This is a genomic window from Nocardioides alcanivorans, assembly GCF_021555175.1.
Classification (GTDB): domain Bacteria; phylum Actinomycetota; class Actinomycetes; order Propionibacteriales; family Nocardioidaceae; genus Nocardioides; species Nocardioides alcanivorans.
This window is the reverse complement of record NZ_JAKGRW010000031.1, coordinates 1-56261: the sequence shown is the minus strand read 5'-3', so window position 1 is coordinate 56261 and position 56261 is coordinate 1. Positions and strand designations below refer to the sequence as shown.

General features: G+C 69.6%; 54 protein-coding genes, 1 tRNA gene and 9 pseudogenes (1 of these 64 running past the window's edge). 24 read left to right on the top strand and 40 right to left on the bottom strand.

The features are described 5' to 3' along the window. Together L1066_RS16275 and L1066_RS16270 are read right to left on the bottom strand one after the other, a co-directional pair. Positions 1-392, bottom strand: the 5' end (the start) of a protein-coding gene (locus tag L1066_RS16275) for a WS/DGAT/MGAT family O-acyltransferase (protein ID WP_235737313.1). Its footprint begins 1000 nt before the window's first position; 392 of the gene's 1392 nt are visible here — the first part of the coding sequence; it begins with the start codon at positions 390-392; its stop codon lies off the left edge, out of view. A gap of 107 nt (positions 393-499) precedes the next feature. After that, positions 500-1654, bottom strand: a complete 1155-nt coding sequence (locus tag L1066_RS16270) for a glutamate--cysteine ligase (RefSeq protein ID WP_235737312.1) — start codon at positions 1652-1654, stop codon at positions 500-502. Positions 1655-1696: 42 nt separating this feature from the next. Between L1066_RS16270 and L1066_RS16265 the strand changes: the two genes are divergently transcribed. Next, positions 1697-2611, top strand: a complete 915-nt coding sequence (locus tag L1066_RS16265; RefSeq protein ID WP_235737311.1) for a threonine/serine exporter family protein — start codon at positions 1697-1699, stop codon at positions 2609-2611. Next, positions 2524-3045: a threonine/serine exporter family protein gene (locus L1066_RS16260; protein ID WP_376707693.1), complete on the top strand. Its 522-nt coding sequence runs from the start codon at positions 2524-2526 to the stop codon at positions 3043-3045. The genes L1066_RS16265 and L1066_RS16260 overlap by 88 nt, the downstream gene beginning before the upstream one ends. Here the strand turns inward: L1066_RS16260 and L1066_RS16255 are convergent. Continuing rightward, positions 3038-3547 carry a DUF402 domain-containing protein gene (locus tag L1066_RS16255; RefSeq protein ID WP_235737309.1) on the bottom strand — a complete coding sequence of 170 codons (510 nt, stop codon included), beginning with the start codon at positions 3545-3547 and terminating at the stop codon, positions 3038-3040. The genes L1066_RS16260 and L1066_RS16255 overlap by 8 nt on opposite strands. Positions 3548-3785: 238 nt before the next feature. Between L1066_RS16255 and L1066_RS28800 the strand changes: the two are divergent. Next, positions 3786-3983 (top strand): annotated as a pseudogene (locus L1066_RS28800) (helix-turn-helix domain-containing protein); the annotation flags it as partial. A gap of 83 nt (positions 3984-4066) precedes the next feature. Here L1066_RS28800 and lepB read toward each other — a convergent pair. From lepB to L1066_RS16230, 6 genes are all read right to left on the bottom strand, one after another. Then, a complete protein-coding gene (lepB, locus tag L1066_RS16250) occupies positions 4067-4600 on the bottom strand; it encodes a signal peptidase I (protein ID WP_235737308.1) in 534 nt (177 codons plus the stop codon). A gap of 35 nt (positions 4601-4635) precedes the next feature. After that, positions 4636-5322: a DUF305 domain-containing protein gene (locus L1066_RS16245; protein WP_235737307.1), complete on the bottom strand. Its 687-nt coding sequence runs from the start codon at positions 5320-5322 to the stop codon at positions 4636-4638. A 91-nt stretch (positions 5323-5413) separates the two neighbouring features. Then, positions 5414-6487, bottom strand: a complete 1074-nt coding sequence (locus tag L1066_RS16240; RefSeq protein ID WP_283095473.1) for a copper amine oxidase — start codon at positions 6485-6487, stop codon at positions 5414-5416. Next, complete coding sequence (locus tag L1066_RS26890; protein ID WP_283095469.1) at positions 6406-7431, bottom strand: copper amine oxidase; 1026 nt, start codon at positions 7429-7431, stop codon at positions 6406-6408. The genes L1066_RS16240 and L1066_RS26890 overlap by 82 nt, the downstream gene beginning before the upstream one ends. 100 nt (positions 7432-7531) lie before the next feature. Next, a complete protein-coding gene (locus tag L1066_RS16235) occupies positions 7532-8221 on the bottom strand; it encodes a hypothetical protein (RefSeq protein ID WP_235737305.1) in 690 nt (229 codons plus the stop codon). Positions 8222-8400: 179 nt separating this feature from the next. Continuing rightward, complete coding sequence (locus tag L1066_RS16230; RefSeq protein WP_235737304.1) at positions 8401-9903, bottom strand: SdrD B-like domain-containing protein; 1503 nt, start codon at positions 9901-9903, stop codon at positions 8401-8403. Positions 9904-10201: 298 nt separating this feature from the next. On the opposite strand from L1066_RS16230, the gene L1066_RS16225 reads away from it, so the two are divergent. Next, positions 10202-10897 carry a YcnI family copper-binding membrane protein gene (locus L1066_RS16225; RefSeq protein ID WP_235737303.1) on the top strand — a complete coding sequence of 232 codons (696 nt, stop codon included), beginning with the start codon at positions 10202-10204 and terminating at the stop codon, positions 10895-10897. A gap of 7 nt (positions 10898-10904) precedes the next feature. Then, the gene (locus L1066_RS16220) at positions 10905-12338 is read left to right on the top strand and encodes a copper resistance CopC/CopD family protein (RefSeq protein WP_235737302.1); all 1434 of its coding nucleotides are present in this window, start codon (positions 10905-10907) and stop codon (positions 12336-12338) included. Positions 12339-12389: 51 nt separating this feature from the next. On the opposite strand, the pseudogene L1066_RS16215 reads toward L1066_RS16220, so the two are convergent. The 3 genes and pseudogenes from L1066_RS16215 to L1066_RS16205 form a co-directional block, all read right to left on the bottom strand. Further along, positions 12390-13174 (bottom strand): annotated as a pseudogene (locus L1066_RS16215) (SDR family NAD(P)-dependent oxidoreductase). A gap of 59 nt (positions 13175-13233) precedes the next feature. Next, positions 13234-14466 carry a flavin-containing monooxygenase gene (locus L1066_RS16210; RefSeq protein ID WP_235737326.1) on the bottom strand — a complete coding sequence of 411 codons (1233 nt, stop codon included), beginning with the start codon at positions 14464-14466 and terminating at the stop codon, positions 13234-13236. A 122-nt stretch (positions 14467-14588) separates the two neighbouring features. Continuing rightward, a pseudogene (locus L1066_RS16205) lies at positions 14589-14672 on the bottom strand (hypothetical protein); the annotation flags it as partial. A 162-nt stretch (positions 14673-14834) separates the two neighbouring features. On the opposite strand from L1066_RS16205, the gene L1066_RS16200 reads away from it, so the two are divergent. Continuing rightward, positions 14835-15227 carry a TetR/AcrR family transcriptional regulator gene (locus L1066_RS16200; protein WP_235737301.1) on the top strand — a complete coding sequence of 131 codons (393 nt, stop codon included), beginning with the start codon at positions 14835-14837 and terminating at the stop codon, positions 15225-15227. Beyond that, positions 15221-15427, top strand: a complete 207-nt coding sequence (locus L1066_RS16195; protein ID WP_235737300.1) for a hypothetical protein — start codon at positions 15221-15223, stop codon at positions 15425-15427. Before L1066_RS16200 ends, L1066_RS16195 begins: the two co-directional genes overlap by 7 nt. A gap of 9 nt (positions 15428-15436) precedes the next feature. Here L1066_RS16195 and L1066_RS16190 read toward each other — a convergent pair whose 3' ends face one another. From L1066_RS16190 to L1066_RS16125, 15 genes and pseudogenes are all read right to left on the bottom strand, one after another. Next, complete coding sequence (locus tag L1066_RS16190) at positions 15437-16036, bottom strand: sensor histidine kinase (protein ID WP_235737325.1); 600 nt, start codon at positions 16034-16036, stop codon at positions 15437-15439. Next, a complete protein-coding gene (locus L1066_RS16185) occupies positions 15988-16620 on the bottom strand; it encodes a HAMP domain-containing protein (protein WP_235737299.1) in 633 nt (210 codons plus the stop codon). The genes L1066_RS16190 and L1066_RS16185 overlap by 49 nt, the downstream gene beginning before the upstream one ends. Further along, on the bottom strand, positions 16611-16871 hold the full coding sequence (locus L1066_RS16180; RefSeq protein ID WP_235737298.1) for a hypothetical protein: 261 nt from the start codon (positions 16869-16871) through the stop codon (positions 16611-16613). Before L1066_RS16180 ends, L1066_RS16185 begins: the two co-directional genes overlap by 10 nt. Before the next feature lie 4 nt (positions 16872-16875). Then, positions 16876-17589 (bottom strand): response regulator transcription factor, encoded by a 714-nt coding sequence (locus L1066_RS16175; RefSeq protein ID WP_283095468.1) that lies wholly within the window; start codon positions 17587-17589, stop codon positions 16876-16878. A gap of 77 nt (positions 17590-17666) precedes the next feature. Continuing rightward, positions 17667-18677 (bottom strand): signal peptidase I, encoded by a 1011-nt coding sequence (locus L1066_RS16170; RefSeq protein WP_235737297.1) that lies wholly within the window; start codon positions 18675-18677, stop codon positions 17667-17669. Further along, the gene (locus L1066_RS16165) at positions 18677-18940 is read right to left on the bottom strand and encodes a hypothetical protein (RefSeq protein WP_376707692.1); all 264 of its coding nucleotides are present in this window, start codon (positions 18938-18940) and stop codon (positions 18677-18679) included. The genes L1066_RS16170 and L1066_RS16165 overlap by 1 nt, the downstream gene beginning before the upstream one ends. Then, positions 18916-19221 (bottom strand): SipW-dependent-type signal peptide-containing protein, encoded by a 306-nt coding sequence (locus tag L1066_RS28795; protein ID WP_376707694.1) that lies wholly within the window; start codon positions 19219-19221, stop codon positions 18916-18918. The genes L1066_RS16165 and L1066_RS28795 overlap by 25 nt, the downstream gene beginning before the upstream one ends. Positions 19222-19424: 203 nt before the next feature. Beyond that, on the bottom strand, positions 19425-19898 hold the full coding sequence (locus L1066_RS16155; protein ID WP_235737294.1) for a S26 family signal peptidase: 474 nt from the start codon (positions 19896-19898) through the stop codon (positions 19425-19427). A gap of 17 nt (positions 19899-19915) precedes the next feature. Further along, the gene (locus L1066_RS26885; protein ID WP_283095467.1) at positions 19916-20050 is read right to left on the bottom strand and encodes a hypothetical protein; all 135 of its coding nucleotides are present in this window, start codon (positions 20048-20050) and stop codon (positions 19916-19918) included. A 92-nt stretch (positions 20051-20142) separates the two neighbouring features. Continuing rightward, positions 20143-20466 (bottom strand): annotated as a pseudogene (locus L1066_RS28790) (alternate-type signal peptide domain-containing protein); the annotation flags it as partial. A 204-nt stretch (positions 20467-20670) separates the two neighbouring features. Further along, entirely contained in the window at positions 20671-21225 is a 555-nt protein-coding gene (locus tag L1066_RS16150; protein WP_235737293.1) for a sensor histidine kinase, read from the bottom strand. After that, complete coding sequence (locus L1066_RS16145; RefSeq protein WP_376707691.1) at positions 21222-21986, bottom strand: GAF domain-containing protein; 765 nt, start codon at positions 21984-21986, stop codon at positions 21222-21224. The genes L1066_RS16150 and L1066_RS16145 overlap by 4 nt, the downstream gene beginning before the upstream one ends. After that, positions 21956-22339, bottom strand: a complete 384-nt coding sequence (locus tag L1066_RS16135) for a GAF domain-containing protein (protein ID WP_235737292.1) — start codon at positions 22337-22339, stop codon at positions 21956-21958. The genes L1066_RS16145 and L1066_RS16135 overlap by 31 nt, the downstream gene beginning before the upstream one ends. 29 nt (positions 22340-22368) lie before the next feature. Beyond that, positions 22369-23037 (bottom strand): response regulator, encoded by a 669-nt coding sequence (locus tag L1066_RS16130; protein ID WP_312007983.1) that lies wholly within the window; start codon positions 23035-23037, stop codon positions 22369-22371. A gap of 57 nt (positions 23038-23094) precedes the next feature. After that, on the bottom strand, positions 23095-23457 hold the full coding sequence (locus L1066_RS16125; protein WP_235737291.1) for a hypothetical protein: 363 nt from the start codon (positions 23455-23457) through the stop codon (positions 23095-23097). 115 nt (positions 23458-23572) lie between these two features. Between L1066_RS16125 and L1066_RS16120 the strand changes: the two genes are divergently transcribed. From L1066_RS16120 to L1066_RS16100, 5 genes and pseudogenes are all read left to right on the top strand, one after another. Next, positions 23573-23989 (top strand): NUDIX domain-containing protein, encoded by a 417-nt coding sequence (locus tag L1066_RS16120; protein WP_235737290.1) that lies wholly within the window; start codon positions 23573-23575, stop codon positions 23987-23989. Beyond that, positions 23905-28040, top strand: a pseudogene (gene hrpA, locus L1066_RS16115) (ATP-dependent RNA helicase HrpA). Before L1066_RS16120 ends, hrpA begins: the two are co-directional and overlap by 85 nt. Positions 28041-28064: 24 nt before the next feature. Beyond that, positions 28065-28661 (top strand): hypothetical protein, encoded by a 597-nt coding sequence (locus L1066_RS16110; protein ID WP_235737289.1) that lies wholly within the window; start codon positions 28065-28067, stop codon positions 28659-28661. Positions 28662-28951: 290 nt separating this feature from the next. Next, positions 28952-29347, top strand: coding sequence for a type II toxin-antitoxin system PemK/MazF family toxin (locus tag L1066_RS16105; protein WP_235737288.1), 396 nt, complete (start codon positions 28952-28954; stop codon positions 29345-29347). A 99-nt stretch (positions 29348-29446) separates the two neighbouring features. After that, positions 29447-30868 (top strand): ABC transporter substrate-binding protein, encoded by a 1422-nt coding sequence (locus L1066_RS16100; RefSeq protein WP_235737287.1) that lies wholly within the window; start codon positions 29447-29449, stop codon positions 30866-30868. 3 nt (positions 30869-30871) lie between these two features. On the opposite strand, the gene L1066_RS16095 is transcribed toward L1066_RS16100, so the two are convergent. Continuing rightward, a complete protein-coding gene (locus L1066_RS16095; RefSeq protein WP_235737286.1) occupies positions 30872-32110 on the bottom strand; it encodes an HRDC domain-containing protein in 1239 nt (412 codons plus the stop codon). Beyond that, a complete protein-coding gene (locus L1066_RS16090) occupies positions 32107-32730 on the bottom strand; it encodes a DUF3000 domain-containing protein (protein WP_235737285.1) in 624 nt (207 codons plus the stop codon). Before L1066_RS16090 ends, L1066_RS16095 begins: the two co-directional genes overlap by 4 nt. Positions 32731-32799: 69 nt before the next feature. Between L1066_RS16090 and hemE the strand changes: the two genes are divergently transcribed. Next, positions 32800-33840 (top strand): uroporphyrinogen decarboxylase, encoded by a 1041-nt coding sequence (hemE, locus tag L1066_RS16085; protein WP_235737284.1) that lies wholly within the window; start codon positions 32800-32802, stop codon positions 33838-33840. 155 nt (positions 33841-33995) lie between these two features. Here the strand turns inward: hemE and L1066_RS16080 are convergent, their stop codons facing one another. Together L1066_RS16080 and L1066_RS16075 are read right to left on the bottom strand one after the other, a co-directional pair. Next, positions 33996-34640, bottom strand: a complete 645-nt coding sequence (locus L1066_RS16080) for a response regulator (protein WP_235737283.1) — start codon at positions 34638-34640, stop codon at positions 33996-33998. Positions 34641-34985: 345 nt separating this feature from the next. After that, positions 34986-35738: a hypothetical protein gene (locus L1066_RS16075; protein WP_235737282.1), complete on the bottom strand. Its 753-nt coding sequence runs from the start codon at positions 35736-35738 to the stop codon at positions 34986-34988. A gap of 43 nt (positions 35739-35781) precedes the next feature. On the opposite strand from L1066_RS16075, the gene L1066_RS16070 reads away from it, so the two are divergent. Both L1066_RS16070 and L1066_RS27900 read left to right on the top strand, forming a co-directional pair. Beyond that, on the top strand, positions 35782-36465 hold the full coding sequence (locus L1066_RS16070; protein ID WP_235737281.1) for an iron-dependent transcriptional repressor DtxR: 684 nt from the start codon (positions 35782-35784) through the stop codon (positions 36463-36465). A 69-nt stretch (positions 36466-36534) separates the two neighbouring features. Beyond that, the gene (locus tag L1066_RS27900; protein ID WP_235737280.1) at positions 36535-36807 is read left to right on the top strand and encodes a DUF2277 domain-containing protein; all 273 of its coding nucleotides are present in this window, start codon (positions 36535-36537) and stop codon (positions 36805-36807) included. A gap of 182 nt (positions 36808-36989) precedes the next feature. On the opposite strand, the pseudogene L1066_RS16060 reads toward L1066_RS27900, so the two are convergent. After that, positions 36990-38462, bottom strand: a pseudogene (locus tag L1066_RS16060) (beta-propeller domain-containing protein); the annotation flags it as partial. Positions 38463-38800: 338 nt separating this feature from the next. On the opposite strand from L1066_RS16060, the pseudogene L1066_RS16055 reads away from it, so the two are divergent. Beyond that, positions 38801-39169: pseudogene (locus tag L1066_RS16055) on the top strand (saccharopine dehydrogenase NADP-binding domain-containing protein); the annotation flags it as partial. On the opposite strand, the gene L1066_RS16050 reads toward L1066_RS16055, so the two are convergent. The 7 genes and pseudogenes from L1066_RS16050 to L1066_RS16015 form a co-directional block, all read right to left on the bottom strand. Continuing rightward, positions 39145-39480: a hypothetical protein gene (locus tag L1066_RS16050; RefSeq protein ID WP_235737279.1), complete on the bottom strand. Its 336-nt coding sequence runs from the start codon at positions 39478-39480 to the stop codon at positions 39145-39147. The pseudogene L1066_RS16055 and the gene L1066_RS16050 overlap by 25 nt on opposite strands. A gap of 556 nt (positions 39481-40036) precedes the next feature. Next, positions 40037-40543 carry a fibronectin type III-like domain-contianing protein gene (locus L1066_RS16045; RefSeq protein ID WP_235737321.1) on the bottom strand — a complete coding sequence of 169 codons (507 nt, stop codon included), beginning with the start codon at positions 40541-40543 and terminating at the stop codon, positions 40037-40039. 162 nt (positions 40544-40705) lie between these two features. Then, positions 40706-42171: pseudogene (locus tag L1066_RS16040) on the bottom strand (glycoside hydrolase family 3 C-terminal domain-containing protein); the annotation flags it as partial. A gap of 255 nt (positions 42172-42426) precedes the next feature. Continuing rightward, positions 42427-45830, bottom strand: a pseudogene (locus L1066_RS16030) (error-prone DNA polymerase). Positions 45831-45898: 68 nt separating this feature from the next. Continuing rightward, on the bottom strand, positions 45899-47392 hold the full coding sequence (locus tag L1066_RS16025) for a DNA polymerase Y family protein (RefSeq protein WP_235737278.1): 1494 nt from the start codon (positions 47390-47392) through the stop codon (positions 45899-45901). Further along, positions 47392-48075: a DnaE2-dependent mutagenesis accessory factor ImuA' gene (imuA', locus tag L1066_RS16020; RefSeq protein ID WP_235737277.1), complete on the bottom strand. Its 684-nt coding sequence runs from the start codon at positions 48073-48075 to the stop codon at positions 47392-47394. Before imuA' ends, L1066_RS16025 begins: the two co-directional genes overlap by 1 nt. A 173-nt stretch (positions 48076-48248) precedes the next feature. Continuing rightward, positions 48249-48321: transfer RNA gene (locus tag L1066_RS16015), tRNA-Arg, on the bottom strand. Positions 48322-48503: 182 nt separating this feature from the next. On the opposite strand from L1066_RS16015, the gene L1066_RS28785 reads away from it, so the two are divergent. From L1066_RS28785 to L1066_RS15975, 7 genes are all read left to right on the top strand, one after another. Continuing rightward, on the top strand, positions 48504-49976 hold the full coding sequence (locus L1066_RS28785; RefSeq protein ID WP_376707690.1) for an ATP-binding cassette domain-containing protein: 1473 nt from the start codon (positions 48504-48506) through the stop codon (positions 49974-49976). Then, positions 49976-51952: an ABC transporter permease gene (locus L1066_RS16000; protein WP_235737276.1), complete on the top strand. Its 1977-nt coding sequence runs from the start codon at positions 49976-49978 to the stop codon at positions 51950-51952. Before L1066_RS28785 ends, L1066_RS16000 begins: the two co-directional genes overlap by 1 nt. Next, the gene (locus L1066_RS15995; RefSeq protein ID WP_235737275.1) at positions 51901-52638 is read left to right on the top strand and encodes an FtsX-like permease family protein; all 738 of its coding nucleotides are present in this window, start codon (positions 51901-51903) and stop codon (positions 52636-52638) included. Before L1066_RS16000 ends, L1066_RS15995 begins: the two co-directional genes overlap by 52 nt. A gap of 71 nt (positions 52639-52709) precedes the next feature. Next, positions 52710-53510, top strand: coding sequence for an LCP family protein (locus tag L1066_RS27895; protein ID WP_235737274.1), 801 nt, complete (start codon positions 52710-52712; stop codon positions 53508-53510). Beyond that, positions 53483-53926 carry an LCP family protein gene (locus L1066_RS15985; RefSeq protein WP_235737273.1) on the top strand — a complete coding sequence of 148 codons (444 nt, stop codon included), beginning with the start codon at positions 53483-53485 and terminating at the stop codon, positions 53924-53926. Before L1066_RS27895 ends, L1066_RS15985 begins: the two co-directional genes overlap by 28 nt. Positions 53927-54063: 137 nt before the next feature. Beyond that, positions 54064-55269, top strand: a complete 1206-nt coding sequence (locus L1066_RS15980; protein WP_235737272.1) for an LCP family glycopolymer transferase — start codon at positions 54064-54066, stop codon at positions 55267-55269. 29 nt (positions 55270-55298) lie between these two features. Next, a complete protein-coding gene (locus L1066_RS15975) occupies positions 55299-55484 on the top strand; it encodes a hypothetical protein (RefSeq protein ID WP_235737271.1) in 186 nt (61 codons plus the stop codon). Positions 55485-55544: 60 nt separating this feature from the next. On the opposite strand, the gene L1066_RS15970 is transcribed toward L1066_RS15975, so the two are convergent. Further along, on the bottom strand, positions 55545-55925 hold the full coding sequence (locus L1066_RS15970; protein WP_235737270.1) for an MscL family protein: 381 nt from the start codon (positions 55923-55925) through the stop codon (positions 55545-55547). A gap of 120 nt (positions 55926-56045) precedes the next feature. Here L1066_RS15970 and L1066_RS15965 point away from each other — a divergent pair. Beyond that, the coding region (locus L1066_RS15965; protein ID WP_235737269.1) for a hypothetical protein at positions 56046-56261 on the top strand (216 nt) is incomplete at its 3' end.

The window sequence follows — 56261 nt, the reverse complement described above, 5'->3', positions numbered from 1 at the left end:
CGGCCGTCGGCGAGCCCTTCGATCACGTGGGCTTCCCACAGTGGGCGTTCGGTGGCCAGGCGGGTCCCGTGGAGGCGGGAGCAGAGGTCGAGGAGCTCGCGGATCCGTCCGGGTTGCGGCAAGGCGCTGTGGCGCAAGTGGTGCTCGAGGTCGAACTCCTGGTCCTCGATCCAGAAGTACTGACCGGCCGTGGTCACCGACCGGTGCGGACGCTTGAGGAAGATCGGCTCGAACTCCTCCACCTGCTGCATCTGGCGGTAGAGGTCACCGACGAATCCGGGGCCGGCGCCTTCGGGCGGCTCGAAGAGCTGCAACCCGCCCACGTGGAGCGGTGCCTTGCGACTCTCGGCCAGGAGGAAGGCGGTCGAGGTCGGATCGATCGGTGTGGCCACGCGTCCCCCTGGTTGTCGGTTGCCGCATCTTCACCCCGCGGGCCGTCGTTGTCGAGCACCCGGCTATGTCAGGCGAGGCGTGGAGGCGGTCGCGCGACCCACAACCGTCAGGTCGACGGACTGGAACTGTCGTCTCGGCGGTCGTGGACGAGTTCGCGGACCACGGAGTCGACGACGGCGACGAGGTCGCCGTCGTGGATCGCGGCCACGGCCCGCTGGCGCTGGTAGGAGGCACCGCGCCGCGGGATGTCGGCGACGGTACGCAGCTCGTCCTCGCAACCGAGGCGACGGGCGACAGGTGTGAGTCGCTCCAACAGGTCGGCGAGGTCATCGGTCATCAGGCGCTCGTTGTTGTCGGCGTCGAGGATGATGATCGCATCGAGGCCGTAGCGGGCGGCGCGCCACTTGTTCTCCTGCACGTGCCACGGCGGCAGCACCGGCAACGTCTCGCCGGCGGCGAGCCGCTCGTCGAGGTCGACCACCAGACAGTGCATGAGTGCGACCAGTGCCGTGAGTTCGGTGATGGTGGAGACGCCGTCGCAGACCCGGTTCTCCAGCGTGCCGTGGTGGGGTGCGGGCCGGATGTCCCAGCGGATCTCGGTGAGCTCCTCGATGACACCAGTGGTGAGCTGGTCGTGGGCGAACGACTCGAACTCCGCCCATCTCTGGAACTGGAAGGGCAAGCCGGCGGTGGGGAGCTGTTGGAACATCAGCGCCCGGTTCGACGCATAGCCAGTGTCGGTGCCGGCCCACACGGGCGAGGAGGCGGAGAGTGCCTGCAGGTGGGGATACTGGTTGAGCAGTGACGACATGATCGGCAGCACCCGGTCACGCTCCGGCAGTCCGACGTGCACGTGCACGCCCCAGATCAGCATCTGCCGCCCCCACCACTGGGTGCGGTTGATCAGCTCCTCGTAGCGCTGTCCGGGCGTCAGCTGCTGGGCCGACCACGCGGCGAAGGGGTGCGTGCCTGCGCCGAAGAGGTCCATGCCGAGCTCGTCGGCAGCAGGGACGACGACGTCGAGGCTCTCGCGCAGCTGCTCGATGGCCTCGCCGACGGTGTCGCACACCCCGGTCACCAGCTCGACGGTGTTGCGCAGCAGCTCGCGGTGGAGCCGCTCAGGATGTGCCAACCGGGGTAGCGCCCGCTCGATCAGCGCATCGGCACCGTTGACGAGATCGCGGGTCCGGCGATCGACCAGCGCGAACTCCCACTCGACGCCGAGCGTGGGACGGGGAGACCCGTGGAAATCGATCTGCACGTGCCCAGCGTGGCACATCACTCGTCTGCAACGATGAGTTCCATGACGGAAGCAGAGCGGTCGGCACCCGCTGTCATGGACCTCAGCCTCCGGATCGGGGAGCTCCTGCTCGACAACGGCGCGGGAGCTGCTGATGTCACCGCGACCATGCAGGCCGTGGCCTACCACTTCGGCCTGCGCACGGCGGCGGTCGACGTCACCTTCACCACCTTGTCGATCGGCTACCAGGCCTCGCCCGACGACCTGCCGCTCACCCAGATCCGCACGGTCAAGCAGCGTGACATCGACTACGAGGACCTCACCCGCATCGACCACCTGGTCCGCGACCTCCTGGCGGATCGGATGGACCTCGAGGAGGCCCGCAGCGAAGTGGCCCGGCTGACCTCGTCGGGCCACATCCGCCACCGCTACGCCATCACCGCCGGCTGGGGCGTGATGTGTGGGGGCGTCGCCTTCATGCTGGGCGGCGAGTGGATCGTCTGCTCGATCGCCTTCCTCTCCGCGGTGCTCATCGACCGGGTCCAGGCAGCGATGCAACGGCGCCGGCTGCCGACCTTCTATCTCCAGGTGGTCGGTGGCGGGATCGCGACGATGCTGGCGGTCGGGGCGGCTGCTGCCGAGTGGGACGTCGATCCGTCGCTGGTGGTCACCGCCAACATCATCATGCTGCTCTCCGGGATCGGTTTCATGGGTGGTCTGCAGGACGCGCTCACCGGCTTCTACATCACGGCCGGCGCCCGCATGACCGAGGCGTTCCTCTCGACCGCCGGCATCATCGCGGGCGTGACCGGGGGCTCGGTGTGGGCGGTGTGCTCGGGGTGGAGGTCGGCCGGCTCAACCCGGGCGCCTTCGGCCTGGAGTCGTGGCCGGTGCTGGCGCTCGGGGCAGCCATCGCGGCCTCGGCGTTCGCCTTCGCCTGCTACTCGCCCAAACGAGTGCTTGCGCCGATCGCCGTGATCGCGGCAATCGCCATCCTCATCACCAACTATGTGCAGCTGGCCGGGTTCGGGCGCCCTTGGGCGGCTGGTTGTGCTGCCTTCTTCGTCGGGCTCGTGGCGTACGCCGCTGCGGGTGCGGTGAAGGTGCCTCCGCTCGTCGTGGTGGTCTCGGCCGTCGTCCCGCTGCTGCCCGGGCTGTCGATCTATCGCGGTCTCTCCCTGCTCTCCGAGGGAGACGCCCACACCTCACGCGGGCTGCTCGCCATCATCACCGCCGCCTCGGTGGCACTGGCGATCGCGGCTGGTGTGATCCTCGGCGAGTACATCGCTCAGCCGCTCAAGCGTGAGGCCCGCAAGCTGGAGACGCGACTCTCCGGTCCGCGGCTGGTCGGCCCGCTGAAGCTGCGTTCGGGACGCAGGCGTCGTCGTCCGGCCGAGGACGGCGTCAGCTGACCTGTGCCAGCCAAGGAAGATGCGTGCGGCCGTCGAACGGTGCGACGCGGTCACTGACCAGTTGCTGCACCAGGTCGCAGTTGATGCCGGCGTGGGCGACCACGACGTCCGGGTAGTCGAGGGTGTGCCGGTGCTCGGCGAACTCGTCCTCGTCGTCGACCCAGACCCGCCCCGACGAGCCGCGGACCACGTCCAGGTCCAGGTCGACGGAGGTGAGCACCCGCCCCTGCCACTTGGGCGGAGTGGTGATGTCGACGTACACCTCGATCGCGGCGGTGAACCCCGGAAGCCGGTGGCCGGCCGCGTGGAAGGCGGCGAGCCAGCCGCGCTCGTCGGCATCAGGGGCGGGGACCAGGGTGACCGAGGCGGACGGGGAGTCGTACGCCGCCCCGGGGCGCTCGTAGTGGGTGCCGGTGGGGAGGCCGATCCAGTCGCCGTGCTGGTCGCTGCCGAGATAGGTGCCGGAGAACGTCCAGTGCGGCAACTGCCGCCACTTGGTCATCCGGATCTCCACCGGGGTTCCGACTCGCACGAGTCGCGACGATACGCGTAGAACGCGGCCACTCCGTCGCGCAACACCGAGAGAAGCGGTGGTGCCTGTTCGCGTGCTGTCCACCCCGACCGCGCGGAGCAGTCCGTCGGCGTCCTCCATGCCGAAATACGTACGACACATCGAGGTCACATCGCCGACCAGCGTGGGGCCTAGTCTTCGGTGAGCCGAGGTGAGGGGAGGTCCGCACATGCCGGAGCCAGAAGGCCGGGACACCGCTGCGGGAGAACGGTTCCTGGCACGCCAGCCGGCGGCCGTCGACAGCGCCTTCGCCGTCCTGGAGAAGGTCGCCGAGCTGGGTGTGGGGGTCACGTCACGGCAGCTGGTCCGGGAACTCCCGATGTCGAAGGCGACGGTCTACCGGATCGTCAAGCATCTGGTCGACCAGGAGTACCTGGTGCACGCGCAGGACCACAGTGGCCTCACGCTGGGGCAGCGGGTCGTGGCACTGGCCCGGACGGCAGCGGAGGGTCAGCCGCGTCCCACGACCCGGCCGGTGAGCGACTCCGTGGGAACGCTGCCTGCGCCGGTGAGCGCGCCCACCACACTCGAGTCGAACGAGACGTCGCGGTTGTCCCCGAGCAGCCACACCTGACCATCCGGCACGACGACTCGGTAGGTCGGAGTGTTTCCCGAACCGGGCGCGCTGGCCAGGTACGGTTCGTCGATCCGTTCGCCGTTCACGAGCAGGCTGCCGTCTGCAGCGCAGCACTCGACCCGGTCGCCTGCCTCCGCCACGACGCGCTTGACCATGCGCTCGGGGACCCGGTCGCCGCTGCTCCAACGCGGGAACACCGCACGCCAGTGGTGCGGCGGCGTGAAGACCACGATGTCGCCCACCGACGGTTCACCGCGCAGCGGCGCCGCGACCACGTGGTCACCGGTGCGCAGGGCCGGAGCCATGGAGTCGGAGGTGACCTCCACGACCCGCCACCCGGAGGCAGCGGCCGCCAGCGGTAGGCCGGCCACCGTCATCGTGAGCGCGAGCACCAGCCGACGGCGCATCGAACGGCGTCTGGGGCGTTCCGGGCCGGGGGCGGTCATGACTGCGGACAGCCAGCGACGGTGTCGGTGGCGCACAGGTCGTTGATGATGGTCCTCATGTAGGCGATCTCCTGCTGCTGCTCCCGGATCACGTGCCGGGCGTTGCTCAGGGTGTAGCTGTTGACCGCGTTGCCGAGGTAGTCCTGCGACATCTGCACGGCGCCCTGGTGGTGCTGGACCATGAGCGTCAGGAACGCGACCTCCGCCTCCGCCGTGGCGAGGTCTCCCAGCGCCCTGATCTGTCGCTCGGGGACCATGCCCGGCATGGCGGTGTGGTCGTGGTCAGGGTCCTCGGCGGGGAGCTCGTCGCCCCAGGCATCGAGCCAGCTCGCCATGATGGTGATCTCGTTGCGCTGGTCGTCGCGGATGAAAGTGGCCGCCGCCTTCACCCGCTCCTCCAGGTCGTTGTGGGAGAGCGCCTGCCGCGACATCCGCAGGGCCTGCTCGTGATGGGGGATCATGTCGCGGATGAACCGCGCGTCTGCGGCCGCGGGTGTTTCGGCCCGCTCCATCTCCGGTGCCATCGGGACCACGCCCCACGGGCGGCTCACGGTGCGCGACTCGGCCTTCCAGCCGCCGACCTGGACGACCTCTCGTTGCGGCTCGGGTTCGCTCCGGCCGCAACCGGCCAGGAGCTCGAAGCACAGCAGGGCGGCGAGAACACGGATGCACAGGCTGGACATGGGGCCTCCGGAATTTCGGGACAACAGGGTCCGGTGGGGTCAGGCGACAGCCGCGTGACCCCACCGGAAATCGATCGATGTGGAGGTCAGATCACTTCTTCTTGACCTTGACGGTGATCGTCTTGCTGGAGCCGAGCACCTTGCCGGAGCCGCCGTAGCTGACCGCGACCTGGTACTTGCCCTTCTTGGAGAAGGCCTTCAACTTGAACTTCACGGTGCCGTTCTTCAGCTTGCCGCTGCCGACCAACTTGCCCTTGTGGGTGACGGTGACCTTGCCGGTCGGAGTCACTCCGGTCGCGTTCACGGTGACCGTGACCGTCGGCTTCTTGCCAGCCTTGACCTTGGTGGCCGATGCCTTCACCTTGCTGGTCACTGCACCCGGCTCGGGCTCGGGCTCCGGCTCGGGCTCGGGCTCGGCACCGCCGGAGACGGCGACGGCCTCGGACTCGGCAGTGCCCGACGGGTAGCCGGTCCGTGACGCAGTCACCTTGACGGTGATGTCGCTGCCCAGGTCGGCGGCAGTCAGCACGTAGGTCTCACCGGTGGCGCCGACCTCGTTGCCCTCCTCGTCGAGGCTCGTGATCGGCTCACCGTCGCGGAACCAGAGGTACTGGTAGTTCCACGTCGTGCGTGCTTCGTTCCAGGCGCCCGGGGTGGCGGTCAGCGTGGTGCCGGTGGTCGGGTCCTCGGTGTCCGTCGACACGGTCGGGAGCTCGGTGTTGGTCGCGATGCAGGGACGCGTGGTGGAGTTCACGGCGCCACCCGTGGGGCCGTTGACGCAGGAACGAGCCTCGGTGATGGTCGGCTTCTGGGCGAAGAAGTCACGCGGGACGATCTGGAACTTCTGCCAGTGGATCGGCATCGGGCTCTGGTCCTCGTCCTTGTCGGTGTGGTGGAACCCGACGTTGACCCAAGCCACGGGATCGGTGAGCTCGAGGGTGTCCTCCTCGACGTAGTCCAGGACGGACTTGCCCGGGCATCCTGCGTTGAGGTTGGCGGTGGCGTACTCCTGGCAGGCCCGGTAGTTGGTGAACGAGATGTGCGGGGTGAACTCGGCGATCGTCTTGTTCGCGTAGTTCTGGTTCACGATCTCGTAGGAACGTGCGTGCCCGTCCGGGTTCTTGGAGTTCGGATTGAGCACGCGGAACCACGAGAGCTCGTCCATGTCCGCGTTGGGTACGGCGCTGAACGCCCCGTCGTGCTTGACGGTCTCGCTCTCGATGATCGGAGCGCGGCTACCGGATCCGGGGAGGAGAAGTTCCACTGCTCGACCTCCTGCCGCTCACCCGCGTCGATGCCGAAGTCCACCTTGTAGATCGCGTTGTGCCAGTGCGATCCCGCGTAGGTGTCCTGGCCGTCTGCGGTCTTGTCGCCCCCGAGGTCCCAACCCACCTTGGGATTGGTGCCGAAGAACTGGCTGCCGGGTGCACCCGGGGCGATGTCCCCGGTGGCGCCGAGGCCGATCTCGATCTGGCCGTGATCGTCGAACTTCATCGAGGTCTGGTACTCGTACCAGGAGATCTTGGCGATCGCGCTGACCTCGAGTGCGGTGCCCTGGTCGGCGTACAGCACGCCGCCACCCAACTGGGTCTCCTGCGCGTGGGTCGCCAGACCCGTGCCGACCTCGTCGGTGCAGATCCCCTTCATGGTGCGCTCGACCAGTCGGCTCTGGTAGGTGAAGGACTGCGGCACATCGTGCATGTCGCCGCTGCAGGTGGCCTCGTTCTGCTCGATCAGGTACTGCTTGCCGAACCCGTACGACGTGATGTCGTTGTACTGGACGCCGCCGTGGTTGTAGGGGACGTTGAGCTGGGCGATGCCGATCGAGTCGAGGACCCGCTTGTAGCCGGCGTACTCGCGGTCCGTCGGCGGCTTGTACTCCACCTTCTCCAGGATCAAGCCCTTGAGCGGGTGGATCCTTGCGCACATGCGCCACGAGGCGCCGTTCTCCAGGGTCTTCTCGACATAGCTGTCGTCACACGACAGCGTGTCTGGCGCGGCACTTGCGGTCGTGGCCGTGGCTGCAGCGCCGATGACTGCGAGGGAACCGCCGACCAGAGTGGCCGCCGCGAGCCCTGCCAAGCGGCGCATTCCTTGGGACGTCTTCATTCCTCTGCCTCCCTTCACTTGAACTTGACGATGGACTTGTCGGACAGGTTGACCACGAAGTCCCAGGTGCTGAGGAACGCGCCGTCCGCGGACTGCACCATCAGCTGGGCGCAGCGGTCCTCGCCGCACTCCTGCCCCGAGGTGGTGGTGCCGTCGAAGATGAAGGTTCCGGCGACGTACTCAACCTGGTCGGGGAGAGCAGCGGAACGCCTTGGGCTGCCTCGAACTCCTGCTTGAACGCCGCGCCCTCACCGGTCTCGGCGAGTGCGACCTGCATGGCGACGTCCGCCTCGTCGGTCGAGGTCGGAACCTGCAGCCCGGCGCTGCTCTGCGAGGCGATGACCGCGCCGCCGACCAGGTCGACCACTTGCTGATAGCCCCTGTTGGCGGTGTAGTCGTAGAGGTTCACCACCACTTGGCGTCCGGTGGAGTCGATGTCCTCGGGGAGATCGGCATAGAGGAACTCCATGCCGGGCTCGCCCTTCACGTTGGTCGCGCCCTTCGGGATGCTGGCATCCGTGGTGGCGAGGTGGATCGCGTACCCGGTCTCCTCGGCCGACAGCGGTGCCCGTGGTGCCCCCAGCTCCGGCTTGGCGGTCGGCAGGCTTCCGTCGCCGAGCACGGCGAATTTGCCGTCGCCGTCGCCGTCCCCGGCACCGCTGGCCGCCTGCTGTCCCCAGTTCGCCGAGACGACCACCGCGAGGGCGGCCACTCCGACGGCAGGGATGACGAGGAGCTTCCGCACTCCGGGCGCGTTCATCAATGCATTCACATGCACTCCCTTGTTCATGGTCACGACGCCCCCGGATCGCGGAGGGGTCGAACCCCGTTCATCGAGGCTGAGAGGAACCTATGAACGTGCAGATCCCCGAGAGTTTCCGATCCGTTTCAACCAGGTTCCCCGGGGCTCTCGATCAGTTAACTGTCAGTCCGCCTCAAATGAGACCGGGGTGGCCTCCGTCGTCCGGGTCAGCGCACCTTGGCCTTCTTCGCCACCTTGGTGGCCGAGGTGCTGGGGTTGCCGGCGAACTTCGCCACCACCTTCCGCGTGCCTTTCGGAACCTTGGTGAGAGTCACCTTGGCCGTGCCTGCCTTCAGCTTCACGATGCGTCGCACCGACTTCTTGCCGGCCTTGACGGTGAAGGTCACCTTGCCGGAGCGGGCGCCGGTACTGGTCAGCGTGAAGGTCGCCTTGATCCTTCCCTTCTTCCCACTGAGCTTGAGCTTGGCGGAGCCAGCTGCCTTCGCGATCCTCACGGCGGACGAGCCTGCCGACGCGGTGCCGCCGGGGGTGGTCACCGTGACGCGTGCCGAGAGCGAGCGGCCCACATCGGCTCGCGTCGGCCGGTAGGTGGCGGCGGTTGCGCCGTCGATCGGGGAGCCGTTGCGCAGCCAGGCGTACGACGTGGCCGTGGGGGTCGCCGACCAGGTGCCCGGGGATGCCGTGAGCATGCCGCCGACACGCGTCGTGCCACTCACTCGCGGCGCCGTGACGACCGTCGGTGGGCTGACGACGCTCCCGACCGTGACGCCCGCGGACGTCACAGTCGTGCTGGTGTGCCCGGGCGCGCTGGCGGTGACCCGCAACGAGATCGTGGCGCCCGCGTCGCTGGCGGTCACGACGTACGTCGTCCCGGTTGCGCCGCTGATCGGGTTGCCGTTGCGCAGCCACTGTCGGGCGACGGTTGCGCTCGACGGTTGCCAGACGCCGGTGTCGGCAGTCAGTGTGCTCCCGATGACCGCGCTCCCCGAGATGGCGGGTGCGGTGACGGAGGTGACGGAGACCGTCGTGCCCCCGGTCACCGGTGCCGTCGGAGCGCTGACCGCTTGCTCCTGCATGCCGTCGCGGGAGGCGATGATCCGCACTGCGATGGCCGCGCCGGCGTCGGCGTTGGTCAGGGTGTAGGTCGTCCCCGTTGCGCCGCTGATCGGGTTGCCATCGCGCAGCCACTGGCGGGTGACGCTGATCCCGCCGCTGGAGAGCAACGGGAACCACGTGCCGTTCGCGGCGCTCAGGGTGGTGCCGACGGCCGCAGTGCCCGTGATGGTGGGGGCGGTCAGGTTCTCGGCAACGGCGGTGATGTGGGCGTCAGCGCGAACCTGCTGGCTCTTGCCGAGTGTGAGCGCCGTTGAGGACTCCATGTTCGGGGCGTTCCACCACCATTCCTCGACGCCTTCGTTCTGGTTCTCGAAACGGATCGTGTAGTCACCTGCGTCCAGGCCGGTGAAGGTGTAGTCGCCCTCGGGGTCGGTCACCGTGTCCTTCACGAAGACGCCGTCGGCGGTGTAGAGCCACACGTCGAGGCCGGTGGATATCGACGGAGTGCTGCCTCCGATGGGGGTGGTGGTGACGTGGCCGACGATCGAAGCGGTCGGACTCGTGGAGTGGGCGGGTGCCACGGCCATGGCCGAGACGGCCAGGGTCAGGCCGATCATCGGGCCGACGGCTCGGCGAACACAGGGACGCATCATGGGACTCCTCGACAGGCATTTGCGGGTTCTCTTGGCCTCGACCATCAGCGCTTCGCGTTAATGGTGGTTTTCGGTCCTGTTGCGCAGTCGATGCTGCGATCGCGACTTCGGTGAAGACCGGGTCACCTCAAACGAGACCGGCGGGTCTCGTTTGAGGTGACACACAGTTCATCCGCACCTCGGCCCGTTCACAGCGCCAACATCTGGGCACAACCTCGGCGCAACGTCACCGGCCAAGGCTGGCCGCGGTCCCGAGACTCCCGGGGCCCGATGTCCCCTGCGAGATCCGAGGTGCCCCATGTCCCGAGTCCCGATGCTTCCCGTCTCCGTCGGCCCGCGCGCGGCCCTGACCAGCTTGGTCACCGGCGCCACGCTGGTCGTCCTCGCTGCGCCTGTCACAGCGCATGTGGGGGTCACCAGCACCGACAGCGCGCCGGGCTCCTCGGTGGTGGCCAGCTTCGCGGTGGGTCACGGATGTGCGGGGTCGCCGACGACTGCGCTGACCATCGACATTCCTGCCGAGCTGAGTTCCGTCACCCCGGTGCGGCACCCCGCTTGGGAGGTCGCCACCACCCACGCCGATGCCGCCGACGAGGAGGCGGGGGAGCACGGACACGACGACGCGGGACGTGTCGCCAGCGTGACCTTCACCGCCCGCGAACCGCTGCCCGACGGCATCCGCGATGCCGTCCAGCTCGCCTTCACGCTCCCCGAGCGTGAAGGCACCGACCTGGTCTTCCCGACCGTGCAGGTGTGCGAGGAGGGCGAGACCGCGTGGACCCAGGTCGCGGCGTCGGGCCAGGACCCACACGACCTGGAGTCGCCGGCACCGGTCCTGACCGTCGGCGTGGCAACCACGCAGGACGACGCATCGGAGGGGGCGGAGTCCGATGCAGCGGTGACGTCGTCGCTCACCTGGTCCACCGCGGCACTCGCCGTGGTCGCGTTGCTCCTGTCCGGTGGCGCCCTCGCGCGGACCCGCGGCAGAGGCTGAGCACGGGGTGCGCTGGATCACCGGCCTGCTGACTGCGCTGTTCCTGACGTTTGCTGCTGCGGCTCCCGCGCAGGCGCATGCCGCGCTGATCGCGTCGAACCCTGCGGCTGGTGCTTTGCTGGAGGCGGCACCGACCACGTTCGTCCTGGAGTTCAGTGAGGACGTCGCGTTGGTGAGCGGGAATGCGTTGTTGCTGCCCGACGGCACGACCCTGGAACTCGAGGGGACCGGCGGCGGGCGACGGCTTCGGGTGAACGCGCCTGCCTCCGACCAACTGGGCACGCACGTGCTGACCTGGCGGGTGCTCTCGCAGGACGGTCACGTCATCAGCGGCTCCCTGCCCTTCGCAGTCGGTGAGGAGTCCGCGCTCGTGCCACCACGTGCGGTCGATGACGGTGGGATCGAGCTGCGCTCCCTGTTGGCCGTGCTCGTGTTGGTGGGCGCCGTACTCGTCGTCGGCCTGGCCTGGTCCCGGGGACTGGCGCCACCAAGCCGTCGCCGCACCGCGCTGCTTTGCGGCGCCGCCGTGACAGCGGCTGGGAGTGCCCTGGGGAGGCTTCTCGTGCTCCGGGCCGATGTGGGCGCCTGGGTCGGGATCGAGGTCGCCGCCGTCGTGCTGCTCGCCGCTGGTCTGGTGCTCTGCGTCACCGGTGCGCCCTGGGGACGGTCCTGGGGAGGGTTCGCCGTCCTCCTCGGCCTCGCGGCAGTGGGGCACAGCAGGGTGACGGCCCATCCGTGGCTGAGCGGAGCTGCCGACGTCGTGCATGCGGCTGCGGCAGCGGTGTGGGTGGGAGGTCTGGTCGTCCTGGCCCTCGATGGGCGCGGGCTCGAACCGGTGGATCGGCTGAGCAGCTATCGACGCTTCGCCCGGCGCGCTCTCGCCGCGCTGGTGGTGGTCGCCGTCTCCGGGACGGTGCTCAGCGTTCAGATCCTCGGTTCCTGGCATGCCCTGGTCGCCAGTGCGCACGGGAGGCTGCTGCTCCTCAAGGTCGGCCTCGTCATCGTGGCTGTCCTGCTCGGACTGGCCCATCGGCTCGCTCTCGCCCGGCGTGCTGCAGGAGACGGTCCGACGGTCCTGAGCCGGATCACGCGGGTCGAGGCGGCCCTCCTGGTCGCGGTGCTGGTGGCCACCGGGCTGCTTGGCGAGCTCTCCTCGAGCCGGCTCGGTCGGGGCCGAGCCTGGTGGAGCGACACGTCGAGGTCGGTGACCTGGTGGTGCGGGTCCGGATGGCGCCGGCGACGGTCGGCCCCAACCAGGTCGAGGTCGAGGTGCGTGACGGTGCCGGAGCGTGGGTCCCGCTCGCGGCACCGGCGCGGCTCGTCCTGCGGCAGGGTGAGCGCAGGGTGGGCGGCGAGATGCGTCCCGTCGCGGAGGGTCAGTTGCTCACCACGGTGCTGCCCGGCCCGGGACGGTGGCAGTTGGACGTGTCGCTGCGGCTGAGCCGCTTCGAGGAGCCGGTGGTCAGCGTTCCGGTCGACGTGTCCGCCGGCGCTACTTCGTGATCTCCGCCTTCTTGGCGGGGATCACTCGCCGCGAGCCCCAGGCCACGATGTCCTGGTAGAAGGAACCGGTCAGCTTCGCCCAGTGATGGATGAGGTGGGCGTCGATGCCGACGAGCTGACGTGCCTTGCCGGACTGGGCGGCGTCGAGGATGATCCGCGCCGCCCTGGCCGGTTCCATCCGGGCGAGCTTCTCGTCGAAGATCTTGTCGATCGAGGAGGCGTCCTGGCTGGCGGTCTTGCGGCCGTTGCGTGCGATGCCGGTCTTGATGCCGCCGGGGTGCACGCAGGTGACGCTGACCGGGTGGCGGTTGGCGAGCATCTCCTCGCGGACCGACTCGGTGAAGCCACGCACCGCATACTTCGTGGCGTTGTAGGCAGACTGGCCGGGCATGGAGACCAGCCCGAAGAGGCTGGAGAGGTTGACCAGCGCGCCGTCGCCGGACGCGATCAGGTGGGGAGGAACTCCTTGGTGCCGTTGACGACTCCGTTGAAGTTGACTCCGACGATCCAGTCGAACTCCTCGTAGGTCATCTCCTCGAAGTCGCCGGTCATCGAGACACCGGCGTTGTTGATGACCATGTTGACGGTGCCGAACTGATCGGCGACCGCTTGCGCCCAGGTGCCCATCGTGTCGCGGTCGGCGACGTCGATGACGTCGGAGCGCACCTCGACGTCCCCCTGGGCCTTGAGGAGCGAGACCGTCTCGGCCAGGCCCTCGGGGTTCCAGTCGGAGATGGCCAGGCGGGCGCCCCGGCCGGCGGCGAGCAGGGCCATCTCTCGCCCCATGCCGCTGCCGGCACCGGTGATCACGACGACCTTGTTGTGGAGTGACTTCATGCCGGGACCTTCTTCTCGTCGGTGCGCTTGGAGGCAGGGGTGTCCAGAAGGGGAGTGACGTCGTACGCCGACTCGTCGAATCGGGAGAGCAGGTGACGGAAGACGAAGGTACTGCGAGGCCACAGGGTGGTGTTGCGTCCGTGCTCGTCGAGATACCAGCTCGCGCATCCACCGGTGTTCCACACGGTGTCCTGCATTCGGCGCTGGAGGTCGGCGTTCCAGGCGTCCTGGTGGTCGCGTTTCGGTTCGACGGTGCCCAGACCGTCGCGACGCATGGTGCGGATCGCGTCGGTCACGTAGGCGAGCTGCGACTCGATGATGAAGACCATGCTCGAGTGGCCCAGGCCGGTGTTGGGGCCGACGATCTGGAAGAGGTTGGGGAACCCGTGGACCGTCGTGCCCTTGTAGGCGACCTGACCGTGGTCGGCCCACGCCTTGGCGAGCGACTGACCGCCGCGGCCGTGCACGTGCTGGGCGATCGGCTGCTCGGTGGTGTGGAAACCGGTGGCCACGACGAGGACGTCGATGGGTCGCTCGGTGCCGTCGTTGCTGACGATCGAGGTGGGTGTCACGCGGGCGATGCCGTCGGTGACGAGGTCGACGTTGTCGGCGTCGAGGGCCGGGTAGTAGCGGTTGGAGATCAGGATCCGCTTGCAGCCGATCTCGTAGTCGGGCGTCACCTTGGCGCGGAGCTCGGGGTCCTTGATGCCCCGGCGAATGTTGCGCAGGGCGAGTTGCTTGGCGGGAAAGGCGAGCTTCGGGATCTTGGTGAACGCCGGCACGTAGGTCTCGCGTCCCCAGTAGATCGCCGTGCGCGAGAGCTTCTGAACCAGCGGGAGGTTGCGGAAGGCGAACTTCTCGAGCTCGGAGTACTTGTGCTCGTTGCGGGGGATGATCCACGGCGCGGTGCGCTGGTAGACGTCGAGGTGCCCCGCGATCTTCTGGAGCTCGGGCACGATCTGGATCGCCGAGGCGCCGGTGCCGATCACGGCGATCCGCTTGCCGGCGAGGTCGGCCTCGTGGTTCCACCGGGCGGAGTGGAAGATCTCGCCCGCGAACTCCTCGATGCCCGCGATGTCGGGGAGCCTGGGCTCGGAGAGACCGCCCGCCGCACTGATGAGAGTGGTGGCAGTGATCGTGGTGCCGTCGGAGAGGGAGACCCGCCACTGTTGCGCGTCCTCGTCCCACCTGGCGTCCTCGGCTGCGGTGTCGAACCGGAACCGGTCCAGGGTCCCGGACTCCTCGGCGACTCGGTTGATGTAGGCCTCGATCTCCGGTTGGGGGAGAAGGACGCCGACCAGTCGGGGTTGGGGGCGAAGGAGAAGGAGTAGAGCTGGCTGGGGACGTCGCAGGCGGCTCCCGGGTAGCTGTTGGCGCGCCAGGTGCCGCCGATCCCGCCGTCCTTCTCGATCACGAGGAAGTTGCGCTCGCCCATCTCGTCGAGCTTGATGGCGGCGCCGAGGCCGCCGAAGCCGGCGCCGATGACCAGGTGGTCCACGTGGACTGGAGTGCTCATGACTCGACGGTAATGAACGTATTGAACAAACGTCAATAGAATCGGAGGACCCAATTGACGATTGTTCAGTAAGGTGGGGCCATGGCTTCCTCCCCACGCGTCCGACTCGACCCGGAGACCCGCCGGGAACAGTTGCTGGAGTTGGGGGTGCGACTCCTGGCGACCCGCTCGCTCGACCAGCTCTCCATCGAGACGTTGTCGGAGGAGGCAGGGGTCTCGCGCGGGTTGCTCTACCACTACTTCGGCAACAAGCAGCAGTTCCACGAGGCCGTCGTACGCCGCGCCGCCGATGACCTCATCGACGCCACCAGCCCGCCGCCGGGTGAGGACCAGCTCGAACGACTGGCCCACTCGATGGAGGCCTACCTCGACTACGTCGTCGACAACCACGAGGGCTACCTGTCCCTGGTCCGGGGGCAGCCAGCGGCGACGAAGCGCTGCGGGCGATCTACCAGGAGTCACGCGCGGTGCTGACCGACCGGCTCTTCATCGAGGATCCGCACGGGTTGATGCTTCCCGACACCCCGCAGACCCGGTTGCTGGTGCACGCTTGGGCGGCGATGGCCGAGGGGCTGGTGCTCCGGTGGGCGGAGGAGCCCGACGGGGTCAGCCGCGACGAGGTGTTGACCATGCTGAGTGAGTCGTTGCCGGCGTTGCTCGGTCTGGTGCGCTGACCGGACCGGTCAGGCCGCGGGCAGCTGGAGGGTGAGTCGAGTCTCGCCGGGACGGGAGGCCAGTGAGACGGTGCCGCCCTGGGCGGTGAGGATCGCGCGCACCATCGAGAGGCCGAGGCCGGATCCGCCGCCCTGGCCGCGGGTGCGCGCGGCATCGCCGCGCGTGAACCGGTCGAAGGCGACCGGCAGCAGGGCGGGGTCGAAGCCCGGGCCATCGTCGGTGACGGTGATCTCGACGGGGGTCGTGGGTGTGGCTCCGCGCCGCGCGGAGACCACGACCGTCGTGCCCTCGGGCGTGTGCCGGCGGGCGTTCTCCAGCAGGTTGCGCACCACCTGACGCAGCCGCTCCTCGTCGCCCACCGCCTCGACCGCCACCGACGGAAGATCAAGGCGCCAGTGGTGGGCAGGCCCGAGGACGCGGGAGTCGGAGACCGATTCGATCAGGAGCCGGGTGACGTCGACGGGCTCGTGGCGCAGCGGCCGGCCCGCGTCGAGCCGGGCGAGGAGGAGCAGGTCCTCGACCAGTCCCGACATGCGCTCTGCCTCGGTCTCGACCTTGTTCAGTGCCGCGGCCTGCGTGGCCGGGTCGCCGGGTGCTCGGCGCGACAGCTCGGAGTAGCCCTTGATGGTGGCCAGGGGGTGCGCAGCTCGTGGGAGGCGTCGGCGACGAACCGGCGCACCTGTTGCTCGCTGCGGTGGCGGGCGTCCAGCGACGACTCCACGTGGCTGAGCAGGCTGTTGAGTGCCCCGCCCACCTGTCCGACCTCCGTGGTCTCGTCGGTGAGGTGTTCGGGCACTCGCTCCGTGACGCCGATCGCCCCGGAGGCCAGCGGCAGCTCCGCCACCCGGTGGGCGGTCTCCGCAACCTCGCGCAGCGGTCGCAGGTGGCGCCGTACCAGCACGAAGGCGAGGCAACCGGTCAGCGAGGTCACGCCGACGGCGAGCAGGAGCTGCCACCGGATGAGCCAGGTGACCGACTGGTCGACCTCGTCGGTGGGCAGGCCGGCGAGGTAGCGGGTGCCGTGGCGCTCGGTGGCCCGGACGCGGTAGGACCCGTGTCCGGGCACGTCGACGGTGACCGTCTCGTTGCCCTCGACCTCCGTGAGCACGTCCAGCGCCTCGCTGGACAGGCTCGTGCTGGAGGTTGCGGTGAGCACCTCGCCACTGCTGCCCGACTCGTCGATCACCACCATGAGGGAGTCGACGGACTGGCGCGGGATGTCGCCGAAGGGGCGGTCGTCCGGGGGAGGGAGGCGGGGAAGTGCTGGTCGCCGGCGGCGCGTTCCACGCGCTGGAGGGTGGCCGCGACGTCCTGGTCGAGCTGCTCGGTGAGCTGGTTGCGCATCGCCACGGTGGTGAGCGAGACGATGGCGACACAGACGAGGGCGACCAGCAGCACCACGGTGATCGTGAGCCGCGAGGTCAGTGACGAGGCGCGCTTCATCGCTCTAGGCCGGCTTCAGGACGTAGCCCGCGCCGCGCATGGTGTGGATCATCGGATCGCGACCGGCATCGATCTTCTTGCGGAGGTAGGAGATGTAGAGCTCCACGACGTTGGCCTGACCGCCGAAGTCGTACTCCCACACCCGGTCGAGGATCTGGGCCTTGGAGAGCACCCGACGGGGGTTGCGCATGAGGTAGCGGAGCAGCTCGAACTCGGTTGCCGTCAGCTTGATCTCCGCACCGGCCCGGAAGACCTCGTGGCTCTCCTCGTCGAGCGTGAGGTCGCCCACCACGAGGGTGGCGGTGCTGAGCGTGGTGCCGGCCCCAGTGCGACGCATCAGGCCACGGAGTCGGGCGACGAGCTCCTCGAGACTGAACGGTTTGGTCACGTAGTCGTCGCCGCCGGCGGTGAGCCCGGCGATGCGGTCCTCCACCGCATCCTTCGCGGTGAGGAAGACGACGGGTACGCCGTCACGGTGGGCCCGCAGCCGGCGCAACACCTCGAGGCCGTCGAAGTCGGGCAGCATCATGTCGAGCGCCACGGCGTCGGGACGGAAGTCGCGAGCCGTCGCCACCGCGTCGGTGCCGGTGTGGGCCATCTTGACCTCCCAGCCCTCGAGGCGCAGCGCCATCGCCACGAGTTCGGCGATGTTGACCTCGTCGTCCACCACCAGCACCCGCAAGGGGCTCCCGTCGGGCCGGGTCAGCTGTTCGCTCATGGAGCCAGTCTGATGCCTTCACCCTCGATGTTCTCTGTGCGAACCCTGTGGGATTGCTGTGAGGAGCTCTCGGCCGCTCAGCAGCTGATCTCGTGGCCGAGCTGCCCGGCACGCACGGTGAGGGTGCTGCCGGTGGACGAGCTCCAGTCGGTACCGTCCAACGAGCCGAGGACGGTGACCCGGTAGTCCCCCGGACCGGGGAAGTCGCTGCGAGGGAGCGTGGTGACCACCTTGCCGTTGCCGTTGGGAGGCGTGTCGACGACATGGGTGCTGATCGGATCCGACGGATCGGTCGAGTAGCTCACCAGCAGATAGCGATAGCCGGCCGGCGTACCGGTCACGGCCGGCCACCCGAGATAGACGCGGCCACTGAAGATCTCGCCGTTGGTGCAGTCGATCGACGCCGGTGCCGGCACGGTGAGTGCGGAGGCAGGAGCGGTGACGGTCGCCGTGTCGCTGAAGGCCGCCAGGGTGGAGTTGACCGTCGAGCCGCCCAAGGCGGTGCCGGCGGTCAGCAGCGCGAGCGCCACCGAGCCCAGAGCGATGCCAGCGGCGACCGGCTTCTTGTCGGTCACCGTGGCGGTCCGCGTGGTGCGAGTGTCGGCACCACCGCTCGACCGGCGCCGGAAGGTGAGCACCAGCAGCCCCGCGGCCCCGGCACCGGCGATGAAGACGGCGTACGGCGACGAGAGTGCGTCGACGACATGGCCCCATTGGTTGACGTGCCACACGACCCGGTCGACCTCGGTGACCGGGTAGGGCTCGGAGTCGGGTTGTGCATTGGCGTCGCCCTGGAGGGTGAGCAGCACCTGGTTGCCGTCGGCTGTCACGTCGGTGACGCGGTGCGTGATCCTGCGGCCGTCGCTGTCGACCACGCTGACGACGTCACCGACCGCGACCTCGGAGGCGTCGACGGTGTGGGAGACCGCGAGTGCTCCGGTGTCCATGTCGGGTCCCATCGATCCCGACTTGAAGACCAGCAGGTGCGCACCGAGGAGGGGCGAGGCCAGTGCGACGATCGCGCACAGCACGCCCAGGACTGCGCCCGAGGTGAGGGCCACCTCGCGCAGTGCTCGCCGGGCGCTCATCACTGCTCCGCCTCGATGGAGAAGGCCAGCGTGGTCGACTTCGACTGCATCGAGTTGGGTGCGTCGGGGGAGAGCCCCACGACTACGCAGAAGCTGGCGGTGCCTCCCGAGGCGAGGATTGCCGCCGCGGTCGGGAGGGCCGTCGCGCTGGTGTCGATCGGGGTGTCGGTGAGCGCCGTGGGGGTGCCGCCCTCACAGCTGCCGATCCGGTCATTGTTGCCGTGACCGCCGGTGTTCGTCACCCCGGTCGGGTTGCGCACCATGGTGATCCGGAGTCCGTTCGCCCCGGAGAGGGCATCGGTGGCGGTCGACACCGACCCCTGCCAGGTGAGAGGGATCGAGCCGGCGTTCCCAATCGTGAGCATCTGGGCGATGCTCTCCCCGGAGCCAGGTCGGAGAGGGTGAGGCTGGCGTGCTGCCACGAGCCGCCCTGCCCGCCGAGCTGGTCGGCGGAGGCCTCGCCGACTCGGAGGTCGAGGGTGCCGGTGGCGAAGGAACCACTGGTGACCGTGGCGCTGTCGGTCCAGGCGGCCAACGTGCCCATCTGGGCGACGCCGAGCAACAGGCCGAGGCTGAGCACCGCCCGGATCCGACCGCCGGAGCTCCGTTCAGAGGGTGACCGGTGTGCGCGTCGTTGCATCTGCTTCCTCTCCGTTCTTTCGTCCACTGCGTTCGAGCTCGGTCATCGAGGGGTTGCCTCGCCGGTCCGCCGACGCCGTGCTCCGTCCCGAACGGAGCCGATCGCCATCAACGCCGCGTAGCCGAGCAGGAGGGCGGCGATGCCGAACACGGCCACCTGGCGTTGGTCGGGGCCGAGCAGGTTGTTGACCCGCCCGAGGTGAGGCACGGCGTACCAGAGTTCGCCGCGCACCTGCACCGGTCGCACCCACTGCGAGTCGGGGGCCGGGTTGGCGTCACCCTGCGTGCGCAGCACCGGGTGCCGGTGGCGTCGAGGCCCACGGCGACCACCCGGTGGGTGACCACGGTCTCCTTGCCCGACTCGAGCTGATAGGTGATGACGTCGCCGATCCCGATCTCCTCGACCGGGGTCGGCCGGACCACTGCGAGGGTGCCGGGAGGCAGGCCGGGGCGCATCGAGCCGGTCACCACGGTGTAGGGCGTCGCGCCCGCCAGCCGGGGCACCACGACCGCGACGACCAGCACCGCGGTCGTGGCCACCACCCATGACCAGGCGAGGATGCGCCCGACCTGCTTCCTCATCGTCCTGGCGTCCGTGTTCAGGCGCCCGGCTGGAGCTGGGTGAGCTGGACGGTGAGGTCGTCCAACGATGCGACCAGGTCCTGGGTGTCGTTGGCGTTGACCGTGTCGACGTCACCGAACGGGAAGTCGACCTCGACCACGACGGTGACCACGTCGCCGTCGTTGGCCTCGGAGATGGTCGCCGGGGCGGGGAGCCATCGATCGTGTAGGTGGCGCTCACCGGGAGTTCCAGTGTGGTCGGGGTGGCGTCGCCGCCGATCTCCGCCTCGACACTCTCCGGTGTGGTGAGCTCGGCGGCGAGATTGTCACCGGAGGCATTGATGGTGAAGGTGAACTCCTGGCTGATCGAGTCGCCGGGGACGATCGAGGTGACGTCCTGGCCGGCGAGCTCGCCGTCTGCGTGCACCCAGCCGGTGGAACTGGCATCGCTCAGGGACAGGTGACCGGTGGCGATGTCGCTTCCACCGACGGCGGCGCTGTCGCTCCAGTAGGCGAGCGAACCGGCTCCGCCGAGCAGCAGGACGGCGGCGGTACCGGCGGCGAGGGCGCCCTTGGTGTGCTTCTTCATCTGTGCCTTCCTCTCTCACGCACGGGGTCACCGGCGTGAGTTCGCGATCTGGACGGGATGTCCGACAGCTGTGGGGGTTGTCCCTTGCTGTCCACTCCATCGTCGTCTCGCGGACGCGTCAGGATCAGGGTCCGGGAGCCCGGATCCAAGGGACCTTGGTCCCGAGGTCCTCGGGACTCCCGACAGGCCGCGCGCTCGCGACGATCAGTGAGCGGTGTCGCGCAGTGGTACGGACCAGGTCAGTCGGGTACCGGTGCCCGGCGCGGATTCGAGGTCGACAGTGCCTTCACGCCGTGCAGCCCGCTCCCGGATGTTGGCCAGACCGCCCTCCGCGAAGTCGTCGGGGAGTCCGACCCCGTCGTCCTCGACCACGAGGGTCACCTCGGAGCCCGCGCGCAGGGAGACCCGCACGTGCGAGGAGTGAGCGTGCCGGCTGACATTCGAGAGTGCCTCGCTCAGGGCGGCGAGCACGTCGGCTGCCAGGTCTCCGGTCACGAGCGACCGGACCGGGCCCACGAAGTCCAGCTCGGGGCGGAACTTGAGGGTGCCACGGGCGCGCTCGACCAGTCGCGTCGCCTCCGCCTGGACATCGCCTCCGCCGGCGTCAGGGCCGAGCGCGAAGATCGTGCGCCGGATCTCACGGATGGTGGCGTCGACGTCATCGACGGCCTGCTCCAGCCGTTCGTGGGCGCGGGGGTGGTCCACCAGGCGGGCAGTGCCCTGCAGCCCGAGTCCGACAGCGAAGAGACGTTGGATCACCAGTCGTGCAGATCGCGGCCGATGCGGTCACGGTCCTCGAGCAGGGCCAGCCGTTCCCGGTCGTCCCGCAGCCGCGCCAGGTGCAGCGCGAGGGTGGCCTGCTCGGCGAAGCTGGCAGGCATCGAGAGGTCGAGACGGTGGTAGCTGTCGCGGTGCTCCGGTGTCCATCCCAGACCGAGAACCCCTTGCGTCCCGGCGCCCAGCCGGATCGGGACCAGGACGACGGGGCCGAGCTGCGGTCCGTCCGGCCCGCCGACCCGCGGAGCCCGGGCAACATCGGACGCCGTACCACCGGCGCCCGTGGTGAGGTCGTCGAGGGTGAGCGCGTCGCCCGTCGCGGCGACCTGGACCGCCAGGTAGCGGCCGAGTGCGAGCGACTCGCGCACGTCCGGGGTCATCGGGACCCCGGAGACGACCTCGAGGCGCAGCTGCTCGGGGTCCGTGCCCGAGGCGATGCAGGCGACGTCGGCCCGTGCGACTTCGCGAGCCCGGTCGACGATGGTCTGCAGGGCCTCTCGCCCGGAAACCGCGCCGGCCAGCATCCCGGTCACCTCCGCGGTCGCCTCCAGCCACCGCTGGCGCACTTCCGCCTCCTCGTAGAGCTGAGCGTTCTCGATGGCGACGCCAGCTGCTCCGGCGAGGGCGACGGCGATCTCCTCGTCACGATCGGAGAACTGGTCGGAACCGAGCTTGCCTGTGAGGTAGAGGTTGCCGAAGACCTGGCCGTGGATCAGGATCGGCACTCCGAGGAACGAGCGCATGGGGGATGCCCCGGCGGGACGCCGTACGACGCGGGGTGCTCGCTCATGTCGCGTAGCCGCAGCGGAACAGGATGCTCGAAGAGCAGTCCGAGGAGTCCGCGGCCGCGGGGTCGCTCCCCGACGGCCTGCTCCTCCTCGGGAGACATGCCGTGCTGGACGAAGGTCCGCAGTCGGCCCTCGGGGCCGGCGTCGAGGACCCCGAGGGCGGCATAGCGGGAGCCGACCAGTCGACTGCCGACCTGCACGATCCTGCGGAGGACTCGGTCGAGGTTGAGGTCGGCCGACATGCCAGCGACCGCACCGAGCAGCAGCCGCAGCTCGGTGTGGTCGTCCTCCGCCGCTCCCTCCCGCATCGCCTCAACCACCTTCGGTCATCGAGTGGTCACTGCTTGGCGTGCTTGGCCGCATAGATGGCTGCCTGGGTCCGGCTGGACAACCCGAGCTTGGCGAGCAGGGAGGAGACGTAGTTCTTCACGGTCTTCTCGGCCAGGTGCATCCGCGCAGCGATCTGCCGGTTGGTGAGTCCTTCGCCGATGAGGTCGGGGATCCGCACCTCCTGCTCGGTGAGACGCTCCAGCTCCTTGTTGACCGGCGGACCGCTGCGCAACCGCTCCAGCACCTGCCCGGTCACCAACGGATCCAGCATCGACTGGCCCGCGGCGACGCGACGGATCGTGTCCACGAGGTCAGCCCCACGTACCTGCTTGAGCACGTAGCCGGCTGCGCCGGCCATGATCGCGGCGAAGAGGGCGTCGTCATCGTCGTAGGAGGTGAGGATCAAGGCCGCGATCCCGGGGTCCTGGGAGCGGATCTCGCGGCACACGTCGATGCCGGAACCGTCCGGCAGTCGGTTGTCGAGGATCGCCACGTCCGGCCGGGCGGCTGGGATCCGGGCCAAGGCCTCCTCGGCCAGCGCAGCCTCGCCGACGACGGCGAGGTCGGGCTCGGTCTCGAGCAGTTCCCGGATGCCCCGACGCACGATCTCGTGATCGTCGAGGAGGAAGATCCGGATCTTCTCGCCGCCGTCGTCACCCGAGTGCAAATGGCTCACCCACTCACCGTAGCGACACCGTCGGTTGCCCGACCACCCTGCAACGGGAGTGGGGGATCAGGACCAGGCGATGGTGGACTCAGCGCTCGTGTCGGAGTCGGCATCCCCGTCACTGCCGGGCTGGCCCGGCTGGCCACCCTGGCCGCCCCGCCCGTCGGGACGCTCACCGTCGGGGAAATCGGGGCGCTCCCCGCCTCCGGGTGGACCGAACTGCCCCATCCGTTGGCGGTTGCCGGAGTCGTCGTTCACCAGGAGGGTGACGCCGCTACCCGCGGCCCCGCCGATGACCAGCGCCGCGACGGCCGTGGCGGTGAGTGCACGCCATCCCCACACGCGGTCCTTGAGCTTCTCCTTGGTCGGCTGCTCGACCGGGGCTCCGGCGGGCCCGCGAGTCGTCTCGGCATTCGTCTCGGTTTCCATGACACCGAGCGTGCGGCGGCTTGCTGTGCGCTTCCTGTGTCCTCCCCACCGGGGTGCTGTGAAGCACGATCGCGCCAGCGGCTGGCAGAATCGCCGGACCCGTCCTGGAGGCAACATGCAGAGTCAGTTCCTGGTCACCGTCGACGTGGTCGCCTTCTCGCCCGGCGATCACGTGCTCCTGGTGAGGCGTGCCAACCCGCCCTACGCCGGCAGCTGGGCGCTTCCCGGTGGCTTCGTCGAACCCAATGAGGACCTGCCCGAGGCGGCTGCGCGTGAGCTCGCCGAGGAGACCGGCCTGGAACTGCGTGCGCGAGAGCTGCGCCAGTTGGCGGCGTACGGCGCCCCCGACCGTGACCCGCGTCGTGGCCGCGTCGTGACCATCGCCTTCCACGTGCGACTGGCCACCCAACCCGACGTCATGGGCGGCGACGATGCTGCGCACGCCGCGTGGGTGCCGGTGGAGACCGCGCTGGTGGAGGGCCTTGCCTTCGACCACGCGCAGATCCTGCGCGACGCGCTCGCCTGCACCTGACGAGATGCGCCCGGGGCGCCGTCCGCGCACTCTCGACGCCGGTCCGCGCACTCTCGACCGATGGGGAGAATCGACCCATCGTGCAGATCACCTTTCCGCCCCAGCTCCCCGTCAGTGGCCGTCGCGACGACATCGCGGCGGCGATCCGTGACCACCAGGTCGTCATCGTCGCCGGTGAGACCGGCTCCGGGAAGACGACGCAACTGCCGAAGATCTGCCTTGAGCTGGGACGTGGCAAGGACGGGTTGATCGGGCACACCCAGCCACGTCGGATCGCCGCCCGCTCCGTGGCCGAGCGGATCGCCGAGGAACTCGGCAACGACGGCATCGGTGAGGGCCTGGGTGACCTGGTCGGCTACCAGGTGCGCTTCACCGACAAGACCTCGAAGCAGTCGCGCATCAAGGTGATGACCGACGGCATCCTGCTGGCCGAGCTGCAGCGCGACCGCGACCTCAAGCGCTACGACACGCTCATCATCGACGAGGCCCACGAGCGCAGCCTCAACATCGACTTCATCCTCGGCTATCTGCGGCGGCTGCTTGCCCGACGCCCGGAGCTCAAGATCATCATCACCTCCGCGACCATCGACCCCGAGCGGTTCGCCGCCCACTTCGCGGACCGCGCGGGCAACCCTGCGCCGATCATCGAGGTGTCCGGGCGTACCTATCCGGTGGAGGTCCGCTATCGGCCACTGGTCTCGACAGGCTCGACCAACGGGGTGGGCTCGACCAATGGGGGTGGGGTCTCGACAGGCTCGACCAACGGGGCGGGGTCGACCAACGGGGTGGGCCTGACGGTGGACGACGACGGTGAGGTGGTCGTGCGCGACCAGACCGAGGCGATCGTCGACGCGGTGCGCGAACTCAGCGCGGAAGGTCCCGGCGACATCCTCGTCTTCCTCCCCGGTGAGCGGGAGATCCGCGACACCGCCGACGCGCTCGCGCCGCTCGACAAGAGCGGTCAGGGTCTGCTCGAGGTCGTCCCGCTCTACTCCCGCCTCTCCGCGGCCGAGCAGCACCGTGTCTTCCGGCGTCCCACCTCCAGCCGGGTCCGCCGGGTCGTGCTCGCCACCAACGTCGCCGAGACCTCGCTGACCGTGCCCGGCATCCGCTACGTGATCGACTCCGGTGTGGCGCGGATCAGCCGCTACTCGCTGCGCACCAAGGTGCAGCGGCTCCCCGTCGAGCCGATCAGCCAAGCCTCGGCCAATCAACGCTCCGGTCGCTGCGGCCGCGTCGAGGCGGGCATCGCGATCCGGCTCTACTCGGAGGAGGACTTCGCGTCCCGCCCGGAGTTCACCGACCCCGAGATCCTGCGGACCAACCTCGCCTCCGTCATCCTCCAGATGACCTCCCTGGGTCTCGGCGACCTGGGCCGGTTCCCGTTCGTCGAGCCGCCCGACAAGCGCAACGTCACCGCCGGCACCCAACTCCTCGAGGAGCTCGGCGCGATCCAGACCGGCAACCAGTCGGCGGGCAGGCAGCCCCGCGGACGCGGCCGGCGTACGACGGGACCTCGCCTCACCGGGTTGGGCCGCCGGCTGGTGCGGCTTCCGATCGACCCGCGGCTCGGTCGGATGATCCTGGAGGCCGAGCGGCTCGGGTGCGTGCGCGAGGTGCTGGTGATCGCCGCCGCCCTCTCCCTGCAGGACCCGCGCGAGCGGCCGGAGGAGCAGCGCGCGCAGGCCGACCAACTGCACGCCCGCTTCACCGACCCCACCTCGGACTTCCTCACCTGGCTCAATTTGTGGCGCCACCTCAAGGGGCAGCAGAAGGAGCTCTCCTCGAGTGCCTTCCGTCGGATGTGCAAGCGCGAGTACCTCAACTACCTGCGGGTACGCGAGTGGCAGGACTTCGAGTCGCAGCTGCGCCAGGTCTGCAAGGAGATGAAGGTCCAGCTCGGCCAGCCCGCAGACGAGCCCGACGCCGACGGCATCCACCAGGCCCTGCTCTCCGGCCTGCTCTCCCACATCGGCCTGCTCGAGGAGCGGGAGAAGACGCAACCGGGTCAGCGACCGGAGAAGCGGCGAGGCCCCCGCGAGTACGTCGGCGCCCGCGGTGCGCGGTTCGCGATCTTCCCGGGATCGGGCCTGAAGGGGAAGAACCCGCAATACGTCATGGCGGGCGAGCTCGTCGAGACCTCCCGACTCTGGGCCCGGCAGAACGCTGCCATCAACCCCGCGTGGGCCGAGCGGCTCGGCGCACACGTCGTCAAGCGCAGCTGGTCGGAACCGCACTGGTCGCGCAAGCAGGCGGCAGTGCTCGCCCACGAGAAGGTCACGCTCTACGGCGTCCCGCTCGTCGCGGACCGGCTGGTCAACTACGGCAAGATCGACCGGGAGCTGAGCCGGGAGCTCTTCATCCGCCATGCGCTGGTGTACGGCGACTGGCCGGCGCTCGAGTCGGGTCGCCACAAGTTCTACAACGAGAACCAGCGCCTCCTCGACGAGGCGGAGGAGCTCGAGCACCGCGCCCGGCGCCGTGACATCGTCGTCGACGAGCACACGCTCTTCGACTTCTACGACGCCCGGATCGGGCCCGACGTGGTCAGCGGTGCCCACTTCGAGCAGTGGTGGAAGCAGGAGCGCCGGGCGCATCCCGCCCTGCTCACCTTCGACCCCGACATGCTCACGCACCAGACCGCGGGCGAGGTGCGGGCAACCGACTACCCGGCCGCCTGGCAATCGGCCAGTCCCGGCGCTGCCGGAGCTGCCGAGGAGGGACTGACCTTCGCGCTGAGCTATCACTTCGAGCCCGGCTCGGCCGACGACGGCGTCACCGTGGAGGTGCCCGTGGCAACCCTCAACCAGGTGGAGGCCGACCAGTTCAGCTGGAACGTGCCGGGTCTGCGCGAAGAGCTGGTCACCGCACTCATCCGCAGCCTGCCCAAGTCGCTGCGGGTCAACTTCGTGCCCGCGCCCAACAAGGCCCGCGACTTCCTCACCGCCGTCCCACCGGGGAGGAACCGCTGCTCATGGCCCTGACCCGCTGGTTGCGCAGCACCACCGGAGTCGCCGTACCCGCCGAGGCCTGGGACTGGAGCAAGGTTCCCGACCACCTCCGCCCGACCTTCAAGGTGGTGGACGAGGAGGGCCGGGTGAAGGCGCGCGGCAAGGACCTCGATGCGCTGAAGGAGCCGCTGCGCCCGACCTTTGCCAAGGCGATGGCCGAAGCGGCCGCCGATTCCGGGATCACCGTGACGGGGCAGACCACCTGGACCTTCGGCACCATCGAGCCTTCCTTCACCACCGTGCGTGCCGGTCACGAGGTGCGGGGCTTCCCGGCGCTGGTCGACGAGGGGACCACGGTGGGTCTCCAGGTGTTCGGCTCGGCGGACGAGCAGGAGGCGCGGCACCGACTCGGCGTGGCGCGGCTGTTGCTGCTCAACACCGCGTCGCCGGTGAAGGCGATCACCTCCTCGCTTGGCAACGCGGAGAAGCTCCAGCTCGCGGGTTCGCCCTACCCGTCGGTCGCCGAGCTGCTCGAGGACTGTCGCGTCGCGGTACTCGTGGAAGCCGTCGATGCCCGGCCAGCGGTGCGATCGATGCAGGAGTGGCAGGCGCTCCTCGACGCCGTCAATCGCCCGGGTGAGCTCGAGGCGCGGACGCGTGCGGTGCTCCACGACGTCTTCGCGGTGCTGGAGCTGTGGCGCACCGCGGATCGCGAGCTCTCCGGCCGTGCCGACCTGCACGTGCTGCCGGCGCTCACCGACATGCGGGCCCAACTGGGCCGCCTCGTGCACCGGGGCTTCGTCTCCGAGGCCGGCACCGCCCGGCTGCGAGAGATCCCGCGCTACCTGCGCGGCGTGCTGGCGCGCAAGGAGAAGCTCGAGACCCAGCTCGGCAAGGACCGCATGCTGATGGACCAGGTCAACGAGCTCCAGCAGGCCTGGGAGCACCGCCTCGCGGCCCTGCCCGAGGGGCGCCCACCGGGAGCCGACCTGCGTCGGGCGGGATGGATGCTCGAGGAGTTCCGGGTGCAGCTGTGGGCCCAGCAGCTCGGCACCAGGGAGACCGTCTCCGACGCCCGGATCCGCAAGGTCCTCGGCTGACCGCCTCCGGCGTAATGTGATCAGGTGCCCCGACCTCACCACCGCCCACTCGTCCCCGGTGACGCCTTCTTCGACGCCATCGAGGGCGCAGCCGATCCTGCGCTGGCTGCGGAGCTCGCCGAGCGTACGGCGGAGCTGCTGGTGCGCGGTGCGCGAGGTTCCCAGGACGGCGAGCTGATCGAACGACTGGTTCGCCTGGCCGAGGACGAGGGACTCGAGGCCTTGGCCGACCTGTGGGCCGCCTCCCCGCCATCGAGCTCGGCGGGGGCGTTGTGGCGGCTCTACCTCCTGCGGGAGTGGGTACACGCCCAACCCGTCGAGGCGGCGCGCCAGTTCGACGCCGGGCGGCACGTCGCCGAGGTCGACCACGTGGTTGCCGGGGTCGCGGAGCCGCCGGGGCCGCAGGAGCTCCGGGCGATGGTCGACCAGGTGCTGCGTGGCATCGCGCACTCGGAATGGGGCGACGTGTTGTTGCGGGCCGCTGCCTTCGCCAGGGTGGTGGCTGCCGGGCGAGCTCAGGAATCTGCCGGCGCCGCCCGTGCCGAGCAAGCGGCCCTCATGGCGGAGCTGGCCGACCAGTTGGAGGACGCGGCCCGTCTGGAGTTGGCCGGCGGGCTCTGAGCGAGGGCCTGAGCCCTTCGCGGGCCAGCTCGGTCAAGGGTGCCGGCCGAGAAGCTGAGCACGTCGGACCGGGAGCGCCTCACGGCGCGTGGCCGCTCGTAGCGGCTTATTTTGGGACCCGGGGCTGCCGCGGCCCGACGTGCTCCCCAAGGGTAATTCATCGGCCCCAATGCTGCCGTGAATCCGCGCGAAGGCGCGGCGAATCCGCTCGAAGGCGCGGCGAATCCGCGCGAAGGCGCGGCGAATCTGCCCGGGTGTCCTTCGCCTCCCCGTTCGGTAGGGTGCCGCGCATGAGCGACCCGCAGCCTCGCGCGACGTACGCACCCGAGATCGACGGGGAGCCGGATCCCGGCGAGGTGGTGTGGGCGTGGGTGCCCTACGAGGATGACCCGGCCCAGGGCAAGGACCGGCCGATGTTGGTGCTGGCGAAGGATGGCGACCACTGGCTTGGCCTGCAGCTCACCTCGAAGGACCACGACCGTGACGCTGAGCAGGAGGCGCGTGCGGGGCGTTGGTGGATGGATGTCGGGACGGGTGACTGGGACCGGGAACGGCGCCCGAGCGAGGTCCGGATCAACCGATTGTTGCGGATCCCCGACGGCGACGTACGCCGAGAAGGTGCGGCTCTGGATCCCCGGATCTTCGCCGCCGTGGTGGCCGCGGCACGCCAATACTTGAACGTTTGAAGGAGTCGTGACGCCGACAGCGACATCGTTGCTTCGTGCAGAGACCGCTATCGTTGCGCTGGTATCCGTTGGAACCGGCCACATCGGGTGGTCGGGGGAGTGAGGGGCGAACAGCTCGTGGGACGACGCGCAGCGGCGGTGGGCATTGCCCTTCTGGCGACCCTGGTGGCGGGGTGTCAGTCGAGTGGTGGCGGCCCGATCGACGACCCGGTCGGCACCACGAAGAAGCCGGTCAAGCTGACCTTCATGGCCTACGGGCCCGACGAGGAGGTGGCCGCCTACGAGAAGACGGTGGATCGCTTCAACGAGGCCAACGAGACCGTCAAGGTCACCCTGGTGGCCGCGGAGACCGAGGACGAGGTCCTCGACCAGGTCTCCGGGGAGAACCCGCCCGACATCTACCTGCTCTCGCGTCGCGACCTCGGCACCGTCATGGCGGAGGGCCTCAACCAGCCCGTCGAGGAACTGCTCGACGCTCGTGGCATCTCCTTCGGTGACGACTACAAGCGCGACGCTATCGCGGCCTTCTCCGGCGACTCCAAGGTGCAGTGCATGCCCTACGGAGTGTCCCCGATGGTGATCTACTTCAACACCCAGCTGATCGACTGGGCTGCCATGCGCGAGGAGGGCCTGCCGGCCCCGAAGTCCTACTCCTACTGGACCTTCGACCAGTTCGCCGCGGCCGCCGGCTTCGCGGCTTCGCGCCCGGGAGCGAAGGGCGTCCACATTGAGCCGACTCTCGAGGGGATCGCTCCCTTCGTCTACTCCGGTGGCGGTGAGCTCTTCGACGACAAGACCAACCCGACCACGCTTACCCTCGCCCAGGAAGACTCCATGGCGGCGCTCGGCACGACGCTCGACGTGCTGCGTGACAACCAGATCACGCTCACCCCGAAGCAGTTGCGCAATCAGTCGGCGCTGGAGCGCTTCACCAAGGGCAAACTCGGCATGATCGCCGGCTACCGCAACCTGGTGCCGTTGTTGCGCAGCACGCCGAGCCTCAACTTCGACGTGATCCCGATGCCGACGCTCGACAGTGAGCGCACCATCGGTGACGTCAGCGGCCTGTGCATGTCGGCCGAGCCCGGCAGCGTGTCCGCAGCCGCCGACTTCATCGTGCACGCGGTCTCGGCGGAGTCGGTGGCCGAGGTTGCCTCCGCCGGTTACCTGGTGCCGGCCAACAACGAGGTCGCCGAGTCCGACGACTTCCTGCAGCGTGAGCAGTTCCCGGCGCACGCCGAGGTCTTCAACCGCAGCATCCGCGACATCGTGACGCCGCCCGCCCTCGAGTCGTGGTCCGACCTCGACGAGGCGCTGCACGACCAGCTGCACGCGCTCTTCTACGCCCGCGTCCTGGAGGATCTGCAGACGTCGCTCGAGGAGATCGACGCAACCTCCCGGGAGGTCCTCTCGCCGCCCGAGGACGAGACCACCGACTCGCCGGAGTCAGGTGGGGAGTCGACCGAGCCGAACGGTTCCGAGTCGCCGACCGCCTCCGAGGAGGCTCCGGGCGGGGAGTGAGGGTCAGCTCTCTGCGTCGAGGATTGCCGCGACCAGCAGCGGGGCGGTCAGCTCGATCTGCCACTCCCGAGCGCCGAGCGCCCGCATGGTCTCGGCCACCTCGGTGCTCAGGGCGGTCTCGTCGCGGGTCTTCGGCGGTGTCCACAGCACCCGGCGCATGGTGTCGGGTGTGAGCAGGTTCTCGGTCGGGGTCGACCACTCCTCACTCAGCGCGGCGAAGGCCTCCTTGGCCGCCTGCAGACGCTTCCTGGCGATCGGGTCCTTCTCCGCCCAGGCGCGGGCGGTCGGCGGGCCGTCGGATCGCGGGCTGCGCTGGGGCAGGGCGCTCTCGTCGAGTTCGCGGGCCTCCTGCAGAGCGTTGACCCACTTCATCGCGTAGCGCTCGGCACCGCGGCCCTTGAAGCCCGGCAGCGCAAGGAGCGTGCGGCGCGAGACCGGCAGCGCCAGCGCGGCCTCGATGATCGCGGAGTCGGGGATGATCCGCCCGGGCGTCACGTCCTTGTTCTGGGCGATCGCGTCGCGTGTCTGCCACAGCGACCTGACTGCTGCCAGAGCGCGACGGCTGCGCACCCGGCTGAGTTGCGACGTACGCCGCCAGGGTTCGGCACGCACGTTCGGCCGGAAGTCGAGGAGGTGCTCGAACTCCTGTCGTGCCCACTCGTCCTTGCCGGCGTCGACGAGCTCTGAGGCGAGCACGTCGCGGAGCTCGGCGAGGGGCTCGACGTCGAGGGCGGCGTACTCGAGCCACGGCGGCGGGAGTGGCCGCTTGGACCAGTCGGCGGCCGAGTGCTCCTTGCGCAGCCGTTTGCCAAGGATCGACTCGACGAGCGTGGCCAGGCCGACACGGGGATAGCCCAGGAGTCGGCCGGCGAGTTCGGTGTCGAACAGGTCGGTCGGCACCAGGCCGACCTCGCGCAGGCACGGGATGTCCTGGGAGGCCGCGTGGAGGATCCACTGGTCACCGCCGATGGCCTCGTGGAGGAGGCTGAGGTCGTCGAACCTGGTGGGGTCGATCAGTGCCGTGCCGGTGCCCTCGCGGCGCAGTTGGATCAGGTAGGCGCGGGCGGAGTAGCGGAAGCCGGAGGCACGCTCGGCGTCGAGCGCGATCGGGCCGGTGCCGGCGGCCACGCGTTCGCAGATCTCGCGGTACTCACGGTCGGTCTCCACCACGTGCGGCGTGCCGTCGGACAGCGTGAGCAGTGGGGCCGGGACCGCCTCCTGCTGGACTTCTTCGTCGGTCACGAGCCGCGCTGTCCGCGCCGCTGCGCAATCATGGCGACGCCTTCGGGGAGGGGCTCCAACCCGACGGCGGTGCAGAGGAGCTCGCCCCACGCCTCGACGTGGTCACGGAGATCGGCGGCGGTCGCTTCGGCGTCGACTTCGGGCGTCCATGAGGCGCGGATCTCGACCTGTGCGCTCGGCTCCTCGTCGGACATCACGCCGAAGTTCTCCACGCTCACGCGGGTGACGGTACCGCTGAGGGCGCTGTGGGTCGCCTCGTGGGCCCCGAGCGCATCGGTCAGCCAGGACCAGCCGACGGCACCGAGCATGGCGTCGGAGGCAAGGCTCGGGTCGACCTCGGCCCGGACATAGCTGACGAAACGGAAGGTGCCGCCCCAGGCGTCATTGCCGTGTGGATCGTGCAACAAGATGATGCGGCCCGTGGCCAGTTCCTCGTCGTCGACCTCGACGTCGGCGGAGAGTGCCGTGGCGTACGGCGCTATGCGCTGCGGAGCGGGCATCGGCTCGACCGACACTTCGGGGCGCAGGCGGGCGGCGAGCAGCGAAGCGGCGGCCGCGCGAAACACCTCGGGTTGGGGCGACGCATCCCCGGGGGGACGCGTCTCCTGTCGGACGACCATGACGTCGATGCTACGGCGGTGTCCCCGGCTGGGTGTGGTGCCACGCCGCTGACCTGCGAGGATGGTCGGGTGACTGCTTCAGCTGATCCTCGCTTGGCCGACTCCGCCTTCCTGCGTGCCGCGCGAGGTGAGACCCCCGATCACACGCCTGTGTGGTTCATGCGGCAGGCGGGTCGCTCGTTGCCGGAGTACCTGGAGGTGCGCGAAGGCGTCGGCATGTTGGAGTCCTGCATGGACGCCGACCTCGTCACCGAGATCACACTCCAGCCCGTCCGCCGCTATGGCGTGGACGCCGCGATCTTCTTCTCCGACATCGTGCTGCCGCTGAAGGCCGTCGGCGTCGATCTCGACATCGTGGCCGGCGTCGGTCCGGTGGTTGCCTCACCGGTCTCGACGATGGCCGATGTCGAGGCGATCCCCGACCTGGCCCCCGAGCACGTCCCGTTCATCAGCCAGGCGGTGCGTCAGCTGGTTGCCGAGCTCGGTGGCACGCCGCTGATCGGCTTCGCCGGTGCCCCCTTCACGGTCGCCTCCTACCTGGTCGAGGGCGGGCCGTCGAAGGACCACGCTCGCACCAAGGCGATGATGTTCGGCGCTCCCGAGGTGTGGGACGCGTTGATGCGCAAGATCGCCGGGATCGCCGCCGCCTATCTGGAGGTGCAGGTCTCGGCCGGCGCCTCGGCGATCCAGCTCTTCGACTCCTGGGCGGGCGCGTTGACCCCGCACGACTACCGCACCTTCGTCATGCCGCACTCGACCAGAGTGCTCTCCGCCGCAGCTGACCTCGGAGTGCCCCGCATCCACTTCGGTGTCGGCACCTCGAACCTGCTCGACGCCATGGGCGAGGCCGGTGCCGACGTCGTCGGCGTCGACTGGCGCACCCCGTTGGAGCACGCCATCGAACGCGTTGGCGACCGTGGGGTCCAGGGCAACCTCGATCCGACCCTCGTCTTCGCGCCGACCGAGGTGATGCTCGCGCGAGCCGGCGAGATCATCCGCGCCGGCCGCGCCGCCAAGGGCCACATCTTCAACCTCGGCCACGGTGTCATCCCCGCCACCAACCCCGACCAGCTCAAGCGCCTCACGGAGTTCGTGCAGACCTACGAGTGATCTCCGCTGGGGCCGCTGGCCCCAGGGGCCCCATGGGCCACACAATTCCCCGCCCGGGCGGGGAATTGGTCTCCTGCAGGCTGTAGCCACACACACCAGCCATGCAATCTGGTGACAGAGTCCCGTGACGTGGCGGGTCGGACCCGCCGCGGCCGTCAGGCCCCGGTGGGATGCGAGATCTTGCTTGCGAGGAGTGCAGCCTGGGTGCGGCGTTCGACGCCGAGCTTGCTGAGGATGTTGGTGACGTGGTTCTTCACGGTCTTCTCGGCGAGGTGGAGACGAGCGCCGATCTGCCGGTTGGTGAGTCCTTCGGCGATGGCGGCGAGCACCTTGTGCTCCTGCGGAGTGAGTGATGGGAATGCCGAGGATGCCGGTTCGGTGGAGCGCTGCACGAGGCGCAGGGCAGCAGCCGGGTCGATCAACGAGTGTCCACTCGAGACGAGCCGGATGCCGCTGAGCAGCGAGGACCCTTCGATCTGCTTCAACACATAGCCCGAGGCGCCGGCCAGGATCGCCGCATACATCGCCTCGTCGTCGTCATAGCTCGTGAGGATCAGCGCCTGCACGCTCGGATCGGCCTCGCGGACCTGTCGACACACCTCGACACCCGTGCCATCGGGCAACCGGGCATCGAGCACGGCCACGTCGGGGGAGAGTGCCAGGATCTGCTCGGCAGCTCCTGCAGCAGTGCCGGACTCACCCACGACGACGATGTCGCCCTCGGACTCGAGCAACGCCCGCAGCCCTCGGCGCACGATCTCGTGGTCGTCGAGCAGGAAGACGCGGATGGGGTCACTCATGGGTCGGATCTTCGCATCCAGCGGGCCTGCGTGTGCCCGAAACGGCCGGAAAATGGGAACGACCCGCAGGCGTGACCAGCGGTTTCCGTCGGCACGGATGCCGGGGCGGACCTTCTGGGCTCCTCCGGTGGACTGATGACCGGAGCGCCTGCGGGTCGGGTGACTGCCGTGGATTACGCCAACTGCTCAACGCTGTGGCGGAGTCCGCTGGGCAGCGGAGCTGTCAGCCGACAGCCACCTCACGAGTCCCAAAGCCATTCATTCTTCGGACCACCTCCTTTCCCGTGTGCATCCAAGGTACGACTGCCCGTCGTGGGCCACAAGGGGTTTTCCTCTGCGTGATTCTCAGTCGTTGAAGGCGGACGGATCGACCTCGATCCACGTGTGTCGTGCCCGGGCGACGACGCGACGGTCGGAGTCGAGGATGGTGGTGGCGGTGAACCACTTGCGGCCCTCATGGCCCAGCAGCCCGCCCATCACGACGTGCTCCTCGCCGATGCGCGGCAGCGTGTCGACGCATCCCGTGATCCGGCCGAGCACGATCGCGCGTTCGGCCAGGTCGACGGTCCACGCGCCGGGGCAGTCGAGTGCTGCCCAGGCGACCGGCAACGTCACTCGCTCGGGGTCGTCAGCAGCCGCCATCGAGGGGTGCGGCGTCCAGGTCGTCGCCACCCGCGCTGTCGCGTCGTACGGCTCCACGGCGCCGGCGAAGAGCCGCAGCCCGTCCCCTTCCTCCCGTGCGGTCCCGCAGGCGAAGCAGTGCGGGAACGGGTGGTGCGCCATCCCGGCGAACGATTCGCGAGCAGCGCGCGCCTCCTCCAGCGGTACGTCGGCAACCGGCACCGGCGCCTCGTCCTCCGACACGAGCACCGCACTTGCGACGAGCTGGTCGGCGTCCCACAGCTCGGCGCGATCACCCTCGCATCGCACGGCCAGCGGGCGCTCGAGCGCGGGCGGCATCCGCAGCGTCACCTGCACCGGAGGCAGGTGTCCGGGCTCATTCGGAGCGAGGAAAGCGGCAAGCGCACCGGCGCTCCACCCTCCGTTGCCCGAGCGGTCCGGGCCGCGGAATCTGGACGGGATGGACAAGGTCTCCATGCCCACATCCTCTCCATTCGCCTCGATGGGCCACAATGGAGGGGTGAGCGACCTGATCGACACCACCGAGATGTACCTCCGCACGATCTATGAGCTCGTGGAGGAGGGAATCGTGCCGTTGCGGGCCCGTATCGCCGAGCGCCTGCACCAGAGTGGACCCACCGTGTCCCAGACCGTTGCCAGGATGGAGCGCGACGGTCTGCTGACCGTCGAGGGCGACCGTCACCTGGAGCTCACCGACGAGGGCCAACGCCTCGCGACGCGCGTCATGCGCAAGCATCGTCTGGCCGAGCGGCTGCTGACCGACGTCATCGGGCTCGACTGGGAGCTCGTGCACGCCGAGGCGTGCCGTTGGGAGCACGTGATGTCGGAGAACGTCGAGCGCCGGCTCATCGAGTTGCTCGACCACCCGACCGAGTCGCCCTACGGCAACCCCATCCCCGGACTCGCCGAGTTGGGGCAGACCCCGGCAGCCGAGGACTTCCGCGAAGGCGTCGTGGCCCTCTCCGAGATCGCCACCAACACCGAGCAGCGGGTGCTCGTGCGCCGCATCTCCGAGGAGATGCAGAAGGACGAGCTCCTCATGAGCGCGTTGCGCCGCGTGGGTGCGATGCCCGACCAGTCCGTGGTCGCCATCGCCACCGCCGACGGGGTGCTGCTGGGCTCGGGTGGCGAGACCGCCGAGATCGTCCCCGAGGCCGCGGACCACATCTTCGTCCGCGCCTGATCGCCCGGCGTCTCGACGAGCCGCCGTACGCCGGTGGGCCGTGGCCCATCTCGGCGTACGGTGGAGGGCATGTGCCGCAACATCCGCCCGCTCAACAACTTCGAGCCGCCTGCCACCGCTGACGAGGTGACGGCTGCCGCACTGCAGTACGTGCGCAAGGTGAGCGGCGCGACCAGACCGTCGGCTGCCAATCAGGCGGCCTTCGACCGGGCCGTCGCCGAGATCGCCCACGTGACCGAGCATCTGCTCGCTGATCTGGTCACGACTGCGCCGCCCAAGGACCGCGAGGTCGAGGCGGCCAAGGCGCGAGCCCGGGCAGCCAAGCGGTACGCCGCCAGCTGAGTCCCGGGCCCGGGCCGCCCTGGGCCGGTCTCACCAGTCGAGGAACCGGTTCTCCTTGCCGCTGCTGAGCACCACGCGGCCATCGGGCAGCGGCAGTGTGCGCAGACCGGACTGGATGGTCCAGCCGCCGGAGACCGGCACTTGGTGTTCGGTGAGGGTGCCCTCGGGGAGACCTCGAGCACGGCGAGCGAGAACTTGCCCGTGCCGTTGCGGCTGTAGTCCAGCACCGGCGTCAACGCCGTCTCCCGCTCGGGCAGCCAGGTGAACTGACGCGGCTCCCAGCTGGCGAGCATCTCGGTGTTGCGGCCGTAGGTGACCTTGTCGACCTGGGTGGGCGCGCTGGGGTCCGAGACGTCGAAGGTGCTGGCCTGGCCGCCCAGGCTGCGGCCGCGCTTGTTCGCGTCGGTGCCGATGCCGAGCAGTCGGTCCTCCCCGATCGGGTGCAGGTAGGAGGAGAAGCCGGGGATCTTGAGCTCGCCGAGGAGCTGCGGGTCCTCCTGGTCGGAGAGATCGATCGCATAGAGCGGGTCGACCTGGCGGAACGTCACCACGACGGCGAAGTCGTCGAACCAGCGCACCGACTGGATGTCTTCGTTCACCCCGAGGCCGTCGACGCGGCCGGCCTCCTCGAGGAGACCGCCGACCTGCTTCATGGTCACCACGGCGTTGTGGGCCTTCATGCGCTTCCCGTCCTCCTTGGCGGCCGGCACCGCCAGGGCGACCCGGAGCACGCCGTCGACGGAGTCGAGTGACCAGCGGTCGGCCACGGTGCCCTTGAGCCGACCGGTGGCGGCATAGATCGCCTCCGTGCCCGAGAGGGTGAAGGCGTGCAGGTCGGTGTTGCCGCCGAAGGAACCGCCCCCGCCGATGCGGTCGATGAACGGATTGCCGCAGCAGCCCCATCCGTTGGTGGCCAGATAGAGCCGGTCGGGGGAGGTGTAGACGATCTGGGAGTCGGTGAGCACCGCGGTGACGTCACGGTCGACGGGGTCACCGATCGGGAAGCCCACGACGCTGAGCACGCCCGGCGCGGCCTCATCCTCCGGCACGTTGACGGCGCCGCAGTCGAGCAGCGCCTTCCCAGTGCCGTCGTCGGTGACCTGCGGCAGCCAGTCGTCGATCGTGCTCTCCCGGACGATCCGGCGGTTCTCCCGTCGTGCCTCCTTGCGGGTTCGGTTGCGGGTCGGGTGCACGAAGTCGAGTTCGGGCAGACCTCGTGAGGTGACGATCCGGACGTCGCCACCGGTGAGCCGGGCCGAGAGCAGATCGCCGTCGAACTCGTGCACGTCGGAGACCCCGGGAGTGGCTGGGGCCGTGAGATCGATCCCGATCAGCCGCGTCGAGCTCCCGTTGCTGCGGCCCCACACCTGACCGATGACGAGGGCCCGGTCGCCGTGCAGCAGCACCTCGGTGTTGCCGAGCCGCCCGGGGAGCTTCAGGGAGCCGAGCCGACGCACCTGGGCGCCGGAGACGTCGTACGTCGTCAGTGTGCGGCGGTCGACCCGCACCAGGATCGTCCCGTCGGTCTTGGCCACGTCGGGTTCGTCGATGCCGACCTCCTGCACGTTGGTGCCGGTGTCGCTGTTGGTCTGCTCGGCGGTTCGGTGGGCGCCGTCAGCCGGGATGGAGGCTTCGGCGCGGTTCAAGCTGGCCATGTCGTCCGCGAAGCTGTAGTAACCGCCATAGCGCCACCCCCACTCGCCGACGGCCCTGCTGCCCAGGTCGTGGAACGTCGTGAGCAGGTCGTCACAGGAGTCAGCGGCAGTGAGTCGGCCGGGTGAGGCCGAGACGCTCAGCCCGGGGCTGCCGCCGGGACCGGGGCCCGCGGCCTCCCCATCGGTGGCGGGTGGCTGGTGCAGGACGGCAGCGGTGGCGATGGCACCGCCGAGGAGCAACAGGGAGAGGGTGGCCACGGCGAAGGGGGCCTTGCTGGAGGAGGTCATGGGGGTAGGACGCGAGAAGTCTCCCGTCGGTTCCGCCGTGACTTCACCCGATGGGGCAGCATGGGTGCATGGCGGAACGCGAACTCGACATCGTCCTCTTCGGTGCCACCGGTTTCACCGGCGGACTGACCGCGGAGTACCTCGCTCGGCATGCTCCGGCACGGTTGCGCTGGGCGATCGCGGGGCGCAACCTCGCCAAGCTGGAGAAGGTGCGTGAGTCGTTGGCGGCGATCGACCCCCGACTCGAGGCGATGGAACTGGTGGTCGCCGACGCGGCCGACCAGGCGGAGTTGGAGAAGGTCGTCTCACGCGGCAAGGTCGTGATCACCACCGTCGGGCCCTACGTGGAGCTGGGTGAGCCGTTGGTCGCTGCCTGTGCCGCGACCGGTACCGACTACGTCGACCTCACCGGGGAGCCGGAGTTCGTCGACCAGATGTGGCTGCGCCACCATGCGACAGCGGCAGCCAACGGTACGCGGCTGGTGCACTCGTGCGGCTTCGACTCGATCCCCCACGACATCGGGGTCTTCCATGCCATGCAGCACGTCGACTCGTCGGTGCCGGTGACGATCCGTGGGGTGGTGCGCAGCAACGCGACCTTCTCCGGGGGCACCTTCCACTCGGCGTTGGGTGCGTTCTCGCGGGCTCGCCAGATGAAGGCCGCCCACTCCGAGCGCCGCCGCAAGGAGGCGAAGCCGGTCGGTCGCAGCAGCCGGGCGGTCGCCGCCAAGCCGGGCCGTGACCCGTTGCTGGGTTACTACCTGCTGCCGCTGCCGACCATCGATCCCCAGGTGGTGGTCCGGAGCGGAGCCGCGTTGGCGTCGTACGGTCCGGAGTTCCGCTATTCGCACTTCGCGGGCACCAAGACGCTGCGCTACGCCGTGGGCGGCTCGGTCGGTGCGGGCGCGTTGGCGCTGGGCGCGCAGGTCGGGCCGTTGCGCAACCTGCTGAAGAGCAAGGTCCCGCAGGGCGAGGGCCCGTCGCCGGAGCGTCGCCGCCGGTCGTGGTTCACCGTCGACTTCGTGGTCGAGGCCGACGGACGTACGACGCACACCCGCGTCAGTGGGGGCGACCCGGGCTACACCGAGACGGCCAAGATGCTAGCCGAGTCCGCGCTCTGCCTCGCCTTCGACACGAACCCGGTCACCAGCGGACAGGTCACCACTGCGGCTGCCATGGGCCAGAACCTCCTCACCCGTCTCCAGGCCGCCGGCATGACCTTCGAGGTGCTCACCCCTGACCGCCGAGGCCGCCCGGATCGCTGCCGAGGTCGCCCGGACGGTGGCTCAGGTCGCGCGGGTGTCTTCTCGACGGGCGTGGTTGGCGGCTTCGAGCAACGCCTCGACGTCGGCCGTGCTGACGGCCCCGCCGGCCATGCCGAGCACGCGTCCGATGGGGAAGCTCATCAGCATCTGACCCATGCCTTCGACGTCTGCCTCGTCGTCCGGCGTGAGCTCGGCGAGACCGGCGGCGAGCAGTGGACCGGCGACCGGGTCGGCGAGCACTTCACCGATCGTCGACTCGAGGTGCAGCATCGGGCGCAGGTCGGGCCCCTGCAGCGAGACCGACGTGCGCTGGCGGATGTCGCGGCTGGAGGAGCCCACCTCGATCGTGTGCTCGCCGGACTCGACCGCCCAGCCGTGCCCGGTGAACCACTTCGCCACAGCATGCAGCGGTACGTCGACACTCACCACCCGGCGCTCCCCGGCGGCGAGCTCCACCACGGCAACCCCTGCCAGCTCACGGGGCGGACGGGCGATCTCGGAGGCATGCTTGCCGATGTAGACCTGCACGACCTCACGGCCCGCCACGGCACCGGTGTTGGTGACCGTCACCTCCACCACCAGCCCGTCGGGACGTCCCTGCACGACCAGGTCGGTGTGGTCGAAGCTCGTGTAGGAAAGCCCGTGCCCGAAGGGGAAGGCCACCGGGAGGTTGCGGGCGTCGTACCAGCGGTGGCCGACGAAGACTCCCTCGCCGTAACGAACACGGCCGCGCTCGCCCGGGAAGTCGAGGAAGGCGGGAGAGTCGGCCAGCCGCACTGGCACGGTCTCGGCCAGTCGGCCGGACGGGTTGACCCGCCCGGTGAGCACGTCGGCGATGGCGCCGCCGCCCGCCTGACCGAGCAGCGAGGCCTGCAGCAGGGCCGGCAGCCGGTCGGTGAAGGGCAGGGAGACCACGCCGCCGGCGGAGAGCACCACGACGGTGTGGGGCTGTGCGGTGAGCACGGCGGTGAGCAGATCGATCTGTTCGACGGGCAGGTCGAGGGTGGTGCGGTCGAAGCCCTCGGACTCCGCCTCGGAGGAAGCCCCAGGAAGAGCACGGCGACCTCTGCCGCGGCGGCTGCGGCCGATGCCGCCGCCGGGTCGTCGCCGGTGAAGGTCAGGTCGGGATGGAAGCGGCGCAGCTCCTCCAGTGCCGAGTCCAGTCGCGTCGGGTTGATCCGGGAGCTCCCGGCGCCTTGATGGCGCGGGGTGCGCGCGAATTCGCCGATCACGGCGACTCGAGCGTCGGCGCGCAACGGCAGCAGCGCCTCCTTGCTCGCCGCCTCGCTGCCCACCGCCTCGTTGCGCAGCAGCACCACGCAGTGTGCGGCGATCCGTCGGGCGGCGTCGTGGTGCTCGGCGTGGAGTGCGGCTGGGTCACGGGCAGGATGGGCGGCCGCGCCTTCGGTTGCGTGCGAGACCATCGCAGCCACGCGGCCGGCAGCGCGATCGACCACCGACTCGTCGAGGCCACCACTCTCGACGGCTGCCACCACCTCGGCATCGCTCGAGCCACCGTCTCCAGGCATCTGCAGGTCGAGACCAGCTGCGAGCGCGGTGACCCGGTCGCGTACCGCACCCCAGTCGGAGACGACCAGGCCGTCGTACCCCCACTCGTCGCGCAGCACCTCGGTGAGCAGCCACGGGTTCTCGGAGGCGAGCACGCCGTTGACGGCGTTGTAGGAGCACATCACCGTCCACGGGTCGGCGTCGCGCACGACCCGCTCGAACGCCCGCAGGTAGAGCTCGCGAAGTGGCCGTTCGTCGATGTCGGCGCTGACCCGCAGCCGATCGTGTTCCTGGTTGTTGGCGGCGAAGTGCTTGAGCGAGGCCCCCACGCCCTGCGACTGCACACCGCGCACCCATGCGGTGCCCAGCAGCCCGGTGAGGAAGGGGTCCTCGGAGAAGTACTCGAAGTTGCGCCCGCACAGCAGCGAGCGCTTGAGGTTGATGCCTGGCCCGAGAACGACGGCCACGTCCTCGGCGCGCGCCTCCGCGCCGATCATCGCCCCGACCTCCTCGACCAGCGCTGGATCGAAGGAGGAGCCGAGCGCGACGGCCGGTGGGAAGCAGGTGGCCGGGTTGCTGTCACCCAGGCCGAGGTGGTCTCCGTCGCCAGCCTGCTTGCGCAGGCCGTGTGGCCCGTCGGTCAACATCACCGAGGGGACGCCGGTGACGGCCTCGGTGTGCCAGAAGTCCTGGCCGGACAGCAGGGAGGCCTTCTCGGCCAGCGGCAGGGAGATGACGGGGTGGACATCGCTCATGGGCGTCACTGTGCCAGCGCAGCCGGCCGTTGTCTTGAGGTGAGCAGTCGTGGGAGAAAGGCCAAAGCCGGATAGTCCCGGACGAACTTGTAGTCCGCCCGCGGTTTGGCTACAAGTTTGTCCGGGACTATCCAGGAGAAAGGCGCGTCAGCGGAAGTCGCGCGAACGGTGGCGGGTGGCCAGGGCCCGGTCGGCTGCGGGTGACACGTCGGCGAGGGTGAGGAGCTGGTCGGCGACCAGGTTGGTGACACCGTCCTGGCGTTCGAGGATGCCGCGGATGACCATGGTGGCCGCAGTGCGGGCGACCTGGCGGTGGCGTTGCCAGACACCGGCGCTGCAGACCACGTTGAGCATGCCGGTCTCGTCCTCCAGGTTGAGGAAGGTGACCCCACCGGCGGTGCTGGGGCGTTGCCGGTGGGTGATCAGCCCGGCGACTCGGATCCGACGTCCCGGCTCGACGGTGGCCAGTTCGGTCACCGCGAACACGCCCGCGGAGGAGAGCTGCGCCCGCAGGTGCGTGAACGGGTGTGACTCCGGGGTGATCGAGGTCGCCCACAGGTCGGCCAGGGTCTCCTCGGTCGGTGTCATCGCAGGAAGTGCCGGAGCCGATGGCCGGGGTCCACTGCCGGGGAGGTGACCCTCGTGCTCGACGTACCCCGCCTGCCACAGTGCCTCCCGCCGGGTCATCTGGAAGCCGGCCAGGGCATCGGCGGTCGCGAGCGCCTCCAGCTGGCGGCGCTCGAGCCCGGCCCGGCGGGCGAGGTCGACCATGTCGGTGAACGGACGCTCGGCTCGGGCCGCCACGATCCGCTTGGCCACGTCGCGGCCGATGCCCCGCACCGAGTCCAACCCCAGCCGTACGGCGTACGACGTGTCGCGCCGGTGCTCCGGCGTCGGGTCGGGGGTGCCTTCGACGAACTCGGTCCGCTCCGGATGATCGAGCAGACAGGCATCGCGGCCCACGGGCCCGGGGACCCCGATCAGCTCCAGGTCGGCGGTGGCGGCGGAGAAGACGATGTCGGGGCCGCGCACCTCGATCCCGTGGCGCCGGGCGTCGTGCACCAGCGACTGCGGGGAGTAGAACCCCATCGGCTGGGCGCGCAGCAACGCGGCCAGGAACGCCGCCGGATAGTGCAGGCGGCACCAGGAGCTGGCATAGACGAGCTTGGCGAAGGAGAGCGCGTGGCTCTCGGCGAAGCCGAAGTTGGCGAAGGAGAGGATCTTGGCATAGATCGCGTCGGCCTTCTCGCCGACCAGGCCCCGCTTCTTCATCCCCTTGAAGAGCTTCTCCTTGATGCTCTCGATCCGCTCGATCCCGCGCTTGGAGCCCATCGCCCGGCGCAGCAGGTCGGCCTCGTCCTCGGTGCAGTCGCCGAGCACCCGCGCCATGTCCATCAGCTGCTCCTGGAAGAGCGGGACGCCCAAGGTGCGCTCCAGCACCGGGCGCAACTCGGGGTGGTCGAACTCGACCGGGTCCCGCCCGGTCGCCCGGCGGATGTAGGGGTGGACGGCGCCCCCTTGGATCGGCCCGGGGCGGATGAGCGCGATCTCGACGGCCAGGTCGTAGAACTCCCGCGGGCGCAGTCGCGGCAGGGTGCCGATCTGCGCACGGCTCTCGACCTGGAAGACGCCGACCGAGTCACCGCGGCAGAGCATGTCGTAGACCGCCGGCTCCTCCTTGGGCAGCGTCGCCAGCGTCCACTGCTCGCCCAGGTGGGTCGCCGCGATCGTCATCATGTGGTCGAGCGCGGAGAGCATGCCCAGCCCGAGCAGGTCGAACTTCACCAACCCCATCCACTCGCAGGCGTCCTTGTCCCACTGCAGCACCGTGCGCTTCTCCATCCGAGCGCGCTCGATCGGGCACACCTCGCCGATCGGCTGCTCGGTGAGGATCATCCCGCCGGAGTGGATGCCCAGGTGTCGTGGCGCGCCCAGCATCGACTGGGCCAGCTCCACCACCGGAGCGGGTACGTCGTGCTCGCAGTCGCCGTCGTCGGGGTGCGGCACCCGGCTCCAGCTGGAGATCTGCTTCGACCAGGCATCCTGCTGCCCGGGGAGTAGCCGAGTGCCTTGGCGGCATCGCGCACCGCCAGCTTGGGGCGGTAGGTGATCACGTTGGCGACCTGGGCGGCGTTGCGTCGGCCGTAGGTCGCATAGACCCACTGGATCACCTCCTCGCGGCGGTCGGAGTCGAAGTCGACGTCGATGTCGGGCTCCTCGTCGCGGTGCTCGGAGATGAACCGGGCGAAGGGCAGCTTGTAGAAGACCGGGTCGATCGAGGTGATCCCGAGTGCGTAGCAGACCGCTGAGCTGGCCGCGGAGCCCCGGCCCTGGCAGAGGATCCCGCGCGAGCGCGCGAAGGCGACGATGTCGTGCATGATCACGAAGTAGCCGGAGAAGTCCTTGCGCTCGATCGTGCCCATCTCGGTGGCGATCCGCTTGCGGACTGCGTCGATGTCGTGCTGGTCTGCGGGATAACGCTCGGCGGTCCCGCGCTCGACGAGCTCGCGCAGCCACGTCGTGGCGGTGTGGCCGTCGGGAATGTTGCGCTTGGGCAGGTCGGGTGAAGCCTTGCGCAGGTCGAAGGCGATCTCGTCGGCGATGGTGACGCTCTGGGCGACGACCCCGGGATAGCGGGCGAACCGAGCTGCCATCTCCGCCCCCGAGCGCAGGCACGCGCCACCCCACGGTGGCAGCCAGCCGTCCATCTCGGCGACGCTGCGCCGGGCCCGCAGTGCCGCCATCGCGGTGGCCAACCGGTGTTGGTCGGGCCGTGCGTGGTGCACGTTGCCGGTGGCCACCGCAGGCAGGCCGAGCTCCCGGGCCAGCCCGAAGAGCACGTCGTTGTGGCTGCTGTCGCGGGGCAGCCCGTGGTCGGTCAGCTCCACCACCACGTTGTCGCTTCCGAACCGCTCCACCAGCTCCCGCAACGCCGCGGCCGCCGCAGCCGGGCCATCAGACAGCAGCGCGCGCCGTACCGCACCCTTGCGGCAGCCGGTCAGCACCAGCCAGTGCCCGCGGCCGGTCTCGGCGAGCTCGTCGAGGTCGTGCACCGGGCGCCCCTTCTCGTCGCCACGCAGGTTGGCCTCGGTGATCGCGCCGGCCAGCCGGTGGTAGCCGGTGACGTCACGGGCCAGCACCAGCAGGTGGTCACCCTCGGGGTCGGCGATGCCGTTCTGCGGCCGGGTCAGCCCCAACGACAGCTCGGTGCCGTGGACGGTGTGCATCTCGTGCTCGGCGGCGATCTCCGCGAAGAGCGGGGTGCCGGCGAAGCCGTCGTGGTCGGTCAGGGCGATCGCGTGCAGCCCCAGCCGCACCGCTTCCTCGACCAGCTCCCGTGGGCCGCTTGCCCCGTCGAGGAAGGAGAAGTGACTGTGCGCGTGCAGCTCGGCGTAGGGCGTCACTTCGCCGGTCGGGCGCACCACGTCGGGCGGTGGCGCGTATGTCGTCCGCTTGCGTGACCCGGGTCCGTCGTCCGGGGCGGTGGGCGGGCGCCCGGAGAGCTTGCGTTCGAGGTCGCGCCAAGGAACCGGCGGGTTGCTCCAGCCCATCAGGTGCCCCTCGCGAGAACGGGATCAGTCATAGCTCGCCTCGGTCCACCACTGGTCGCCACTGCAGGTCAGCAACCATGCGTGTCCGTCGACGCTGACCAGCTGGAAGCGGGAGAGAGGTCGGGCATCTGGCTCCCACCAGGTCTCCTCGACGGGCCAAGGACCGGCCCAGGCAGCGACCTGCGCCCACGGTGTGGCGTCCCGGCCGGTGGCGCAGGGACGGAAACGTGCCGGGATGCCGGTGAGCACGCCGCGCTCGGTGACTGCCGTGGGACGGCCATCGCCGTCGAGCACCTCGGCCGGCACCGGTTGGGGAAGCACCCGGGCCGGTGCGGGCGGCGGGATGCTGCCCGGCCACGGGAGGTCGCGGGGACGCAGGCCGAGAGGGCGTTCACCCCAAGGCACGTGGGCCTGACGAGCGCCGGGGAGCGGCCGCCCTGGAGCACTGGCTGCACCACGGACTCGAAGCCGAGCAGCGCCTGCACCCGGGCCACGCCACGCTCGACCTGGGAGGCGTCGGCGTTGCCCCACAGCCCGTCGGCATGCACGACGTCGGCCTCGACGGCCTCGGGGACGAAGCGCACGCACGAGATCGGACCGACCTGACGGTCGCCGGTGGTGCTCAGCTGCCAGTGCACCCGGTCGAGGAGGTCGCTGGCGCGGAACCAACGCGCGTGCACCCACAGGCGTGACGAGGTGATCCGCCCTTCGCTCTCGGCCTCGACGAGGACCCGGGTGCAGACGAGGTTGCGGCTGCCGATCTGGTGCACGAACTGCTCTGCCGTGCGCCGCACGCTGAAGACGACCGACTCGACGGAGGCCAGCGGCGGTTCGAAGTCGACCTGGCAGACCAGGTCGGGTGGTGGCTGGCGCACCCGGAGCCGGTCGGTGTCGCCGCCCCGGGCCAGCCGGTGCAGCCGCGCGCCGGAGGCACCGAAGCGGGCGAGTACGTCGACACTCGGCAGCGAGGCGAGGTCGCCGAGCGTGCGGATCCCCAGCCGGCGCAGCGGGTCGGTGGTCTCGGGGTCGTCGAGCACTCGCACGTCGAGCCGCGCCAGGAACGCGGCCGAGCCGCCCGGCGGCACCACTGCACTGTCCTGCTGCTCGGCGGCCCGCGCGGCCTGTTCGGCGGTGAAGAGGTCGTCGGCGATGCCGAAGCGGCAGTCCCAGATGCCCATGCCGACCAACTTCTCGGAGATCACTGCGGCCGCCTCGCGTTCGCCGCCGTAGTAGCGGGCGGGGGAACGGAGCGCGGCCAGGCCGGGACGGAGTGCGGCGATGCCGGGGCTGAGCTCTTCGAGGCAGGCCAGCACCGGCTCGAAGTCACGGGCCTCGCGCTCGGGGTTGCCGGCCAGGATGTGCAGGTCGGGGCAACGCGACTGGGCATCGCGCCGACGCATGCCCCGGCGTACCTTGTCGGCACGCGCAGCGTCGTTGCAGGCGCTCACCTGGTTGCCGGAGAGCACAGCAGCAGGACGGCTGGGAGGCACCTGGGCCTCGGCCATGGCGGAGAGCACCGGCCAGTCGGGGCACCAGGCCACCAGTACTCGCCGGCCTGCCATCAGCCGACCTCGCGCAGGGCGGGAGCGGGTTGGCCCTGCAGGGGGCCGGAGCGACTGAGGAGCCGTGGTGCCTCGTTGCCCGGGAGGGTGACCAGGCCGCGGACGGTCGGGCCGGCGCCGTGCCGGACGACCACCTCGGCGCGTCGGGCGCTCAGGTGGCCGGTGCCCTGTCCCAACCCCTGCCACTGCTGGCGCACGAGACTGAGATGGGCATCGCACTGGGGCCAGTCACCCTGCACGACCAGGGTGGTCGAGCGTTTGCGGAGCCGCGCCGCGATCCGACTGGCGGTGTGAGCATCGACGCGACCGGGAGGCCGGAGCAGCAGCACGCCGGTGACGTCGAGCAGGGCGGCGGTGACCTCTGCCCAGTGTTCTCCGGGGTCGGGCACCAGCAAGGTGCGACCGAGGTCGAGGCCCAGGTCTGCCGCGGCCTCGAGGCCGAGGTCGTCGACCCCGACCACTGCTGTCCAGGTGCCCTGCTCGGACGGGCCGGCCAGCAGCGCCACGGCCAGGCTGGTCGCGTCGGCGCGGTAGCTGCTGCCGGGATGCAGTTGCACCAGCCCGGCCAGCGCCGGGTGGACCGGCATCGTCTCCCGCAGACCACCGCTCTCCATCTGCCGCACCCGCGCGCGCAACCGCTGGACCAGGTCCGGATCCGGGGTGGGGCGACGGGTGGAGGGCACCGATCCATGATCGAACATCTGTTCGAATGAGTCAATCCGGCAATGGCTCGACGGGCTGGATGTCTGCGGCGGGCGGACGGGTTTGCGTGGGGTTTGCGTGGGGCTTGGCCCCGTTGGACGACTCCGGCCCCTGACTGCTGGATGCGTTCCAGCAGGTCAGGGGCCATTTCCGGTGCCCCAGGCAGGAGTCGAACCTGCGACCTTTCGCTTAGGAGGCGGCTGCTCTATCCGCTGAGCTACTGGGGCCAGTTGCGCGGACCATCTTGTCAGGTCCGCTGGTTCGGCGTCCGCGAAGGGTCGGGTGTGGTTCGGTCGCCCGGGTCCGGGGTGCTTGCTCCGGCTTCGGGTGGGGCCGTGATTCGACCGGGTGAATGCATATCGGGTATACATGTTCCATACTCGGTATGTAGATCCGGAAAGGCTGCCCCATGTCCGTGAAACACGCGCTGCTCGCCCTGCTCGAGCAGCAACCGATGTATGGCTACCAACTGCGCGTGGAGTTCGAACGTCGCACCGGGACCACCTGGCCGCTGAACGTCGGGCAGGTCTACACGACGCTCAGCCGGTTGGAGCGCGACGGCATGGCGCTCGCCGACGGCGAGGACGACGAGGGTCACGTGATCTACCGGATCACCGAGGCCGGCCGCGGCGAGGTCGCCGCTTGGTTCACGACGCCGGTGGCCAGGACCCAGCCACCGCGCGACGAACTCGCGATCAAGCTCGCGTTGGCGGTGACCGTGCCGGGTGTCGACGTGGGCACGGTGATCCAGCAGCAGCGCAGCGCGACGATGGCGGCCCTGCAGGACTACACCCGACTCAAACGACAGTCCTCCGCGGCCACCGATCCCGACGAACTGGCCTGGAGCCTGGTGCTCGAGTCATTGGTCTTCGGTGCCGAGGCCGAGATCCGTTGGCTCGACCACTGCGAGGCACGGTTGCGGCGGGCGGCGGTTGAGCCCGGCCGACAAGATCCACGCCGGGTGGAGGGAGTCCCTCCGCCCGCACCTCCGATCGGAGCGCGCGATGACCGACTCACTCCACGAGCAGGCAGGCCGGATGCAGCGCACCGAGCGGCAGTGGCTGGCCGACGCCCGCAGCCGGTTGCAGCAGGGACGTCAGGCCGACGCACCCGCCCCCACGCCCGGAGCGCCCCGCGCGAACCGGATCGGCGGCCGTCGATGAACGCCGTGCTGCAGCTCACCGACGTCAACCGGGTGCACGGCAGGGGCGCCGCCCAGGTCCACGCCCTCCACGCGGTCACGTTCGCGGCGTACGCCGGCGAGCTGGTTGCGGTGATGGGGCCGTCGGGATCGGGCAAGTCGACCCTGCTCACCATCGCGGGCGGGCTCGATCAACCCACGTCGGGCTCCGTGGTCGTCGAGGGCACCGACCTGACCACCTTGGGGCTCGACGCCCGAGCGCGGATGCGGCGTACGTCGATCGGCTATGTCTTCCAGGGATTCAACCTGATTCCGGCGCTGACCGCCGCCGAGAACGTCGCCCTGCCGCGTGAGCTCGACGGCGCCAGCACCCGCGTCGCCCGCGAGCAGGCCCGCGCGGCGCTCAAGGAGGTGGGCATCGGTGAACTCGCCGACCGCTTCCCCGACGACATGTCCGGTGGCCAGCAGCAGCGGGTGGCGATAGCCCGTGCCGTCGTCGGGGAGCGTCGGCTGATCCTCGCCGACGAGCCGACGGGTGCCCTCGACACCGAGACCGGCGAGGAGATCCTGCGCCTGCTGCGAGCTCGGTGCGACGCAGGTGCCGCAGGGGTCATGGTGACCCATGAGGCCCGCCATGCGGCGTGGGCGGACCGGGTGGTCTTCCTGCGCGACGGCGTCGTCGTCGACGAGACCGGGGCGACCCCGATCGAGTCGCTCACCGACACCGCCGCTCGATCCTGATGGGTACGACGAGGGGCGGCTGGCGAGTCGCGCTGCGGCTGGCGCGTCGGGAGGCGGTGCGACGCAAGGCCCAGACCGCGTTGATGCTGGTGCTGATCTGCCTGCCGGTGGTCGTGGTGACAGCTGCGGCGGTGGTGTGGCGGACCCAGGACGTGTCCACGGTCGAGGGCATGGATCGTCGGATGGGCGCCGCCGATGCCTACGTCGTGACATCCGGATTCGCCGAGGTGATCCAGCTCTTCGACCCCGAGCAGGGCTGGGACGTGATCGGTGACGACGCCGTCCACGGTGCGCCGGGTGTCGTCGACCAGGACGGTCTCGACCGGGTCCTGGCGGCCCTCGGCCCGGACCGGACGGCGGTACCGCTGGAGACGGAGTCGCTGCACTTCCGCACCGACCGAGGCATCGGTGAGGTCGAGACCATCGCGACCGATCTGGGCAGCCCCTTGTCCGAGGGGTTGGTGGAGCAGGTCGACGGGCAGTTCCCGCCCGGTCCCGGCGAGGTCGTGGTCAACCAGGCACTTGCTGATCGCGGTCCGGGGATCGGCGACACGTTGACGGTCGTCCGGCAGACCGAGACCGGTGAGGAGGAGCACGAGCTCCGGGTCGTCGGCATTGCCGAAGGCACCTCGTTGCGTGGCCACCCCGTGGCTGCGGCACTGCCCGGCGCGTTCGGCACCGACGAGACCGATCCGACCGGCCGCTGGCTGGTCGGGGGCGGGCCGGTCTCGTGGGACGACGTGGAGGCTCTCAACGCGATCGGAGCCCTCGCAACCTCCCGCCAGGTGCTCACCGACCCACCGCCTGCCTCCGCGCTGCCCGACGGGCTCAGCCAGTTCGACCAGGGCAGGGACGAGGTCACCATCACGGTGCTGGCCCTGATCGCGGCGATGGTGCTGCTCGAGGTGGTGCTGCTGGCCGGGCCGGCCTTCGCCGTCCGGGCCAAGGCGCAGGCGCGCACCCTCGCCCTGGTGGCCGCAGCGGGTGGCACGCCACGCCAGGCACGGCGCACGGTGCTCGCCTCGGGAGCAGTGGTGGGAATGGTCGGCGGGCTGCTCGGCACGGTCCTCGGGGTGGGGGTCGGGGCGCTCGCCGTACCGGTCGCCCAACGCTTCGACGCCAACCGGTTCGGGCCCTTCGACGTACCGTGGCCGTTGCTGGCCGTCGTCGCAGGCTTCGGCTTCCTCTCCGCAGTGCTCGCGGCAGTGGTACCAGCGTTCTCCGCCTCGCGGCAGGACATCGTGGCCGTCCTCGCCGGCCGACGGGGTGAGGGCCGGCCCTCGAGCCGCTCGCCGCTCCTCGGGCTGGTCCTCCTCGGCGTCGGGATACTCGGGGCAGTGGTCGGTGCCGGCGGCGACGGCGGTGGCAGCGCTGCGGTGCTCATCGCCGGCTCGGCGATCATCTCGGTGCTCGGCATGATCTTGCTGGTGCCGCTGACGGTCACGTTCGTGGCACGGCTTGCGTCCGGGATGCCGCTGTCACTGCGGTTCGCTGCTCGTGACGCGGCCCGACACCGCACGCGCACGGTCCCTGCCGTGGCGGCGGTCGGAGCCACCGTTGCCGGGGTGGTCGCGCTCGGGATCGCCGTGGCCAGTCAGGAGGCATCGAACGAGGACGGCTACGTCCCGATGCTCCCTGCCGGCTACGGATCGGTGAGTACCGTCAACGTCGACGCTGCCACGGTCGCTGCCGTGCTCGACCGGCGTCTCCCCGCCAGCAATGCCATTGGCCTGCGGGTGCCGCAGGCCGCGACCGACGAGGGCACCGTCGAGTTCGAGTTCCGTGACGGCGACCAGAGCCTGCTGCTGTCCTACTTCTCCTCGCTCGGCACGCCGTACCTCGTCGCGACGGAGCTTCCTGGCCACGTCGACCTGGCCGCGGCGGATCGTGCCCGAGCCGATGCCGTGCTCACCGACGGGGGCTGGTGCTGCTCGACGGTGAGGACTCCGACGAGTTCGGACCGATGCCCGAGGTGAGCAGTCTCGCTGTCGACGTACGCCACTGGGACCCCGACGCCACCGAACCCGCTGCGGTCCGCACCGTTGAGGCAGATGCAGTGGTGGTGCCGGTACGGGGGACCCAGCCTGCGGTGGCCGTGATGTCCCCGGACCTGGTCGACGGACTCGGCCTGGAGGTCGAGGAGCTGGGCACGTTCGTCGTGCCCGGGCCGATCGGCAAGGAGCTCCAGCAGGGACTCGCCGAGGAGCTGGCAGCGCTCGACACCAACTCATCGGTCTACGTCGAACGCGGGTACCAGCCCGACCCCGCGGTCCGGATCATCCAAATGGTGCTCGCTCTCCTCGGGGGCATCCTGATGCTCGGCGGGACGTTGACCGCGACCTTCCTCGCGCTCTCCGACGCTCGGCCGGATCTCGCCACCATGGCGGCGGTCGGCGCCCGGCCGAGGACCCGACGAAGGGTTGCGGCCTCGTATGCCCTGGTCGTCGGTGGTGTCGGCGCCCTGCTCGGTGCGCCGGTCGGCTTCATCCCGGGCATCGCGATCAGCCGTCCACTCACCCAGCAGTGGGGCACGGATGCGAGCAGCCTTGACGTGCCGTGGCTGCTCATCGCCATCGTCGTGGTGGGCCTTCCGTTGCTCACCGCTGCGACCGTCGGCATCTGTGCGCGTGGCCGGCTGCCGATGACTGCCCGGGTCGACTGACGCCGTCGGTCCGTCGAGCAGGTGTCGTAGATTCAGCCCACCATCGTTGACTCGAGCGGAGTGAGACGCACGTGAGTGAAGTGCCTGGAGACGACCAGCCGAGTGGCGTCGTACGCCGGCACCCTGCTCTCCGCCATGTCGGCTTCTCCGCGCTCGCGTTGGTGATGGGCATCGGACTCTTCGGCGTCTACACCTATCGCCACCTCAACGAGAGCCTGCACACGGTCGATCTCGGCAAGCAACTGGGGGATCGGCCCGACGAGGTCGACGTCGACGGGCCGAAGAAGCCGCTCAACATCCTGGTGATGGGCTCCGACACCCGCGACGGGGAGAACAACATCGACGGCGTCGAGCACGACACCGAGCTCTCCGACACCACGATGTTGCTGCACGTCAGCGCCGACCGCAGTTTCGCCTATGGCGTCAGCCTGCCGCGCGACGCGATGGTGGAGCGCCCCACGTGTCTCGAGGAGGATGGCACGACCGAGATCGCCGGTGGCCTCGACATGTGGAACGCGGCCTTCGCGGTCGGGGGCCCGGCCTGCACGATCCGTCAGTTCGAGCAGTTGAGCGGCATCAGGATCAGCCACTGGGTCAAGGTCGACTTCGCCGGCTTCAAGGACATGGTCGACGCTGTCGGCGGCGTGGAGATCTGCGTGCCCGAGGAGGTCAATGACACCCACGGCAACATCCATCTCGACGCCGGCACCCGGATGGCGAAGGGCCAGGAAGCACTCGACTACGTGCGGGTGCGCAGCAACATCTCCGCCAACGGCGACATCGGCCGGATGAAGCGCCAGCAGGTCTTCATCGCCTCGTTGATCGACCGGGTGACGTCGAAGGGGTGCTGGCTCGCCCCGACCGGCTGGTGAAGTTCTTGTACGCCGCCACCAGGTCGCTGACGCTCGACAGCGAGCTCGACTCGGTCGCCAAGATCGCCGACCTGGTCGGTGAGGTGGGCGACATCGGGTTGGAGAACATCAAGTTCATCACGGTGCCGTGGGACTTCTACGAGCCCGACCACAACCGCTTGGTGTGGGCCGAGGACGCCAACCTGCTGTGGAAGCGGATCAAGCACGACCAGCCGCTGAGCCGTCGCCTGAGCACCGAGCTCGTTGACGCCGCGCGGCGTCCAGGCTCCACCGCGACGCCTGATCCGGACGACGAGTCGTCCGACGAGAGCTCCTCGGACGAGGAGTCCGAGGAGCTCGGCGACGAGTCGGCAGAGGCGACCGCCGACGAGGAGGAGCGGGCCGCCACTGCCGCCGCCAACGGCTTGTGTGTGTGATCTGAGGCGGAGGCCGGACCACCCGTCGGGTGAAGCTGCTCGTTTTGGTGTCTGGGCGGAGGAAAAGGCACCATTTGGACTGGTGCCGTAGATTCACCGCGCCAGGTCCAGACCCCGAGCCCGAGCGAGATCCATCTGTGAGCGAAGTGACCACCGGCCGCCACCGCGGTGACGCCCGGAAGAGGCACCACGTCGCTCGCTACTTCGGCTTCTTGGTGCTCACGATGGTGATCTGCATCGGTCTCTTCGGTGCCTACACCTACCGGCACCTCAACGAGAACCTCCACACGATCAACATCGATGCCCAACTCGGTGATGACCGTCCCGACGACGTCGACGTCGAGGGGCCGAAGGACCCGCTCAACATCTTGGTGATGGGCTCCGACACCCGCGAGGGTGACAACAACATCGACGGCCTCTCCGAGGTCGGCGAGCGGTCCGACACCACGATGCTGCTGCACCTGAGTGCCGATCGGACCTTCGCCTATGGCGTCAGCCTGCCGCGTGACGCGATGGTGGAGCGGCCGACCTGCTACAAGGAGGACGGCACCACCGAGATCCCCGGTGGCTTCGACATGTGGAACGCCGCCTTCTCCTACGGTGGCGAGGCCTGCACGGTCCGCCAGTTCGAGCAGCTCTCCGGAATCCGGGTCGACCACTTCGTCAAGGTCGACTTCACCGGTTTCAAGGACATGGTCAACGCGATCGGTGGCGTGGAGATCTGTGTGCCGAAGGACGTCGACGACTACGTCGGCAACATCCACCTGAAGGCCGGCTCCCGGCAGGTGCAGGGCCAAGAGGCGCTCGACTACGTGCGGGTGCGACACAACATCTCCGCCAACGGTGACATCGGCCGGATGAAGCGCCAACAGGTGTTCATCGCCTCGATGGTCGACCGGGTGATGTCGAAGGGGGTGCTCGCTCGTCCGGACCGGCTCTACAAGTTCCTCGACGCCGCGACCAAGTCGCTCACCCTCGATCAGCGGCTCGGCAAGCTCAGCAAGCTCGTGGACCTCGGGAGCGAACTGCAGGACATCGGGCTGGACAACATCAAGTTCATCACGGTGCCGTGGGACTTCTACGAACCCGACCCCAACCGCTTGGTGTGGGCCGAGGACGCCAATCTCCTCTGGAAGAAGATCAAGCACGACCAGCCGCTGAGCCGTCGCTTGAGCACCGAGGTCGTCGACGCCGCGCAGCGTCCAGGCTCCACCGCCACCGCCACTCCGGACGACGAGTCCTCCGATGCGGGTTCCGAGGCGCCGGACGACGAGTCGTCGGACGCAACCTCCGACGAGACGGAGCGCGAGGCGACAGCAGCGGCCAACGGGCTCTGCGCCTGAGTTCCGCGGAGGCTCGTACCATCGAAGCCATGGCGGAGAACCAGGAATCGCAGCCCGAACCGGAGTGGAAGCGTCGGCGTCGACTCGCCGCGATCTTCGGTGACGTGCTGCCCGACTCCACCTCCGACGACCGCGACCCCGAAGACGCACGCAGCGCACCGGACGGCGAGGAGTGGCTCAAGCAGCAGGTGCCGCCCCACCACGGCGGAAACTGAAAGCCCGCCCCACCTCTCGGTGGAGCGGGCCTCAGCAGTGGTGCTGACCGGTCAGTCGAGTCAGACCTGGCCGGGGCCACCGTTGCGGGTGGCGAGGAGGTTGCGGATCTCCTCCAGGAGGAGGACCTCGTCCGGCTTTGCGTCAACGGGGTCCTCGGCCATGAACTTGGCCTTGGCGATGTTGTAGGGCGTCACCACGAAGTAGTAGACGACTGCGGCGAGGATCAGGAACGAGACCAGGGCGGTGATGAAGAGGCCCACCTGGACATCGGCGATCTCGATGTTGAAATTCGGCTCGTCGAACACCTTGCCGATGAAGCCCATCAGGACTGCGGTGAACTCCTCCACGACCTTGGCGAACGCCGTGGCCATGATGAACGCGACAGCGAGTTCGACCAGGTTTCCCTTGAGTACGAACTCCTTGAAGCCCTTCAGATCCATGCAATCTCTCCTTGGTTTCAGCGGGTCCCGAGCCCCGTCAATAGGGTTTTGTGGACCATCGTCGGGACACGCTAACCCGAAACCATCACCGTCAAGTACCGCGTCGCAGCCGCGCCGGCGATGCTTCTCGCCGACACGGGAGGCGCAGCGAGCACCACGAGACGGCCCGCGACCGCCTGGCCGGGTGGCGACGTACTGCTCCCGGCCCGGGGCACGGTGACCACCTGCACCCCTGCTGGCCACCTGGGTGGCCCGGCCTGTCGACGGGTCGGTGGCGACGAGGTCGACCCGGTCGCCGGGCCGCAGCATCGCGACTGCGTCGGGGTCCGGGATCCG

Coding starts and splice junctions, on each gene's coding strand:
- L1066_RS16080 (WP_235737283.1), bottom strand. CDS start 34,640: ATGAGTGACCCCATCCGCGTCTTCCTGCTCGACGACCACGAGATCGTG.
- L1066_RS16200 (WP_235737301.1), top strand. CDS start 14,835: ATGGCTTCCTCCCCACGCGTCCGACTCGACCCGGAGACCCGCCGGGAA.
- L1066_RS15975 (WP_235737271.1), top strand. CDS start 55,299: ATGGCGGAGAACCAGGAATCGCAGCCCGAACCGGAGTGGAAGCGTCGG.
- L1066_RS28795 (WP_376707694.1), bottom strand. CDS start 19,221: ATGGGCACGTTGGCCGCCTGGACCGACAGCGCCACGGTCACCAGTGGT.
- L1066_RS27900 (WP_235737280.1), top strand. CDS start 36,535: ATGTGCCGCAACATCCGCCCGCTCAACAACTTCGAGCCGCCTGCCACC.
- L1066_RS16165 (WP_376707692.1), bottom strand. CDS start 18,940: ATGGTGCGCAACCCGACCGGGGTGACGAACACCGGCGGTCACGGCAAC.
- L1066_RS15970 (WP_235737270.1), bottom strand. CDS start 55,925: ATGGATCTGAAGGGCTTCAAGGAGTTCGTACTCAAGGGAAACCTGGTC.
- L1066_RS16025 (WP_235737278.1), bottom strand. CDS start 47,392: ATGGCAGGCCGGCGAGTACTGGTGGCCTGGTGCCCCGACTGGCCGGTG.
- L1066_RS16125 (WP_235737291.1), bottom strand. CDS start 23,457: ATGGAAACCGAGACGAATGCCGAGACGACTCGCGGGCCCGCCGGAGCC.
- L1066_RS16245 (WP_235737307.1), bottom strand. CDS start 5,322: ATGTCCAGCCTGTGCATCCGTGTTCTCGCCGCCCTGCTGTGCTTCGAG.
- L1066_RS28785 (WP_376707690.1), top strand. CDS start 48,504: ATGTCCGTGAAACACGCGCTGCTCGCCCTGCTCGAGCAGCAACCGATG.
- L1066_RS16180 (WP_235737298.1), bottom strand. CDS start 16,871: ATGAAGCGCGCCTCGTCACTGACCTCGCGGCTCACGATCACCGTGGTG.
- L1066_RS16185 (WP_235737299.1), bottom strand. CDS start 16,620: ATGGTGGTGATCGACGAGTCGGGCAGCAGTGGCGAGGTGCTCACCGCA.
- L1066_RS16075 (WP_235737282.1), bottom strand. CDS start 35,738: ATGGAGACCTTGTCCATCCCGTCCAGATTCCGCGGCCCGGACCGCTCG.
- L1066_RS16235 (WP_235737305.1), bottom strand. CDS start 8,221: ATGAACAAGGGAGTGCATGTGAATGCATTGATGAACGCGCCCGGAGTG.
- L1066_RS16120 (WP_235737290.1), top strand. CDS start 23,573: ATGCAGAGTCAGTTCCTGGTCACCGTCGACGTGGTCGCCTTCTCGCCC.
- L1066_RS16170 (WP_235737297.1), bottom strand. CDS start 18,677: ATGAGCGCCCGGCGAGCACTGCGCGAGGTGGCCCTCACCTCGGGCGCA.
- L1066_RS16225 (WP_235737303.1), top strand. CDS start 10,202: ATGTCCCGAGTCCCGATGCTTCCCGTCTCCGTCGGCCCGCGCGCGGCC.
- L1066_RS16265 (WP_235737311.1), top strand. CDS start 1,697: ATGACGGAAGCAGAGCGGTCGGCACCCGCTGTCATGGACCTCAGCCTC.
- L1066_RS16230 (WP_235737304.1), bottom strand. CDS start 9,903: ATGATGCGTCCCTGTGTTCGCCGAGCCGTCGGCCCGATGATCGGCCTG.
- L1066_RS16135 (WP_235737292.1), bottom strand. CDS start 22,339: ATGCGGGAGGGAGCGGCGGAGGACGACCACACCGAGCTGCGGCTGCTG.
- L1066_RS16255 (WP_235737309.1), bottom strand. CDS start 3,547: ATGACCAAGTGGCGGCAGTTGCCGCACTGGACGTTCTCCGGCACCTAT.
- L1066_RS16145 (WP_376707691.1), bottom strand. CDS start 21,986: ATGCGCTCGTTCCTCGGAGTGCCGATCCTGATCCACGGCCAGGTCTTC.
- L1066_RS16175 (WP_283095468.1), bottom strand. CDS start 17,589: ATGAGCGAACAGCTGACCCGGCCCGACGGGAGCCCCTTGCGGGTGCTG.
- L1066_RS16000 (WP_235737276.1), top strand. CDS start 49,976: ATGGGTACGACGAGGGGCGGCTGGCGAGTCGCGCTGCGGCTGGCGCGT.
- lepB (WP_235737308.1), bottom strand. CDS start 4,600: ATGCGCCGTCGGCTGGTGCTCGCGCTCACGATGACGGTGGCCGGCCTA.
- L1066_RS16240 (WP_283095473.1), bottom strand. CDS start 6,487: ATGGACGAGCTCTCGTGGTTCCGCGTGCTCAATCCGAACTCCAAGAAC.
- L1066_RS16155 (WP_235737294.1), bottom strand. CDS start 19,898: ATGAGGAAGCAGGTCGGGCGCATCCTCGCCTGGTCATGGGTGGTGGCC.
- L1066_RS16105 (WP_235737288.1), top strand. CDS start 28,952: ATGAGCGACCCGCAGCCTCGCGCGACGTACGCACCCGAGATCGACGGG.
- L1066_RS16090 (WP_235737285.1), bottom strand. CDS start 32,730: ATGGTCGTCCGACAGGAGACGCGTCCCCCCGGGGATGCGTCGCCCCAA.
- L1066_RS26890 (WP_283095469.1), bottom strand. CDS start 7,431: ATGAAGACGTCCCAAGGAATGCGCCGCTTGGCAGGGCTCGCGGCGGCC.